This window comes from Blastococcus atacamensis (assembly GCF_002938425.1).
GTDB classification, from domain to species: Bacteria; Actinomycetota; Actinomycetes; order Mycobacteriales; family Geodermatophilaceae; genus Blastococcus; species Blastococcus atacamensis.
The window spans coordinates 54,373-111,084 of the sequence record NZ_POQU01000001.1 but is presented as its reverse complement, the minus strand read 5'-3'; the positions used below and the strand labels follow the sequence as shown (position 1 = coordinate 111,084).

Sequence of the window (56,712 nt, the reverse complement as noted above, 5' to 3'; positions counted from 1 at the left end):
ACGTGGCCCTGGCCGGGCTGGCGCAGCTGCTCGTGGTGCGGTGGGCGGTCGGTTACTGGCCGCCGGAACCGGCCACCGGGCTCCTCCTGCTCGCGGCCGAGACCGTCGTGCTGCTGACCCTGGCCCTGCTGCTGTCCAGCGTCGTCTCCCCCATGGCGTCGGGGATCATCGCGGTCGGCCTCTTCGGGGCGACCTGGGTGGCCGGCGTCGTCGGCGGGATCGGCGGAGCGCTGGGGAACGAGGGTGTCGAGCGGGTGGGCTCGGTGTCGCGGGTGGTGCTGCCCACCGACGGCCTGTGGCGCGGCGCGATGAACGCCTTCCAGGACCCGTTCGCGCTCGCCCAGATGGGTCAGGGCGAGGCCGGCTTCCCTTTCCTCAGCGATGCTCCGCTCACCGCCGCCTACCTGGCCTGGGCGGCGATCTGGATCGCCGTCGTCTGGGGGTTGACCGCGCTGTCCTTCCAGCGCCGGGACGTCTGAGGCGCCACCCCTCCCCAGGTGGGGCACGGTCCTGACATCCTCTTCCCCACGAGCGCGCTCGACCGGTGCTCGATGTGCGGGCAGGGCCGTGCACCACGACGGAGGGGATCGCATGAGCACGACGGCGGAGGGAGCCGCGGAGCAGGCGGACGCGGAGCGCCGCCGCGGCGGGTTCAGCTCCCGGCGCGTCTTCATCCTGGCGGCGATCGGGTCGGCCGTCGGTCTCGGCAACATCTGGCGGTTCCCCTACGTCGCGTACGAGAACGGCGGCGGGGCCTTCGTGCTGCCCTACCTGGTCGCGCTGCTCACCGCGGGCATCCCGTTCCTGCTGCTCGACTACGCGATCGGCCACCGTCACCGGGGCTCGGCGCCGCTGTCCTTCGCGCGGCTGCGCCGCGGCACCGAGGGGTTCGGCTGGTGGCAGGCGGCCATCTGCTTCGTCATCGCCGTCTACTACGCCGCGGTGCTCGCCTGGGCGCTGCGCTACACGTTCTTCTCGCTCGACCAGGCCTGGGGTGCCGATCCCGAAGCGTTCTTCTTCGGCGAGTTCCTGCAGGCGGGGGACGTCGAGGTCACCGCCGACGTCGTGCCCGGGGTGCTCGTACCGCTCGCGATCGTCTGGCTGGCCGTCCTCGTGATCATGGCCCTCGGCGTCCAGCGCGGGATCGGTGCGACCTCGCTGATCTTCATCCCGGTGCTGGTGCTCGCCTTCGTCGTCCTCGTCGTGCAGGCGCTGCTACTGCCTGGTGCCGGGAGCGGCCTCGACGCGCTGTTCACGCCCGACTGGTCGGCACTCACCTCGGCCTCGGTCTGGGCCGCCGCGTTCGGCCAGATCTTCTTCTCGTTGTCGATCGGCTTCGGCATCATGATCACGTACGCCTCGTACGTCGGCCGTCGCGAGGACATGGTCGGGTCCGGCCTCGTCGTCGGCTTCTCGAACTCCGGCTTCGAGCTGCTCGCCGGGATCGGCGTGTTCGCCGCCCTCGGCTTCATGGCCCAGGCCGGCGGGGTCGCGGTCGGCCAGGTCGCCAGCGGGGGCATCGGGCTGGCCTTCATCGCCTTTCCGACGATCATCAGCGAGGCGCCGGCGGGCGCCCTCCTCGGCGTCCTGTTCTTCGGGTCGCTGGTCATCGCCGGCATCACCTCGCTGATCAGCGTGATCGAGGTGGTGATCTCCGCCGTCCGCGACAAGTTCGAGACGAGCCGGCTCAGCGCGACCCTCGCCGTCGTCGTTCCCACCGCAGTGCTGAGCCTGATCCTGTTCAGCACGACGAGCGGCATCTACGTGCTCGACGTCGTCGACCACTTCGTCAACCAGTACGGCATCCTCGTCGTGGCGCTGGTCAGCATGCTGGTCGTCGCCTGGGTGCTCCGGGTCCTGCCCCGGCTCGGCGAGCACCTGAACGTGCACGGCCGGCCCCGGGTCGGCACGGGCTGGCGGGTGCTCACGAGCATCGTGGCCCCGCTGGGCCTGGCCGTCGTGCTGGTCCTCGCGCTGCGGGACGACCTCTCCGCGCCCTACGGGGACTACCCGACCTGGCTCCTGGTGGTCTTCGGCTGGGCCGTGGTGGTGGCGCTGCCGCTGATCGGCTTCCTGCTCGCGCGGATGCCGTGGCGTGCCGGGACGCACCTGGACGGTCCGCCACCCGGCTCGGATCCGGCGCTGCCGCTGCATCCGACCCCCGACTCGACCTCGGGCACCCGCCCGGGGGCGGCGTCCGACGAGGGAGGCTCCCGATGAGCACGGAAGCGGTCGTGATGATGGTGGTCGCGATGCTGGTGATCTGGGGTGGTCTCGGGCTGGCCATCGTGAGCCTGCTGCGCCACGGCGCCGTCGAGGACCGCGCCGACGACGCCTGACGCCTCGCGGCGGGGGCGCGGAAACCGGGGTGGGAAGGCGCTGCGTTCCCGACCGGGGCTAGCGTCGGTGCTGCTATGAGCGCACTGCCTGCACCGACCGAGTCCGCCGTCCGCCGTGCCCTGGTCCGCGCCGAACGCGGCGTGACCCTCGACGCCGTGGAGGCCGAGACCCTGCTGCACGTCCGCGGCCTGGACGAGGGGCAGCCGCTGGACCGGCTCCTCACCGCCGCCGGCCGGGTCCGCGACGCCGGTCTGGCGTCGGCCGGCCGCCCGGGCGTGGTGACCTACAGCCGCAAGGTGTTCATCCCGCTCACCCACCTGTGCCGTGACCGCTGCCACTACTGCACCTTCGTGACGACGCCGGGGCAGCTGCGCGCCCAGGGTAAGGCGCCCTACCTCTCCCCCGACGAGGTGCTCGAGGTCGCCCGGGCCGGTGCGGCGATGGGGTGCAAGGAGGCGCTGTTCACCCTCGGCGACCGCCCCGAGGAGCGCTGGCCGGTCGCGGCGGAGTGGCTGGAGGCGCACGGCTTCGACTCCACGCTGGGCTACCTGCGCGCGATGGCGATCCGGGTGCTGGAGGAGACGGGCCTGCTCCCCCACCTCAACCCCGGCGTGCTGTCGTGGGAGGAGATCCAGCGGCTCAAGCCGGTCGCGGCCTCCATGGGGATGATGCTGGAGACGACGGCGACCCGGCTCTGGTCGGAGCCCGGCGGCCCGCACTACGGCTCGCCGGACAAGGAGCCCGCCGTCCGGCTGCGGGTGCTGGAGGACGCCGGGCGCTCCGCCGTGCCGTTCACCACCGGCGTGCTGCTGGGTATCGGTGAGGACTACGCCGAGCGGGTGGACGCCGTGCTGCAGATCCGGGCCTCGGCACTGCGGCACGGGCACGTGCAGGAGACGATCGTCCAGAACTTCCGGGCCAAGCCGCGCACCGCCATGCAGGCGCACGACGACCTGGACCTCCAGGAGTACGTCGCCGCCGTCGCCGTCACCCGGCTGCTGCTCGGTCCGAAGGCGCGGGTGCAGGCGCCGCCGAACCTGAGCGACTCCACCGAGCTGGGACTGCTGCTGCGCGCTGGGGTCGACGACTGGGGTGGGGTGTCCCCGTTGACCCCCGATCACGTCAACCCCGAGCGGCCCTGGCCGAACATCGACAAGCTGGCCGCGCTCTCCGCCGAGGCCGGGTTCGAGCTGCGCGAGCGGCTGGCCGCCCAACCCCCGTACGTGCGGCAGCCCGAGCCGTGGCTGGATCCCCGGGTGCGCCCGCACGTCGACGCGCTCGCCGGCCCGGACGGGCTGGCCATCGAGGGGCGCAACCCCGTCGGCCTGCCGTGGCAGGAGCCGGACGAGGCCTGGACGGTGCTCGGGTCCGGATCGGGCCGAGTGGACCTGCACGTCGAGGTGGACACCGTCGGGCGCACCGGCGACCGGCGCAGCGACTTCGACGCCGTCTACGGCGACTGGGCCGAGCTGCGCTCCCGCACCGAGAGCGCCCGGGACGGCTCGTCGACCGCACTGGCTGCCGGGGACCCGGAGGTGCTGGCCGCGCTGCTGCACGCCGAGCAGGACCCGGCGGGGCTGACCGACGCCGAGTACCTGGCGCTGCTGGGCGCCGACGACACCGACCTGGAGAACCTGTGCGCGCTCGCCGATGCCGTGCGCGCCGACGTCAACGGCGACGACGTCACCTACGTCGTGAACCGGAACATCAACTTCACCAACGTCTGCTACACCGGCTGCCGGTTCTGCGCCTTCGCGCAGCGGCGCACCGACGCGGACGCGTACACGCTCTCGATGAGCCAGGTCGGCGACCGTGTCGACGAGGCGTGGGCGGCCGGGGCCACCGAGATCTGCATGCAGGGCGGGATCCACCCCGACCTGCCCGGCACCGCCTACTTCGACCTGGCACGGGAGGTGAAGGCGCGGCAGCCCGGCATCCACCTGCATGCGTTCTCACCGATGGAGATCGTCAACGGGGCCGCGCGCACGGGCCTGTCGTTCCGCGAGTTCCTCACCGGGCTCAAGGAGGCCGGGCTCGACTCGATCCCCGGCACGGCCGCGGAGATCCTCGACGACGACGTCCGCTGGGTGCTGACCAAGGGCAAGCTGCCGACGGCGACCTGGCTGGAGATCATCGGCACCGCGCACGAGGTCGGGATCCCGACGACGTCGACGATGATGTACGGCCACGTGGACACCCCGGCGCACTGGGTCGCCCACCTGCGGACCCTCGCCGCGCTGCAGGACCGGACCGGCGGCTTCACCGAGTTCGTGCTGCTGCCCTTCGTGCACCACAACTCGCCGATCTACCTGGCCGGCGTCGCCCGGCCCGGACCGACGGTGCGCGAGAACCGGGCGATCCACGCCGTCGCCCGGCTGCTGCTGCACGGCCGGATCCCCAACATCCAGACCTCCTGGGTCAAGCTCGCCGACGCCGGCACCAAGGCGGTGCTGCAGGGCGGGGCCAACGACCTCGGCGGCACGCTGATGGAGGAGACGATCAGCCGGATGGCCGGCAGCGAGAACGGCTCGCTGAAGACCATCGCCGAGCTGGAGGCGATGGCCGCCGCGATCGGCCGGCCCGCGCGCCAGCGCACGACCGAGTACGGGACCCCGTCGGCCGAGCGACTGGCCACCGCCCGCTCCGACGAGGGCCGCGCCCGGCTCACCCTCTCCATCACGCCGTCCTGACCCCGGGTCCGGTCGGGAGTTCTTCCCGACCGGACCGGGAACCGGCCCGATGTGCCGGGACCGGCACGCACCGACGCTCCTCCTGCAGCCACCACCGACAGGAGGAACCCGATGTCCCAGGCCCTGACCCAGACGCCGCCCCGAGCGGGCACCCACTCCCCCGCGCTGTGGCGGGTCGCCGGAGGACTGGCCCTCGCGCACGTCGTCCTGCTCTTCGCCGGCTTCAGCCAGGAACGCACCACCGCCCTGGGCGACGATCTCGACGAGGTCCGGTACGCCCTGGCCGAGGGCAGCCTCACCCGCAGCCTGGCCGGTGGGTACGTCGAGTCACTGGCCTTCGTGCTTCTCCTGCCGGTACTCGTCTTCCTCGCCCGGTCGGTCGGCACCCGCACTCCCGTCGGCCGGTGGGCCGCCGGCACCTCGCTCGTCGCCGGGGTCACCTACGTCGCGATCACGCTCTCCACCGGGATGGCGGCCGGTGCGGCCGCGCTCTACGGCGGTCACTCCAGCGTCGACCTCGAGACCGCGCGGATGGTCGCCGACGTGCGCAACTTCGCCTTCTTCCTCAGCCTGCTCGTCCTGGCGCTCCAGGCCGCGGCTCTGGGCGTGGCCGCCCTCAGCGACCGCTTCTCCCCCCGGTGGACCGGCATCGGCGGAGTCGCGGTGGGCGTCGTGCTGCTGGTCGGCGTGGCCGGAGCCGCCCTGGAACTGCACGGATACGCGTCCCTGGTCTGGACCGTGTGGTGGGTCGGCGTCGCGATCGCCCTGATCCGGAACGCCCCCATTCCCGCGGCGGATGCGCGATCCTGACCGCCATGTCAGGCCGGATCGGCGCGGCGTCGGCGGCACTCCTCGGGGTCGCCGGCGCCGTCGCGTCCGTCGTCGTCGCGCCGACCTCCGCCGAGCGGGTTCCCGCGGTGGCCGCGGGCCTGGTCATCTGCGCCTACGCCGGCGTCGGACTGCTCGTCACCTGGCGGCATCCCGGTCACGGGGTCGGCCGGTGCATCCTGCTCGGCGTCGTCCTCTGGGGTGTGGGATCCGCGGTGCTCGACGTCTGCGCCAGCCGGAACCCGGGAGAGGACGAGCTGCCGCTGCGGGTCGCCGCGCCGCTGGCCGATGCCGCCCGGGGGGCCGGCTGGCTCGTCCTCGTCCTCCTCCTGCCGCTGCTCTTCCCCGACGGCCGGCCCGCCGGGACGCCGCGGCTGCGCCGGGCGGCGTGGGGCTCGGCCGCGCTGGCCCTGGCCGCCTTCACCGCCGCGGCGCTGCTGGCGCCGGGCTCGAACGACGAGCGCCTCGCGGACCTGGACAACCCGTTCGGCTTGCCGCGCACCTGGGCCGTGGTGCCCGACGTCGCGGCGCTGGTGGGGTTGGCCGCGGCGGCGGTCACCCTGGGTCTGGCGACGGCGACGCTCGTCCAGCGCTGGCGGAGCCACGACGAGCTCGTCCGCCAGCAGACGACGTGGTTCGCCCTGGCCTTCGCCTGTCCGCTCCTGCTCGTTCCCGTGGGCCTGCTCGACGCCGCCAGCGCCTGGATGTTCGCCGTCGCCACCCTGCCCGTGCCCCTCGCGATCGCGGTGGCGGTCACCCAGCACCGGCTCTACGACATCCAGCTGGTGGTCAACCGCTCGCTCACCTACGGGGTGCTGTCGCTGCTGATCGCGGGGCTGTACGCCGTCGTCGTCGGCGGCGTCGGGGCCATGACCCGCAGCCGCGAGGCGCCCTGGCTCCCCTGGGTGGCGGCCGGCGTCGTCGCGGTGACCTTCGCCCCGCTGCGCAACGCCCTCCAGCAGGCGGCCAACAGGCTGACCTACGGCCGGTGGTCACAGCCGGCCGAGGTGCTGGCCGCGACGGGGCGCCGGCTGGCCGACGCCACCGACGTCTCCGGCCTCCTGCAGACGCTGACCGACGAGCTCTCCGGCGGGCTGCGGCTCGGGCACGTGCAGATCCTCGACTCCCTGGACCGGGTGCTGGCCAGCTCCGGGGAGCCGACGTCGACGCTCGAGCAGGTCCCCCTGACCGCGTACGGGGCGCCGGTGGGCACCCTGCGCTGGAGCGGTGGACGACTGCGCGCGCTCGACCACCACCTGCTCGCCGACGTCGCCCGCCAGCTCGGTGGTGTCGTGCACGCGGCTGCGCTGCTCGACGTCGTCCGCACCGCCCAGGAGCACCAGGTCATGGCGCGCGAGGAGGAGCGCAAGCGGCTGCGCCGCGACCTGCACGACGGGCTCGGCCCGGCGCTGGCGGCGCTGACCCTGCATGTCGACGCCCTGCGCAACCAGCTGGGCCGCGTCGACGTCGACGCGGAGCTCCTCCGGCTGCGCTCCGGGATCCAGGACACCGTCCAGGACGTGCGGCGGATCGTCCAGGGCCTGCGACCGCCCGCCCTCGACGAACTCGGTCTGGCGGGCGCCCTGGCCCAGCTGGCCGACCGGCTCGCCGCCGGGACCGCGCTGCTGGTGGAGGTCGACGTCCGGGAGGTCCCGGATCTGCCGGCGGCCGCGGAGGTGGCCGCCTACCGGGTGGCGCAGGAGGCGATGACCAACGTCGTCCGGCACTCCGGTGCGGGCCATGCCTGCGTGCGGGTGCGCGGATCGGCGGGCGGACTGGTCCTCGAGGTCGTCGACGACGGGACCGGAGCGCGCGGTCCGCGCGACGGCGGCGTGGGGTTGAACAGCATGCGGGAGCGCGCGGAGCAGCTCGGCGGCCGGCTGGAGGTCCTCGGGGCCCCGGGGCGCGGCACCACGGTTCGCGCCTGGCTGCCGTTCGGCGTGGGTCAGCACGTGAGCGCCCGGTGATCTCCGTCCTGGTGGTCGACGACCACCCTCTCTTCCGCGCCGGCCTGGAGGCCCTGCTCGCGACCGTGCCGGAGATCGACGTGGTCGGTTCCGCCGGCGACGGGGAGACGGCGGTGCGGCGCGCCGGCGACCTGGCTCCCGACGTCGTCCTGATGGACCTCAACCTGCCGGGCACCCCGGGGCTGGAGGCGACCCGGCGGATCGTCGCCGCCCGACCGGCAACCGCCGTCCTCGTGCTGACCATGGTCGACGACGACGACAGCGTCATGGCCGCGCTCCAGGTCGGCGCGCGGGGCTACCTGCTCAAGGGCGCCGCGCAGGAGGAGGTCCTCGCGGCGATCCGTTCGGTGGCCGCCGGCGGGGCGGTCATCGGCGCCGGTGCGGCCCAACGCGTCCTGCGAGGCGGGCGCGGCGCCCCCGCCCAGGACCTGACGGAGCGGGAGGCCCAGGTCCTCTCGCTCATCGCGCACGGCCGGAGCAATCCCGAGATCGCCCGCACGCTGGGCGTCAGCCTGAAGACGGTGCAGAACCACGTCTCGCACGTGCTCGCCAAGATGCAGGTGCGCGACCGGACCCAGGCCGCCCTGCGGATGCGCGGCCTCTGAGGTGGGGCCGGGAACGCCCGGCCCCACCCCGGAGGTCAGGGCGTCTGGTAGTCGACGACGTACTGCGGGGTGCCGGAGGTGCTCTGGTCGGACCGGCCACCCACACCGTTGACCACGTGCTCGATGATCCCGATGCCGTCGAGGTGGACGGTCATGACGTGGTGCAACCGCACGCCCGGCGTCTCGGGCACCTCGAACCCGTTCTCGGTGGTGATCCCGGGCTCGGCGTTGCGCTGATAGCCGTACACGCCGCCGCCGAACAGCTGGTGCTGCCGCACGTCGTCGCCGACCTTGTAGCCGGCCCAGCCCAGCGTGCCGTCGGGCTCCTGCCACTCGGCCTGCGACGGCGGGTCGTAGGGCAGCTCGTTCTGGTACAGGACGACCGTGCCGTCCTCGCCGTTCCAGATCGTGTTGTGCTCCTGGAAGTGCTCGACGAACAGGCCGGTCGCCGTCACGCGGTCCCCGTTGACCACCGCGCCGACGCGGCCGGTGTTGGTGCGCCAGCGGTCGGTGTCGCCCAGGTAGCCCTCGGTGAAGCCCTCCTCGATGCCGTGGTCGGCGCGCCACACCCAGGTGTGGTCGATGAGGACGTCGTCGCTGTTGACCTCCAACGCGGTGTCGGCCTTGCCCACGTGCGGGCCGCCGACGCGGAAGTAGACGTCGGACAGCGTGGTCGGGTTCGCGGGGTCGGACTTCCCGCCCTTGCCGTTCGGCTTGCCGACCTGCAGCAGTGCCGAGGACTCCTTCGTGCCGGCATCCACGGTCACGCCGGCCACGACGACGCCGGGCACGTCCGCGACGGTCAGCGGGGTCGCGCCGCCCACAGCGGTGAGGGTGGCCTGCCCGAGGCCGAGGACGACGGTGTCGGCGCGCTTGACCGCGATGCTCTTGCCGATGTCGTAGACGCCCGGCGTCAGCAGCAGGTGCTTGCCGCGGGCCAGCTGGTTGTTGATCTCCTGCACCGAGCTGGACGGCTCGGCGATGAAGAACTCGGTGATCGGGATGGTGCGGCCCGGAGTCTCACCCGCACCCCAGGTGATGCCACGGCTGTTCGTGCGAGCCGCGGGGACCCGGACGTTGTAGCGACCCTGGTCATCGATGAAGAGGTAGGGCTTCTCCCGGCTGACCGGCGTGGTCTCCAGCGTGGTGTACGGCGGTTTCGGGAAGGCCGCCTCGCTGGGCGCGCCCTCGACCCCGGAGAAGACCTGGTTCCAGACGCCGTTGGACCAGCCGCCGACCGAGCTGTTGCGGGTCAGCCACTGCTGCTGCGACCCGCTGATGACGAACGGCAGCTGGGAGTCGGCGATGAAGCCGCCGCTGGCGTACTGCGGGCCGGCGGTGCAGTAGTCCATCAGCGACAGGTTGGCCCCGGTGATGTCCACCCGGCGCATCGACACCGCCTGGGAGACGGCCCAGAAGTTCGCCGCCGCCCGGCAGCCGTCCTGGCCGGTGCCGTTGACGGCGACCCTGAGGTTCGACAGCGTGCGCCAGAAGTTGTTCAGCGCGATGCAGTTGGTGGTGCCGTCGTCCCCCAGGCAGCGGTTGTAGACCTCGGCCTTGCCGTTGATGACGACGTCCCCGGGGTGCTCGCCGAGGCCGCTCAGCTCCGTGTAGTAGCCGACCTTGGCCAGCAGCGGCTGCGTTGCCGTGCCGTAGGTGCCCGGTTCGAAGAGGTAGGCGTAGCGCTCGCTGCCCATCTCGTTGTCCTTCTGCGCGGCGAAGGTCACATCGAGGACGGCCTGGATCTCGGCGACCGGCGTCTCGGGGGAGAACACCGTGACGTTCGGTCCGAGGTCGGGATCGGTCCAGCTGGTGGACGGCGGCGGGGCGGCGACGGCCACGCCGGCCGCGAGAGGCAGCACGGCGACGGCGACGGCGGCGGCGAGCCCGCCACCGAGGAGACGGCGGCGGGCCGTCGGAAGAGAGGTGGAGTGCACGGACGTCCTCATCGTGGGGAGGGAGAAGAAGTGACGCAGCGTATGACAGCAGTCACAGCGCACTCACAGTAGGCGAGCGCCCGGCATCGTCAAGCCGGGGGTCCCACCGCCGCTGACCCGAGATTTCGCGGAACGGCGAGGGGACGGCCCGGGAAGTCGCGGGCGCGGCGGAGCGGGCCGACGAGCAGGACCAACGGCGGGAGAGCGACCGCGGTGACCATCACCCACAGCGTCGGGCGCAGCCCCAGCGCCGTTCCGAGGCTTCCCCCGGCCAGCGCGCCGAGCGGGATGCCACCGAAGTTCAGGAACTGCATGCTCACGACGACGCGCCCCAGGAGGCCCTGCGGGGTGTAGCCCTGCTGGAAGCTGCCCCGGAGCACGTTGCCGACCGCCACGCCCATGCCGACGCCGATACCGCTGATCACGACCAGGGCCACGCTGAGGTTCCCTCGGAAGCGCATGGGCGCCTCGGACCGGCTGGCGCACGACACCATCGACGACCGGCACCGCGCCTGGCTGGCCGGCCTCCCGCTCACCCTGGAGCCGGCGTACACCGACGACTCCCCGCACCCGCACGTGATGGAGGCCGGGACGCCGCACGCCCGGTACGCGATCGCCGACGACGCGGACGGCACGTGGCGGCACGAGTTCCGGGCGGTCGACTACGACTGGGAGTCGGCGGCCGGGACGGCGGAGGCCAACGGGCGGGCCGACGTCGCACAGGCGTTGCGCACCGGCTCACTAGCCTGAGTGCGTGGGCTTGTTCCGGAAGTTCTCCTACAGCGACGGCCGGTGGAGCACGGAGGGTCCGACGGCGGTGCCGTTCCTGATCCTCGACGTGCACGACAGCGGCTTCGCGACCGTCGACTACCGGATGGCCGACGCCTCCGGCGGCCGGTTCTTCCTGCGCTACGAGCCCCGCTTCTACTTCGACGACCCCGACGTCGCGACGCCCGTGGACACCGCCGCCGAGGCCGAGGGCTTCAGCCGCTGGGTGCGGGAAGCGACCGGGGCCGAGATCGAGCCCGAGGAGGCGCGGCGCTTGATGGCGTCACCCGCCGGCGTTCCGCCCGAGGACGAGGTGGTCGAGCTGACGGTCGACCGGATGGTCGAGCTGACCGGGCTGCCACCGCTGGAGTGGCCGGTCGATCCGCACGCCTACGCCGGCTGACCCGGCTGCGTCGCCAGGGTCGCCGGTGCCCGACCGGAGCGTGCGTCAGGTGCTGCTTCCCGGGTAGGGCCCCGACGTGCGAGCGATCTCCTACAGCCGTCCCGGTGGTCCCGACGTCCTCGAGCTGGTCGATCGGGCGGTGCCCGAGCCCGGCCCCGGCGAGGTCCGGGTACGCGTCGCCTTCTCCGGGGTGAACCCCACCGACTGGAAGTCCCGCAGCACCGCCCAGCCCGGCCCCGGGGGCCAGGTGCCCAACCAGGACGGCGCCGGCACGGTCGAGGCCGTCGGCCAGGGCGTGGACCCGGCGATGGTCGGCCAGCGGGTGTGGATCTGGGAGGCCGCCTGGCAGCGCCCGTGGGGCACCGCCGCCGAGCACACGGTCGTCCCGGCGCGGCACGTCGTGCTGCTGGGCGAGGACCCGTCGTCCGAGCTGGGCGCCGCGCTCGGCATCCCGTTCCTCACCGCGCACCGCTGCATCACCGCGGCCGAGTCGCTGCCCGACCGGCTGGGTCCGGGCACGCTGAGCGGTCACACCGTGCTGGTGCAGGGCGGCGCCGGCGCGGTGGGGAACGCCGCCATCCAGCTGGCCCGCTGGTCCGACGCCACCGTGATCGCCACCGTCAGCGGCCCGCGCAAAGCGCAGCTCGCCGCGGCGGCCGGCGCCGACCACGTCGTGAACTACCGCGAGCAGGACGTCGTCGCCGAGGTCCGGAAGATCGCCCCCAGAGGCGTCGACTCGATCGTCGAGGTGTCCGCGGCGGTGAACGCCGCCGTCGACGCGCAGGTCATCGGCATGCACGGCGCCGTCGCGATGTACGCCGACGACGGCGGCGCGGAGGTGACCGTGCCGGTGCGCGCCCAGATGGGCCCGAACGCCCGCTGGCAGTTCGTGCTGGTCTACACCGAGCCGGAGCGGGCCAAGGTGCTGGCCATCGAGGACGTCGCCACCGCGGTGGGCGACGGCGCGATCCGGGTCGGCGAGGAGGCCGGCCTGCCGCTGCACGTGTTCCCGCTGGCCGAGACCGCGCAGGCGCACCAGGCAGTGCAGGACGGCGCCGTCGGCAAGGTTCTGATCGACGTCACCGCCTGATCGGAAGCCGCACCCGAAGACATTGACCGGCGGCCTCTCCCGGCGGGACCGTTGCCCCGTGACGCTGCTCGGGCCCGGGGAGGGGCTGCGGCTGGCCGCGCTGGGCTCGACGTACACGACGAAGGCCGACGACGCGACGACTCGGGGCGCGTACTGGCTGGTCGAGGAGGAGTTCTGGGGCGAGACCACGCCGCTGCACACGCACACGACCGCTGACGAGGCGTTCTACGTGCTGTCGGGGCGTGCAGGGGTGTGGCTTGACGGCGCCGAGAGCGAGGCGTCCGCGGGGACCTTCCTCCTGGTCCCCCGGGGCCGCCCGCACGCCTTGCGGCGGCTCACCGCCGAGCCCGTGCGCATGCTCACCCTGGTCTCGCCGGCGGGCATGGAGCAGTTCTTCCAGGCCGTCGTGGATGCGGGTGAGGAGGAGCTGCTGGCCGACCCCGAGCGCCTCACCATCCTCGCTGCGGCGCACGGCACCGAGATCCTGGGCGACCACCCGGGTGCCTGAGTCACCCGTGCGCACGAGGTGGTCCCCGGCGGTGTGAGGCTCGTGCACGCGGGGCTGGCACGATCCGGGCATGACACGGGTCCTCGTCGCTCCGGACAAGTTCAAGGGCTCGCTGACCGCGGCCGAGGTCGCCGAGGCCGTCATCCGTGGGCTCGCCCGCGCGGTGCCCGGGCTCCACGTGCGGGCACTTCCCGTCGCCGACGGCGGGGACGGCACCCTCGCCGCCGCCGCGGCAGCCGGGTTCGTCCGGGTGCCCGTGACGGCCACGGGGCCCACCGGCGAACCGGTGGAGACCGCCTTCGGCCGCCGCGCGGACGTCGCGGTGGTGGAGATGGCGGACGTGTCGGGCCTGTCCCGGCTCCCCGCCGGGCAGCAGGCCCCGCTCACCGCCACCAGCCGCGGAACCGGGGAGCTGATCGGAGCCGCACTCGCCGACGGAGCTCACCGGGTGGTCGTCGGCATCGGCGGCAGCGCCTGCACCGACGGGGGTGCGGGGATGCTGCAGGCGCTCGGGGCCCGCCTGCTGGACGGGCAGGGCCGCGAGATCGGTCCCGGCGGGCAGGCGCTCCAGCACCTGGCACGGGTGGACCTGGGCCAGGTGCACCCGTCGGTGGCCGGCGCGGAGATCGTCGTCGCCTGCGACGTGGACAACCCGCTGACCGGGCCGGCGGGTGCCGCGGCCGTGTACGGCCCGCAGAAGGGGGCCGACGAGGCGCAGGTCGCGCTGCTCGACCGGAACCTCGCCCGGTTCGCGGACGAGATCGCCGTGGCAACCGGACGGGACGTCCGGTACGCGCCCGGTGCCGGCGCGGCGGGCGGTGTGGGCTTCGCGGCGATGGCCGTCCTCGGCGCCACCCTGCGGCCGGGGATCGACCTGATGCTCGACCTGCTCGACTTCGAGGCCCAGGTGCGGAACGCCGACCTGGTCATCGTCGGGGAGGGATCACTGGACCCGCAGACGCTGCGCGGCAAGGCGCCGGTCGGGGTGGCGCGGATGGCCCGGCACGCCGGCGCGGCGGTGGTCGCGGTGTGCGGGCGGAACACCCTGGGCAAGGAGCAGCTGCGCGGGGCCGGGATCGACGCCGCCTACGCCCTCGCCGACCTGGAGCCGGACGCCGACCGGAGCATGACCCACGCGGCGGAGCTGCTGGAACGGCTCGCGGGTGAGCTCGCCGTCGGCCACCTCAGCACGCCCGGACGACGCTGACCCCCCTCTGCCCGAACTGCGCGACCGTCGCCGGATCGACGTGCTCGTCGGTCAGCACGCTCCACTGCCCGCCGAGGTGCGTCCACGCCGGCGTGTTCGCCGGGACGAACTTGGACGAGTCGGCGAGCACCACCACCCGACCCGACCGCCCGGCGACCAGTTCCTTGACGTAGGTCTCCTCCACGGTGGGCTCACCGAGCCCCCGCTCCGGGTGCAGGGTATCGGCGCCCAGGAAGGCGATGTCGAACGCGAGGCGACCGAGCGCCACCTCCGACAACGCACCCGCGACCCCGTGGCTCAGCGGCTGCACCTGGCCACCGACCATGATCACGCGCAGTCCCGGCGCCCTGGCCAGCAGCAGCGCCGACTCCAGCCCGCGCGTCGCCACGGTGAGGGGACCCCGCTCGGCGAGGACCCGGGCCAGGGCCAGGCACGTGGTGCCCGCGTCCACGAACACGCTGGCCTCCGCGGGGACCAGCTCGGCCGCCGCGGTGGCGATGGCGGCCTTCGCCCCGGCGAAGAGCTGGGCGCTCTCCCCGAAGGACCGTTCGTGGAAGACGTCCCGGACCATCGCACCGCCGTAGGTGCGGGCGATCCGGCCCTCCCGCTGGAGCCGGGCCAGGTCCCGGCGGACCGTAGAGGTGGAGACGCCGACCCGGTCCGCCAGCGTCTCCACCCCGTCGGTCCCGCTGCGCAGGAGGGTCACCAGCGCCTCGTGCCGCTCCTCGGTCGAGCGGCGTCTTCGTACCTCCGTCACGGACGCCGGCCCCGACGTCAGGATCCGTAGGTGCTGCGGATGTTGTCCACGAAGGGGGCGTAGTCGACGGCGGCGAGGTAGGCCGACAGCATCGTGCCGTGGCCGGCCTTGCCGGTCCCCGCGATGTCGAAGGCGGTGCCGTGGTCGACCGACGTCCGCAGGATCGGGAGGCCGACGGTGACGGAGATGGTGCCGTCGAAGTCGAAGGTCTTCGCCGGGATGTGCCCCTGGTCGTGGTAGTGCGACAGCACCCCGTCGTACCGGCCGACCAGGCCCTGGTGGAACACCGAGTCGGCCGGGATGGGTCCGGCGACGTCCAGCCCCTCGGCGCGGAGGGCCTCGCACGCCGGTCCGATGTGCACGATCTCCTCGTCCCCGAAGTTGCCGTTCTCCCCGCCGTGCGGGTTCAGCGCCGCGACGGCCAGGCGGGGGTTCTCGACGCCGAAGACCTGCAGCGCGGTGTGCGCCTTGCGGATCGAGTCCTCGATCCGCTCCTTGGTCAGCTGGTCGATCGCCTTGCGCAGGGACACGTGCCGCGTGGTGAAGAAGATCCGCAGGTGGTGGTCGGCGGACGCGGTGTTGCGGACGACGAACATGGTGTCCTGCTGCGTGACGCCGGTGAGCTCACCGAGCATCTCGGTGTGCCCCAGGTGCTCGGAACCGGCGGCCCAGATCGCTTCCTTGTTGATGGGCCCCGTGACGATCCCGGCCACCTTCCGATCCATGGCGGCGCGGGTGGCGGTCTCGATCGCCGCGACCGCCGCCCGGCCGGCGCGCGCGTCGACCTTCCCCCACTCGGGCACGTCCTCGCCGAGCACCCCGGTGTCGACGATGTCGATGACTCCCTCCACCGGCTCGACGTCGAAGCCCTCGACGGTGCGCACCTCGACGGCCAGGCCCATCGCCTCGACGCCGCGCCGCAGGGCGGCGGCGTCACCGACGGCGACACCGTGGTGGTCGGCCGCGCCGGCCTGCTCGGCCAGGGTCTGCGCGGTGATCTCCGGCCCGATGCCCACCGGGTCGCCGAGGGTCAGTGCGAGTACGTGTCGGGTCATGTCATCTCTCCTTCGTGCGGGCGGCGATGGTCAGTTCGATGGCCGGGAGGCGGCGGATGCCACCCGGCGGCGGTCCAGCTCGACGGTCTGCCGCAGGTGGTCCAGGCACGTGACGGTGGTGCCCACGTCCCCCACCAGCCCACCCTTGGTCGCGATGTGGAGTCCGTCCCAGGGTCCGCCCACCAGGGTCCCGGCGACTGCGAGCGGAACCACCTCGCCGGAGATCTCGAGCCCGTGCGAGCCGAGCTCCGCCAGCACGGCGGCGGTCACGTCGCCGCCGGTGGTGAACAGCCCGCCGACCGCGTGCTCCTCCAGCGCGCGGCGCACCGCCGTCGCCAGGCTTCGGGAGATCCGTGCGGCGTCCTCCGCCGTCGTCGGCCGCACGTCGGCGTCCTCCATGACCGTGGCGAAGACGACGATGGCGTCGGCCGTGGCCCCGGCGAGGGCATCGCCGAGGACGGCGGTGGCGGCGTCGACGTCGGGAACAGCGCTCCCCGGCAGCGTCGGCACCCGGTGCACGACCGCCCCTCGCTCCACGGCCAGCTGTTGCAGCTGCTGGCGGGTGAGCTCGGTGGCCGAACCCGACACCACGAGGAGCGGTGGGCCCTGCGCCGTGCGGGTCAGACCCAGGGCCCGCGCCATCGCGACCGAGGAGGGGCCGGGGTCGCTGGTGACCCACACCAGGTCCCGGCCTTCCGCCGCCGCCACCGCGGCGGTCGCGACGCGGTCGAGGTGCTCCTCGGTCATCGCGTCGGCGACCAGGACGTCGACGCCTCCGGCGAGGGCCGACCTGATGGTGTCGACCAGGTCTGCCACCGGCCCGGTCACTGCGCCCATGGAGACCAGGGAGGCGGTGAGGTCGGTCTGCTGGTGCAGGATCTCGACGACGTCCGACGTGCGCATCGGGGTGCGCGCGTCCCGGGCGACCTCGGTCTCCTCGAGCCGGCGCCCGTCGAGGAGCTGGGTGCCGCCGATCGTGTGCCGTCCCGCCGTCGGGTGCGCCGGCGCGCAGAGCACCACCACGCGGGATCCGGTGAGCGCCCGCACCTCGGCGGCCACGGCCTCGGTCGTGGCGCCGACGTTGCCGCGCAACGTCGTGTCGACCCGGTTGCAGACCAGCCGGGCCGGCCAGCCGGCGCGCACCACGGCGCGCGCCAGCGTGGCCGCTTCGTCGGGGCGGGAGTGCCGGCTGTCGGTCGTGGCCACCACCACGTCGAAGCGGGACACCATGCCCGCGACGACGTCCGCGCCGGTGGCAGCGCTCGCCGTCGCCGCCCGCAGGCCGGCGGAGGCGAAGTCCGCTGCCGTCGCGTTGGCGCCGGTCAGGTCGTCGGCGACGACGAGCACCTCAGCCATCAGGAAGGCGTTCCGCCGGTCAGAGGAACAGGCTGGCGATGAGCAGCAGCGGCAGCGACGCCAGCCACACCGCAGTGGTGATGCCCGACCAGCCGCGCAGCGCCGCGGTGCCCTCCAGCCCGGTGAACCGGGTGACGACCCAGAAGTAGGAGTCGTTGAAGTAGCTGAACACCATGGAGCCGGCGCAGCAGGCCAGGGCGGCCAGCAGCGGTGAGAGCCCGAGCGCCACGACCAGCGGCGCCGTCACCGAGGCCGCGGTGATCATCGCGACGGTTCCGGAGCCCTGGGCGAGGCGGACCAGGGAGGCGACCAGGAACGGCACGAGCACGCTGGGCAGCGACAAGCTCGACACCGCCTCGGCCAGCTCGTCACCCACGCCGGTGTCGCGCAACACCTGACCGAGGGCGCCACCGGCGCCGGTGATCAGGATGATCAGACCGGCGGAGGCGGCCGCGTCGGCGAGCCAGCCGTGCACGCGCTTTCGCGGTGTCCAGCGCGGGAGCAGCAGGTACACGGCCAGGACGATGCCGATGATCAGCGCGACGACGGGGTTGCCGATGAACGCCATGACGGCGGCGAAACCCGACGGCGTGTACTCGTCGGTCGGCGCGAGCACGCCCTGCGCGTTCCGGTCGATCGCCGTCGCGACGGTGTTCAGGACGATCAGGACGAGGGGGACCAGCAGCGGCACGGAGGCCAGACCGAAGCCGACCTTGTGGGGCGCGGCGCCCGCGGGCGCCTCCCCCAGAGCGGACGGGGCGTCGTCCTCCCGCAGCGGCTCGCCGGTGATCTCGTCCGGCCCCGACCCGACGGCGCCACCACCGCCGCCACCGGAGGCGACGGCACCCGTGCCGATCGGCACCCCGCCGTAGACCGCCTCCCGCACGTTCGGGCTGAGCTCGCTCTCCAGCTTCGGCCCGATCCAGGCGGCGTAGGCGATGACCACGGGCAGGAGCAGGAGCGCGAACACGAGCCCGGCGAGGATGAGGGCGCCGAGGTCGGTGCCCAGGATCCCGGCCACACCCAGCGGGCCGGGCGTCGGCGGCACGAGGTGGTGGGTCAGGGTCATGCCGCAGCCCAGGGCGAGCGCCAGGGTGACGTACCGCCCCTTGAGCCGGCGGGCGATCGAGCGGGCGAGCGGGTTCATGATGACGTAGCCGGAGTCGCAGAAGACCGGGATGGAGACGACCGCCCCGGTGCCGGCCATGGCCCAGTGCTCGCGGCCCTTGCCGAGCAGCTTGACGAACTTCTGGGCCAGCGCGTCGGCAGCTCCGGAGACCTCGAGGATCTTGCCGATGGCGACCCCCAGTCCGATCACGATGCCGATCGAGGCCAGCGTGTTGCCGAAGCCCGTGGTGATCGAGGAGATGATCTCGCCGGCCGGCGCCCCGGCGACGAATCCGGTCACCAGGGCGGCGATCAGGAGCGCCACGAAGGCGTCCAGACGGGTGCGCAGGACGATCACGACGATGGTCGCGATCCCCAGCGCAAGGGCGAGGAGCAGTTGCACGTCCAAGGCGGGCCCTCTCTGACGCTCCTCCGCCAGTGGAGGAATCCACGAAGATGGTGGCCCACGCCACTGCGCAGAGCAAGCGGTTCCGTTGGGAAAGTTGCGCGATCTACGCAACTTGGCTCAGCTTCCCCGTGGGTGTGCGCTCACCGTGGTCATCCGGGCCCCATCACCACGACCAGCGCACAGCTGTGCGGGCGAGGCTCAGCCGACGCCGAGGTCGCGGGCGATGAGCATCCGCTGCACCTCGCTGGTGCCCTCGCCGATCTCCAGGATCTTGGCGTCGCGATAGAAGCGGCCGACCGGGAACTCGTTCATGAACCCGTACCCGCCGTGCACCTGGGTGGCGTAGCGGGCGTTGTCCATCGCGACCTCGGAGCTGTACAGCTTGGCGATGGATGCCTCGCGCCTGAACGGCTCGCCGCGCAGCATCTTCTCCGCCGCCCGGTAGTAGGCAAGCCGCGCGGTCGAGGCCCGCACCTCCATGTCGGCGATCATGAACTGGATGGCCTGGTTGCGGCCGATCGGCTGTCCGAACGCCTCGCGCTGCGCCGCGTACTTCACCGACTCGTCCACGCACCCCTGCGCCAGGCCGACCGAGAGCGCCGAGATGGCGATGCGCCCCTCGTCGAGGATGGAGAGGAACTGGGCGAAGCCGCGACCGCGCTCCCCCACGAGGTTCTCCTCCGGCACCCGCACGTCGGTGAAGGACAGCTCGCGGGTGTCCGAGGCGTTCCAGCCGACCTTGGAGTAGCGCTTGCCGACGGCGAAGCCCGGCGTCCCCGACGGCACGATGATCGCCGAGATCTCCTTGCCGCCGTCGGGCCGCGTGCCAGTGACGGCGGTGACGGTGACCAGCGCGGTCAGGTCGGTGCCCGCGTTGGTGATGAACGCCTTCGAGCCGTTGATCACCCAGTGCCCGTCCTCGAGCCGGGCGGTGGTGCGGGTCGACCCGGCGTCCGAGCCGCCACCGGGCTCGGTGAGGCCGAAGGCGCCCAGGACCTCTCCGGTGCACAGCCGGGGCAGCCACTCCTGCTTCTGCTCCTCGGTCCCGAACCGGTAGATCGGCATGGCACCCAGGGAGACGCCGGCCTCCACGGTGATCGCCATCGAGCTGTCCACGCGACCCAGCTCCTCGAGGGCCACGCACAGGTCGAAGTAGGTGCCCCCGGAGCCGCCGTACTCCTCGGGAAAGGGCAGCCCGAACAGCCCGAGCTCACCCATCTGGCGCACGATGTGCGTGGGGAACTCGTCACGCTCGTAGAACTCCCCGATCTGCGGGGCGATGACCTCCTGGGCGAACTCCCGCACCGTCGTCCGGAGGGCCTCGGTCTCGTCGCTGAGCCGGTAGTCCAACATCAGTTCTCCTGCTGCTCGGCAGCGGTCGCCGGGGTCACCAGCGCCAGCCGCTCGTCCAGCGCGACCGTCTGGCCCGCCGTCACTCCGAGCTCGGCCACCGTCCCGGCGATCGGGGCGGTCAGCACGTGCTCCATCTTCATCGCCTCCACCACGAGCAGCGGGGTCCCCGCCTCCACCTCGTCGCCGACCGCGGCCCGCACCACCGTCACCGTTCCCGGCATGGGCGAGGTGACGACGCCGTCACCGGCGACCGCACCGGCCGACGACGACAGCCGCTCCTGCTCGCGCAGCGCGGTCACGTGCCCGTCGGCGGCCAGCCACACCGTTCCGCCGGAGTGGACGACGGCGTAGGAGGTGGTCACGTCGCCGACGGTGACGACGAGCTCATCGCCCACCCGCACGGCCCGGGCCGGAACCACGCCGCCCGCCACCTGCACCTCGGCGGCCGACGCCCGGCCGCGCAGCCGCACCTCGACGGGCTCACCGCCCGCTGCCTGCAGCCTGCGGACCGTCCACGCGGGCTCGCCCAGCCGCCAGCCGTCGGGGACGTCCCAGGGGTCGACGACCGGACCGGCCGGCTCGGTCTCCACGAGCAGGGCCAGGGCGGCCGCCGCGAACACGGTGAACGGCACGGGCTCGGCGGTCGTCAACGCCTCGCCGCGCCGCTCGATGAGCCCGGTGTCCAGCCTTCCGGCGACGACGTCGTCGTCGGTGAGCAGCGCCCGCAGGAACGCGGCGTTCGTCGTCACCCCGAGGACGACGGTCCGGCCCAGCGCTCCGACGAGCCGCGCGCGGGCGGTCTCCCGATCCGGCCCCCAGGCGATGATCTTTGCCAGCATCGGGTCGTAGTCGGTGCCGACCACCGAACCGACCGCGAGCGAGCTGTCCACGCGCACCCCCGGCCCCGACGGCTCGACCAGCCCGAGCACGGTGCCGGCCTGCGGCAGGAAGCCGCGTGCCGGGTCCTCGGCGTAGAGCCGCGCCTCGATGGCGTGCCCGTCGAGCGAGACGTCGCTCTGGTCGACCGGCAGCCGCTCCCCCGCCGCGACCCGGATCTGCTGCTCCACCAGATCCAGGCCGGTGATGCACTCGGTCACCGGGTGCTCGACCTGCAGGCGGGTGTTCATCTCCAGGAAGAAGAAGTCCATGCCTTCTCCCCGCCCACCCGGGTCGGCGTCGACGATGAACTCGACGGTCCCGGCACCGGTGTAGCCGACCGCCCTGGCGGCCTCCACCGCGGCGCGGCCCATCGACGCCCGCATCGCGGTGTCCAGCAGGGGCGACGGCGCCTCCTCGATCACCTTCTGGTGCCGGCGCTGCAGGCTGCACTCGCGCTCGCCCAGGTGGATGACGTTCCCGTGGGCATCGCCCAGCACCTGCACCTCGATGTGCCGGGAGTTGCCCACGTACCGCTCGACCAGCAGGGTGTCGTCGCCGAAGGAGCTGCTCGCCTCCCGCCGCGCCCCGGCGATCGCGTCCGGCAGCTCGTCGGCCGACCGCACGACGCGCATCCCCTTGCCGCCTCCGCCGGCGCTGGGCTTGAGCAGCACCGGGAAGCCGACGGCGACGGCGGCCTCGGCGACCGCGGCATCGTCCATCCCCGGCTCGGTGCGGCCCGGGACCACGGGCACGCCCGCGGCCATCACGGTCTGCTTGGCGCGGATCTTGTCGGCCATCGCCTCGATGGCGGCCACCGGCGGGCCGATGAAGACGATCCCCGCCGCCTCGCACGCGCGGGCGAAGTCAACGTTCTCCGAGAGGAAGCCGTAACCGGGATGGATCGCCTGGGCGCCGGTGGCGGCAGCGGCCTGCAGCACCCGCTCGATCGACAGGTAGCTCTGCGCCGCAGGCGCCGGTCCGATGCGCACGGCGACGTCGGCCAGCCGGGTGTGCAGCGCGCCGACGTCGGCGTCGCTGTGGACGGCGACCGAGCGGATGCCCATCTCGCGGAGCGTGCGGATCACCCGGACGGCGATCTCGCCCCGGTTGGCGACGAGGACGGTGTCGAACACCTACACCACCGCCCTTTCCGGACTTCCCGGCTCACATGCGGAAGACGCCATAGCCAACTTCCTCCAACGGGGCGTTCGCGCAGGCGGACAGGGCGAGGCCGAGCACGGTGCGGGTGTCGGCCGGGTCGATCACGCCGTCGTCCCAGAGGCGGGCGGTGGCGTAGTACGGGTGCCCCTGGGACTCGTACTGGTCCCGGATCGGGGCCTTGAACGCCTCTTCCTCCTCGGCCGGCCACTCCTCGCCGCGGGCCTCGATCCCGTCGCGACGGACCGTCGCCAGCACCGAGGCCGCCTGCTCGCCGCCCATCACCGAGATGCGGGAGTTGGGCCAGGTGAAGAGGAAGCGGGGCGAGTACGCCCGGCCGCACATCGAGTAGTTGCCGGCGCCGAACGAGCCGCCGATGACGACGGTCAGCTTCGGCACCCGGGCGCAGGCGACGGCGGTGACCATCTTGGCGCCGTGCTTGGCGATGCCCCCGGCCTCGTAGTCGCGCCCGACCATGAACCCGGTGATGTTCTGCAGGAACAGCAGCGGGATCTTTCGGCGGTCGCACAGCTCGATGAAGTGCGCGCCCTTGAGCGCCGACTCGGCGAACAGGACGCCGTTGTTGGCGACGATGCCGACCGGGTGGCCGTGCAGCCGGGCGAAGCCGGTGACCAGCGTCTGCCCGTAGAGCGGCTTGAACTCGGCGAAGCGCGACCCGTCGACCAGCCGGGCGATGACCTCGCGCACGTCGTAGGGGGTCCGCGGGTCCGGCGGCACGACCTCGTACACCGACGCCGGGTCGTACGCGGGCTCCTCCACCGGCTCGACGTCCCACGGTCGCGGCTCGCGCGGAGCGAGGGTCGACACGATCTGCCGGACGATCTGCAGGGCGTGCGCGTCGTCGTCGGCCAGGTGGTCGGTGACGCCGCTGACCCGGCTGTGCAGGTCGCCCCCGCCCAGGTCCTCGGCGGTGACGACCTCGCCGGTCGCCGCCTTCACCAACGGCGGCCCGCCCAGGAAGATCGTCCCCTGCTCGCGGACGATCACGGCCTCGTCGCTCATCGCCGGCACGTAGGCGCCGCCCGCGGTGCAGGACCCCAGGACGGCGGCGATCTGCGGGATGCCCGCCTTCGACATCGTGGCCTGGTTGAAGAAGATCCTGCCGAAGTGCTCGCGGTCGGGGAACACCTCGTCCTGCATCGGCAGGAAGGCGCCGCCGGAGTCGACGAGGTAGATGCAGGGCAGCCGGTTGTGCAGGGCCACCTCCTGCGCCCGCAGGTGCTTCTTCACCGTCATCGGGTAGTAGGTGCCGCCCTTGACGGTGGCGTCGTTCGCCACGACCACGCACTCCCGGCCCGACACCCGGCCGATGCCCGTGATGATCCCGGCGGCCGGGGCGTCGTCGTCGTACATCCCGGAGGCGGCCAGGGCGGAGAGCTCCAGGAACGGGCTGCCCGGGTCGAGCAGCGCGTCCACCCGCTCGCGGGGCAGCAGCTTGCCACGGGCGGTGTGCCGTTCCCGCGCCCGCTCGCCCCCACCGAGCGCCACCCGCGCCAACCGTTCGGAGAGGTCGGCGACCAGCTCGGCGTGCGCGGCGGCGTTGCGGGCAGCGGCATCGGAGGGGGTCAGGCCGCGGGGCAGCACCGGTGCATCCACGCCGCAGAGGTTAACCGTCGTTCACACCGCTGGTCCACCCCCGGCACCGGGGTGTTAACGCAAGTTCACTGCGGGGCTAGCATCCCCGCCATGACCTCCGTCGGCACGGGCCCGGAGACCGGCCCGGACAGCGCACTGCTGGCCGACGCCGACCGCCCGTCGCGCCGCGAGCAGATCCTGCAGGCCGCGGCTCAGCTGTTCGCCGAGCGCGGCTCCCGTGCCGTCGGGGTCGACGACGTCGGCGCCGCGGTGGGCGTGACCGGCCCCGCGATCTACCGGCACTTCGCCAGCAAGGACGCGATGCTGGCCGAGATGCTCGTGCGCATCAGCGAACGGCTCGCCGAGGGCGGTCGGGAGCGGGTCGCGGCCGCCGGCGTCGACCCCGAGGCCCAGCTCCGGGCGCTCATCGGGTTCCAGGTTGACTTCGCGCTCGACAACCCGGCGCTGATCGTCGTGCACGACCGCGACCTCACGTCGCTGCCGGAGACCGAGGCAGGCCAGGTCCGGCGGCTCCAGCGCCGCTACGTGGAGGTGTGGGTGGCCGTGCTCGCCCGCCTGCACCCCGGTGCCGAGGCCGCCGCGTGCCGGGCCCGCGCCCACGCGGTCTTCGGGCTGATCAACTCCACGCCGCACAGCGCCGGCCGGCTGGACCGGGCCGCGATGGCCGACCTCCTGGACCGGATGGCCTGGGCGGCGGCGACCTCCTAGCTCAGTCCGCCGTCACCTCGAGGGCGGCACCGGCAGTGCGAAGGCGGCCGTCGCGACGGCGTCGACCGCGCCCGCGCTGCCCGCCCTGGCCGGGTCCGACCACGAGCTCTCGACGATCGTGACCGTGGCACCGGAGACGGCGCTGGCGTACTCGGCGTCGGCGAGCTTCGCCGGGGCGCCGTCGAAGGTGACGCCCTCGCGGAGCAGGTCGCTGACGTTGCCGCTGCCGTTGGAGTCGGCCAGCGCGCGCAGCTCCCGGGCGGTCGCCGGGTCCGCCATCGTCACGCGGGACACCGAGACGACCACCGGGGCCCCCTCGACGCTGGCCGAGTACAGCGCCCGGGAGAGGCCCACGCACGCGTTCGCCTCCAAGAAGGCGGCGACGTCCCCGTAGGCGTGCCCGTCGCAGGTCTCGTCCACCTGCACGCCCTCGACGGTGAACCGGGTGCTCCCGGCGGCCAGGACGTCGCCCGGTGCCGGTCCCGCCTCGGTGGTCGGCGCCGCGGCGGTCCCGTCGCGGCCGGAGCCGTCGTCGGGGTCCCCGCTCGCCAGCAGCCACACGGCCACCCCGCAGACGACGACCAGCACTGCCACGGCAGCGGCGATCACCAGCCCCCAGCGACGGCGCCCGCTGTCGCGGTCGCCGTCGTCGACCGGGCCGTCCGCCATGGGAGCACCCCAGGCCGGCGACAGCGGCGGGCGCGGCGGCGGCTCCTGCGCGCGCGGCACGACGGGCTGCACGGCGGTGCGCGGCGGCCCGGCCGGCTCCGTGGGGTGAGACGTCGCCGCCGGGAAGAGCCCGCCGATCCCGGCGTCCGCCGTGGGCGGCGCGGCCGGGCCGTCGACCGCGACGGTGTCGCGCTGCCCGGTCAGGTTCGGAACCGGACGCGGGGGCGCCGCGGCCGACACCGCGGCGGCGTGCGCCGACGCGACCGACGCGGCGACCGCGCGGGCGACGCCGGTGGCGGTCAGCGGATCCGGCGCACCGGCGACGGCGGCACCGGGAACGGCGGCACCGGGAACGGCGGCACCGGGAACGGCGGCACCGGGAGCTTCGGCCTGGGCCGGCGGCGACGACGCGGGATCGGCGACGAGCGGTGAGGCCGCCATCGCGGCGGGGGTGAGCAGCTGCGGCCGGCGCAGCACGTAGGGCGAGTAGGGGAAGGACTCCCCGTTGAGCTCCTCGACCGTGGGCCCGCGCCCGGGCAGCTCCAGCGCCAGCAACGCCGCCCGCACGTCGGCCGTCGTCCACAGCCGGGGGTTGTCGACGCCGGCGTGCCGGCTGGCGCGGGCGAAGGCGAGCAGCAGGGAACGCGGCTCGAGGGTGGCGACGTGGTCGCCCTCCCCCAGGTCGCCGTCGGCGGGCACCAGGCCGGTGACCTCCCCGACGAGCACGGTGAGGCGGGCGATCCGGCCCGGCTCCAGGCCTGCGCGGCGCAGCTTCACCGCGGTGTCCATGCCGGCCCGCATCAGGCCGTCGAGCGGACTGGACCCACCGCCGCCGAGCTGAAGCACCTGGCTGGGCCCGCTCTCGGGCGCGATGCTCCACGGCCCCTCCGGCGAGGCGGTGACGACGCCGGACTGCCGCGACACCTCCACGACCCGGATGACCGCGATGCCCTCGGGCACCAGCAGCACCGCGTCGGACTGCCGGCGTCCCAGCGGACCGTCGACCAGCGGCACCGACGCGACCACGGCGGCGCGGATCGAGGCCCCGGTGTCCCACCGGGAGAGCTCGCCGAAGAAGGCGCGCTCCGCCGCCGTCTGCAACGGCTCCGGGGTCAGGACCAGCACGTCGTCCTCCGGGCGCTCGATGGTGCGGGCAGGGCCGGCGCCCGTCCGGACGCAGCGGAGCGCGCCCGGCTCGGCGGGCCCCCCGGAACGCAGCCACCGTCGACGCTACGTCATGCGCGGAGCCGCTCCGGCGCTCCGCGCCGGGTGTGGCGGATCAGACCGCGGCGGTCTCCGCAACGGCGGCCGGCTCGTCCGCGGCACGCCAGCGGGCCAGCCAGGCACTGCGGCCGACGAGGTCGACCAGGGCCCAGAGGACGGCGAAACCGACCGCGACCGGCAGCGCCGACCACCAGTTCCACGGCGGCAGGAGCCCGAGGGACTCCAACGGGAACGCCATGCCGTAGACGGCGGCCGTAACCGCGGCCCCGGCGAGCCAGCCCGGCACGCGGGCGGTCACCGCGAGGTCGATGAGCACGGCACCGAGGATCAGCACGACCGGCAGCACCGAGGGCGGAAAGCCCATCGCCACCAGGCCCAGCCACATGACGCCGCGGTAGCCGAGGTAGACCACGGCGACCACCGTCGCCGTCCAGCGCAGGCCGACCATCTTGCGCGCCACGACCAGCGAGAGCAGCCCGGCGCAGATCAGCCAGGCCGGGTGCACCCAGGAGGGCACCGGCAGCATGAACATGGTCGGGGTCTGCCCCTGGGAGGCGGCGAAGTCCAGCAGCGAGGGCTCGGCCGTCGTCCGCCCGGCGTTGTACGCCTCCAGGGACAGGACGCCGTACTCCTGGTGCTGGTTGGGGAAGACGACGTTCTCCACGAAGAACAGCCACAGGCCCAGCGGGACCAGTTCCCGGATGCGACCCGGCGCCGCGTACAGCCACCACCCGCGCAGGGCGCCGGCCAGCATGATCGCCGTCCCGATGTAGAGCAGCGCGTGGCTCGGGCTCCAGCTGGTGATGTCCAGGCCGTTGATGCGGTGGTTGAGGATGTCGACCGGGATGGCGATCAGGAACGTGCCGATGCCGGCCTGCATGAGCCGCAGCGCCCGGCGGTCGACGCCGTAGCCGCTGTAGCTGTGGAACAGCACGAGGACGACGACGGCCGCGGTGCCGACGGTGTTGAGCAGGTGCGGGGGCGCCAGGTCGTCGCGCAGCCACATGAAGTGCCAGGAGACGTCCCACGACGAGCCCAGCATCTTGAGCAGGAACGCCCCGAGCCAGGCGGTGTAGATCCAGCGCAGCTCGGTCTGGTCGGTGGGGCGGCCGGGACGACCGGGCGTCATGTAGGCCGCCCAGAGCCACCGGAGGAGCGCCACCGGGTGGACCAGGCCGGCCCGGAGCGTTCCGAGAGCCGAGGGAGCGGTGGGTGCGGGTGCAGTGGACACAGGCATTGCTTCCTGACGGAGGGCGTTCCGGCGACCCTAGCGGCGATCACGGCAGGCGCCGAGCGTTTCGGCTCGCGCCGTTCCCACCGGTGCGCTAAGGCCTGCACGCGTGGGGTGAGCGGGGCGCAGGGAACCGGCGGTGCGTACTGTCAGCCGACGTGGCGGAGAGCGCGGGACACCTGGTCTGGATCGACTGCGAGATGACCGGCCTGGACCTCACCAAGGACAAGCTGATCGAGGTCGCGGTGCTGATCACCGACTCGGAGCTCACCGTCCTGGACCCCGGTCTGGACCTCATCATCTCCGCCGACGACGCCGATCTCGACGGGATGACCGAGTTCGTCCGGGACATGCACGCCAAGTCGGGACTGACCGACGAGGTCCGCGCGGCCACGCTCACCGTCGCCGAGGCCGAGCAGCAGATCCTCGCCTACGTGAAGCGCTACGTGCCGGAGCGGCGGACCGCCCCGCTGTGCGGCAACTCGATCGGCACCGACCGCGGCTTCCTCGCCCGCGACATGCCCGAGCTCGACGACCACCTGCACTACCGGATGGTCGACGTCTCTTCGGTCAAGGAGCTGGCCCGCCGCTGGTTCCCCCGCGTGTACTTCTCCCAGCCGGCCAAGGGCCTGGCCCACCGCGCGCTGGCCGACATCATCGAGTCGGTGCGCGAGCTGGCCTACTACCGGAAGACTCTCTTCGTGCCCGCGCCCGGCCCGAACAGCGACCAGGCGAAGAGCGCCGCGGAGCAGGTCACGGCCACCTTCGGCGATCTGCTCGCCGCGGGCGACGCCGCCACCGCCTGACCCCGGCACTCCCCCGGCGGGCCGCCCCGAGCCCTCCGGTATCGTTGTCCCGTTCCTCCCGGGCGCCTGCGGCCGGTGCGGACGCACGGTGGGTGTAGCTCAGTTGGTAGAGCACCAGGTTGTGATCCTGGGTGTCGCGGGTTCGAGCCCCGTCACTCACCCCGCTCGGAGGCCCTGGTCAGATCCCTGACCAGGGCCTCTGTCCGTTCCGGCGTCGTTTCCGACGGCACGCCGGCAGGTGCATGGTCGTGACGGGCAGTTCCTGGGTAGGCGACACCCATGAGCGACGACAGGAGCGATCCCGTGGCCGACATCGCCTACGTCTCGGAGGTGCGGGTCGAGCGCCTCGGCGGGCCGCTGCGCGCCGCGTACCTGCCAGGGGAGCAGGAGCCGACGGTGTACGGCATGCACGGGGCCATCGCCGAGCACTACGGGGTGGAGCCGGGGACAGCTCCCAGTCACGCCAGCACGATCGACCACCTGGTCGGCGCCGCTCTCGGTTAGCTGACCGGGACGTTCGCCGGTGCCCTCGCGGCCCGGCGGATCGACCCCACCGGTCTGGTGGGGCGAGCACGCGGTGAGGTCGAGCTGGAGGGCAAGGTCCTGGTGGTCAAGCGCATCAAGGTGACCTACAGCGGGCTGACCGTCGCCGCGGAGGATGCGGACAAGGTGCAGCGGGTGCTGGCGTTCCACGCCGACAGCTGCCCGGTGGCACGCAGCCTCAGAGGTGCCATCGAGATCACCACGGTGCTCGGGTGAGGTGAGGCGTGCGCCCCCGGTCGGTCGCGGTTGGTCGTGGACCGTGCGGGCACAGTGGCGGCAGCAGTCGGCGCTCCGTGACGTGTCGGCGCTCGGACCGGAGGATCACCGATGAGCAGCCGCCCGTCCGCCGTCGTGTTCGACGTCAACGAGACGCTCTCCGACATGGCCCATGGCGCAGCGCTTCGCCGACGTCGGCGCGCCGGAGCACCTGGCGAAGCTGTGGTTCGCCACGGTGCTGCGGGACGGTTTCGCCCTGGCAGCAGAGGTGAGCTGGCGGGTGACCGTCGTCCGCAGGAACAGTCCCGACACGAGGACCGCGAGGACTCCTGACGCGCCGACCTCTTCGGCCAGCAGGTACAGGGCGAACGGGACGGCGAGGGTCACCGTGGTCTCGGTCGCGGCATCGTGCAGCCACCCCAGCGCTCGCCGCGTCAGCCAGCCCCCGGCCACTCCCAGGAGGACCCCGCCGAGCACGGCGACGGCCAGGCCGCTCGCGACCTGACCGGCCGACACACCTCCGGCCACCACGGCCATGACCGACAGCTTGTAGATGACCAGTGCGGTGGCGTCGTTGAACTGCCCTTCCCCCTCGAGCAGTGTCACCAACCGGGGCGGGAGGTGCAGGCGGCCGGCCACCGCACTCGCCGCGACGGGGTCCGGTGGTGACACCACCCCACCCAGGACGACCGCGACCGCCCACGGCAGGCCCAGGGCGTGCCCGACCACCGCGACCGCCCCGGCCGTCAGCAGCGTGAGGACCACAGCCAACCCCAGGATCGGGCGAGCGGCCGACCGCAGCTCCTGGACCGTGGTGGTCTGCGTGGCGGCGAACAGCAGCGGCGGGAGGACCAGCGGCAGGATCAGCTCGGGCGCCAGGTTCGGCGAGGGAACCATCGGGATCAGCCCCAGCACCAGGCCGTAGACGGTCAACAGCACCGGCTACGGCACACCGATGCGATCCGCGACCGGGGTCAGGACCACGACCCCCAGGACCAGCAACCCCAGCAGCGCCACGGCTTCCACGCGGCCGATCCTGCCGCGCGTCTCCCCCTCGGGCGCGACGAGCGAGTCCCTTCCCCGGCGGGCGGAGTCGACCGCCCGGCGGCATGATCGTTCTTCGCACGCAGCTGTTTGCGGCTGCACCGAGGGCTCGGGAGTCGGACCGATGCACGACCTGCACCTGGCGTACGCGCTGGTGGGCAGCCTCGCTGTCGCGCTCGCGGCACTGTCGAGCCGCATCCGCGACCTGCCGCTCAGCGAGCCGCTCCTGGCATTGCTCCTGGGTGTGCTCGTGGGACCGCAGCTGCTCGGCCTCGTCGACGTCCCCGAGAGCACCCGGTCGACCTTGCTGACCGAGGCCGCCCGCGTGCTGCTCGCGATCTCGCTCATCGGCGTGGCCCTGCGCTACCCGGTCCGCCGGCTGCGGCCGATCATCACCCCGACCGCGGTCCTGGTGACCGCCGGGATGCTCGGCATGGCGGCACTGTCCGCGGGCCTGGCCTGGCTCGTGCTGGGCGTCCCCGTGGCCCTCGCCGTCTTGCTCGGCGCGTGCATCTCCCCCACCGACCCGGTGCTCGCCTCCAGCGTCGTGACCGGGAAGCCGGCCGAGGCGCACCTCCCGGCCCGCACCCGACAGCTGCTGTCCGCGGAGTCGGGCACCAACGACGGCCTCGCACTGCCCCTGGTCCTGCTCGGCATCGCCCTGGTGATCGGGGGGTCCGTCGGGAGAGCGGCCCTGGACGGGCTGTACCAGGTCGGCGTCGGGGTGGCGGTCGGCGTCGTCATCGGGCTGGTCGCCGGGAAGGCGGTGACGTACGCGCTGCGGCACTCCGACGTCGACCAGGGGGCGTCCTTGGTCTTCACGCTCGTGCTGGCGGTGGCCGTCCTCGGCGTCGCCCGGGTGCTCGACGCCGACGGCGTGCTGTCGGTGTTCGTCGCCGGGCTCGCCTACAACGCGGTCGTGGCCAACGACGAGGTCGGTCCGCAGAACACCATCGACGAGGCAGTGAACCGCTACGTCGTCCTCCCTCTGTTCCTGCTGCTGGGGATCGAGCTCCCGTGGTCGCAGTGGGCGGACCTCGGTTGGGCCGCTGTCGTGTTCCCGGTGGCGGTCCTGCTGCTGCGGCGGCTCCCCGTGCTCCTGGCTCTCGTCCGTCCGCTGCGGCTGCGGCTGCGCGACGGGATGTTCCTGGGCTGGTTCGGCCCGATCGGAGTGAGCGCGGTCTTCTACCTCATGTTCAGCGAGGAGGAGGGGGTGGGCGACCCCCGACTGTGGGCGGCCGGGAGCCTGGTCGTCGCGGCGAGCACCGTCGCCCACGGGGTCACCGCCACCCCCGGCCGGCGTCTGTACCGCCGGGCGGCGAACCGCTGATCGCCGTCTTCTCCGACCCTGGGCACCGTCAGGACGCCGGGTAGCCGTGGTCCCCCGCGTAGCTCTGCAGTACCTCGGCGGCGTCCTCCCCGACGAGCCGGAACTGCTGCCTCAGCAGATGCGCGTAGTCGTCCACTGCTTCGGCGAGCACTGTGGCGGCCAATCGCAGATCCGTACGCGTGGACTCCTGGCCGGCCTCGGCGAGCTCGCACGCGTAGTGGAGCCGAGCCGGCAGCGAGCTCGTGGCGTCCGCCTCGCGGAAGAAGTAGGTCTCCGAGTACTGGGTCAGGTCGACCCGGACCTGGACCACCTCACCGGCCAGCGACTGCAGCAGCGTCGATGCGGAGGAGGAGTCCGATGCCGGCAGCTCACGGGCAGCCTCTGCCCGTTGCAGCAGGGCCAGCCGGATGGCCAGCGCCCGCCGACGGGCCAGCGCCGGGTAGACCTGCAGGACCCACGACACGGCCGCGGTCAGGAGCGCGAAGCCGATCAAGGCCTGCGCTGGCGAGGCGAGCCGCAGCCAGGGCGCCTGAGGAACGATGTCCCCGTACCCCAGGGTCGTCACCGTGACCAGGGACAGGTAGAGGGAGTCGAGGACGTCGCCGCGCTGGACCGGGTCCAGCGTCGAGCCGAAGGAGTACCCCTCGCTCATGTGCGGCCAGTAGACCAGCGTCCACCCCGCCACGATGGTGGCCGTCCACGTGAGCACCACCGTCAGCAGCGCCACCGGACCCACCACCGAGGACTGCCTGCTCCGCCGTTTCAGCCGGCGGGACCCGCGCCAGACCGCCTCGATGACCCGACGACTGAGGGCCCCTCGTCCACTGGGGTGCCAGATGGTGTGGAACATGTCGCGCAGGACGAACAGGATGATCCCGGCGCCTGCAGCTGTGGCGAGCCAGTCCATGAAGTCCTCCTCGATGGGGTCGCGCTGTCATGCCGTGGTGACGACAGGTGCGGGCGCCCGCTGTGAGCAGCGGGTCTCCGTCGAGGCGCCCGCCCCCGGCGGAGCTGGCGGACAGCCCGCGCAGGCATCACCGGTTCAGGAGGCCCCGGTGACGCCGAGCCACACGCCGACGCCCACGCCGAGGAGGACCGACCCCACCGCCGCAGCGTGGAGGATCGCCGCCGGTGCGACCCGCACCTTCTGGGCCGTGCCGGGCGCCGTGCGGGGGCCACTGCCCACCGGCCCCTCCGCCGGCACCGGGGCCGTGGCCACCCCGGCGAACGCAGGGGCCATCCACCGCAGGTAGTAGAAGAGGCTGGCGACGGTGTTTCCCGCGGCCACGACGACGAGCCACGCCAGCCCGCCGTCCCAGGCCGCGGTGAAGACGGCAAGCTTGCCCACGAAGACCGCCGTCGGTGGCGTTCCGACCAGGCCGAGCAGGCACACCGCGAGGCTTCCCACCACCCAGCGGTGTCGGGCTGCGCCCGTGACCCAGTCCGTGATCGTCCGCGCCGCCGGAGTGGCGGCGATGGCGGCGAAGGCACCGATGTTGGTCACCGCGTACGCGGCCAGGTAGATCGCCAGGGCCGGAACGGCGACATCGGTGCGGGCGGCCACGGCGACGACCATGAACAGGTAGCCGACCTGGCTGACCGTGGAGTACGCCAGCAGCCGCAGGACGTCGGTCTGGGAGAACGCGGCCAGATTGCCCAGCGTCATGCTGGCCGTCGCGATGACGGCCACGAGCAGCGGGACGTCGAGCGGCAGATCGGCGAACGGCTCGGCGACCAGGCGGAACGCGGCGGCGACGGCACCGATCTTGGGGATCGTGGTGATGTAGGCGGCCATCGGGGGTGTCGTCCCGGCCGTGACGTCGGGAACCCAGAAGTGGACCGGAACGGCGCCGGCCTTGAACGCCACTCCGGCGAGCACGCCGAGGATCCCGACGGCCAGCAGCGCCGGGGACGTGCCCGGGAGCGCGGTGGCCAGCGCCAGGTAGCCGGTGGTGCCGGCGGCGAGCACCAGCGCGGCGACGCCGATCAGCAGCAGCACGCCGACGAAGGCGCCCATGAGGTAGTACTTCATCGTCGCCTCGGTGCCGGCGGCGTCCTTGGCGAAACCGGCCAAGGCGTAGAGCGGCACGCTGGCCAGCAGGTAGGCGGCCACCAGCAGGAGCAGGTCGCCACTGGCCGCCAGCGCGACGGTGCCGAGCGCACCGAGCAGCATGAGGACGTAGGCCTCGGTCTCCCGCGGGTGGCCGGCCACCGAGGGCGCCGCCAGCCAGACGAGGACGGCGACCGCGAGGGCGACGACGATGCGGACGACGCCGGTGGTGGTGTCGACGACCCAGGTGCCCTCGAAGACCCGCTCGGCCGGCCCGCCCAGTGCCGAGGCCGCGGCGACCGCGCTGGCCAGACAGGCCGCGGTGACCAGGAGCCGCACCCGCCACTGCGCCTGCTGCGGTGTCCACAGCCCGAGCAGCAGGCCGCCGACCGCACCGAGCAGGAGCAACCCTTCCGGCAGCAGCGCCGGCCACGCCTCCGTGCCGCCGGACATGCCCGTCACCGGGCCGCCAGCTCCACCACCGCCACGGCGGCCGGCTCGAGGACGTCGAGCAGGACGCGGGGGAACAACCCCAGCACCACGGCGAGCGCGAGCAGCGGGACGACCGAGATGAGCTCGTGGCCGCGCAGGTCACCGACACGGGGCGCGGTCCGTGCCTCCGCCACGACAGCGGTGGCGCCGCCCCCGACCGCCGGAGCCGGTGCCTCCCCGGTCCGGTCGGCGTCCGCTTCCCGATCGCCGTCCGTCCCGCCCGGAGCGACGGTGTCGCCGGTGAGCAGCCGCTGCAGGGCGAGCAGGAACAGCCCGGCGGTGACCAGGATGCCGACGACGGCGATCACGGTGGCCACCGGCGACGCCTGGAGGGCCCCCGTGAAGACCTGGAACTCGGCGATGAACCCGGAGAACCCCGGCAGCCCCAGCGATCCGAAGGCCGCCACGGCGAGGCAGGCGGCGAACACCGGTGCCGGACGGGCGAGACCGCCCCACCGGTCGAAGGCGTAGGTGTGACCGCGCGACCACAGCCAGCCGCTGAGCAGGAACAGCGCGCCGGTGAGGAGACCGTGGCTGACCATCTGGTACATCGCGCCCACGGTGGCCACCGTGCGCGCACCCTCGTCCGCCGCGGCGACCAGACCGGCGGCGCCGAGGCCGAGCAGGACGTAGCCCATGTGGTTGACCGAGGTGTAGGCGATCATCCGCTTCACATCGGTCTGCGCCAGCGCGACGAACGCACCCCACAGCACGCTGATCACCCCGACGACGACGGCGACCATCGCCCAGCGCTGCCACGCGTCGGGGAGGATCGGCATCGCGATGCGCACGAAGCCGTAGGTGCCGAGCTTGAGCAGGACGCCGGCGAGCACGGCGGACCCGGCCGCCGGCGCATCGGTGTGCGCGTCGGGCAGCCAGGTGTGGAACGGGAACAGCGGCGTCTTCACCGCCAACCCCAGCCCGATCGCCAGCAGCACCAACCCACCGGCCACCGGAGAGTCGGCCAGCGGCGGGTTCGCCGCCAGCGCCACCATGTCGAAGGTGCGCTCCTCGCTGCCGAGGAACAGCCCGATGAAGCCCACCAGGAGGGCAAGCGACCCGATGAAGGTGTAGAGGAAGAACTTCAACGCGCTGCGCCGGGCGTTGCCGTGCCCCCACCCGGCGATGACGAAGTACATCCCGACGATCGTCAGGTCGAAGAAGACGAAGAACAGGATGAGGTCCAGCGCCGCGAACGTGCCCAGGCACGCGGTCTGCAGGAAGAGGAACAGCGCGGCGTAGGTGCGCGGCCGGTCGGGTTCACGCAGCGAGTAGACGGCGCAGGCGAGGAAGAGCACGCCCGTCAGCGCCAGCAGCGGCAGGGACAGCCCGTCGACCCCGACGTGGTAGCCCGCGTCCACCGTCGGGATCCACTGCAGGTCCGCCTCGTAGGCCAGGCCGTCCACCACGCCGGAGGCATCCGTGCCGGGCTCGAAGCGCCACCACATCCAGCCGACCAGCACCAGGTCCGCGGCGGAGGTGGCGATCCAGAGCCCGATCGCGGCGCGCCCGGTCAGCCGGGGGGCGGCCAGCAGCACGGCTGCCGCCAGGAGCGGCAGGAAGATCACGACGGTCAGCAGCACGGTCTCGTCTCCTCCTCGTTGAGGCTCGTCGAACACGAGCCCGACGGTGCTGTACTCCCGCAGGACCTCACACGCTCGGTCACCGGCGCACCACCAGCAGGAGGACGAGCAGGAACCCGAGACCGGCGGTGGTCTGGGCGTAGTACTGGTGCAGCAACCCGGTCTGCGGACGCCGGGCGGCATCCCCCGCGCGGCCGAATGCCCGCGCGGTCGCCCGGACGGCGCCGTCCACCAGGCCTGCGTCGGTGCGGGCGGAGGCCGCCGCCACTCGCCGGGTCCCGGCGGCGACAGCGGTGACCGCCCGATCGATGCCGCCGTCGTCGGCGCGGGCGGCCAGTCGGGCCACCTGCCGGGCAGCGGAGCCGGCAGCACGGACCACCCGATCGATCCCGCGGTCGTCGAGGGCGGCCAGCACGCGGGCCACCGCGAGCGCCGGTCGGGGCGAGAGCAGGTGCCCCAGCCCGGCCCACGCGGCCACCGGGCTCCGCTCGAGCGCTCTGCCGACGGCCGGGCGGGCCCTGCTTCCGAGGACGGTGAGCGTCAGGACCGCCACGGCGAGTGCACCGGAGAGGAGCAGGTCCCCGAGCCCGGGAGACGGCTCATCCTCCGCGTCCAGCACCGTCTTCAGCGCGTCGGTCACGGTCGGCAGGGCGAGCACACCGAGCCCCGCGGCGAACACCGCCAGGACGCCGGCCACCGTCCGGGTCCGCAACGGGACCTGGCGGGTCCCCGGCTCCTCCTCGTCGAGGACCTCCTCCCCCGTGGGCCGGGCCAGGACGACGGCCAGGATCTTCCCGGCGTAGACGGCCGAGACCACCGCGGCGGCGAACCCCACGACGGTCAACGCCGTTCCCTGGACGCCCGCCAGCACCTCGTCCTTCGTCGCCCACAGCGAGAGCGGCGGCACGCCGGCCAGGGCCAGCGCCGCCACGGTGGCCGCCGCCCCGATGCCCGGGTACCTCCGGGCGGCACCGCGCAGGCCGGCCAGCTGCTTGGTGCCCAGCGCGCTCAGCCACGCCCCCGCGGCGACGAACAATCCGGCCTTGACCGCCGCGTGCCCGACCAGCTGCGCGGTGCCGCCCGCGGTCGCCCCGACCCCGGCGCCGAGCACGACGAACCCGACCTGCGCGGCGGTGCTGGCGGCCAGCAGCTGCTTCAGATCCGACTGCGCGACGGCCACCGCACCCAGGACCAGAGCGGTGAGCGCGCCGGCCCAGGCCGCAGCCGTCGCCGCCCAGCCGGTCGCGGCGAGCAACGGCTGCATCCTGAGCAACAGGTAGCCCCCTGCGGCGACCATGGTCGCCGAGTGCAGCAGGGCGCTGACCGGGCTTGGGCCCTGCATCGCGGCCGAGAGCCAGGCCGAGAAGGGCAGCTGCGCCGACTTGCCGAGCGCGGCGACCAGCACGCCGGCCGCGGCGACGTCCGCCCAGCCGCCGGCCGCGGCACCGAGATCGGCCAGCACCAGGCTGCCGGTGGCGGCCAGTGCGGCCCCCGCCGCGACGTAGAGCCCGAGGTCACCGGCCCGGGTGGTGACGAACGCCCGGGTGCCGGCGGCGAGCTTCCCGGGCTGGTCCCAGCGGAAGCCGATCAGCGCATAGGACGTCGCCCCCATCACTTCCCACGCCAGCAACAGGGCCGGCAGCGTGGCTGCGGTGACGGTCGCCAGCATGGCGGCGACGAAGAGCAACAAGAGCCCGAAGAAGCGGGCCCGCGCTGCATCCCCCGGCAGGTCCGCGACAGCGAAGACTGTGACCAGCAGGGCGATCCCCGCAACCAGCACCACGAGCACCGCGGACAAGCCGTCGACGACGAGGCGCAGGTCCCCGCCGTCGACGATGCCCAGGAACGGCATCGAGACGCTGGGCCGGCCGGCCGCCACCAGGGCGGCGAGCGCGACGGCGACACCCGTGACCGCGATGGCGAGCGGCCCGGCGACGCGGTCGGCCCGCCGTCCGCTGACCAGCAGGACCGCCGCGCCCACGGCGGGCAGCAGCACCAGGGCGGCGAGGGTGGCGGTCATCCGCGCAGGTCCGTGGCCATGTCCACCATGTCGACCTGGCGGGCGCGGTAGATGGCGATCGTCACGGCGAAGCCCATCGCCATCTCCACGGCCATGACGACCAGGGCGACGACGACGAGCACCTGCGCGTCGGGCAGCTCGGGTGCGAGGAAGTACCAAGCAGCGCCCCCGGCGAGCAGCACCCCGCCCAGCACGAGCTCCAGGCCCATCATGACCATGACGATCGATTGCTGGGACAACGCACCGAACAGCCCGACCCCGATCAGGCCGGCGGCGACGGTCAGCACGATCTGCAGGACGATCTCAGCGCTCACCGGGGCAGCCCCCCGGGAACCGGGTCGTCCGGCCGTGCGGCGGTCAGGTCGGCGCCGAAGCGGTCGTAGCGCCCACGCGCGGTGGCCAGCACCGTGCCGGCCAGGATCGTGGCGAACAGCGCGATGCCGATTCCCAGCATGACCAGCATGTGGCTGCCCATGATCGCCTCGCCGAGCTGCCGGGTGCTGTCCGCGGGCAGCTGTCCGGAGCGGGCCGGCCAGTCGACGGTCCAGATCCCGGCGGTGAGGACGACGAAGGCACCGGCGCCGACGACGGCCGAGCCCTTGGTGTTGTGCACCATCGTCATCGGCATGAGCCCGGCCGGGTTCATCATGAAAGCGATCATGAAAACGGCCATGATCGCCATCTCGATCGTCATCATCAGCGCGGTCACCACGGCCAGGTAGACCAGGTCGAAGGCCACCAGGACACCGGCGACGGCCAGGAACGACCCCAGCAGCGCGAACGTCGCCCGGGCCATCGAGTCCACGACGAACACCGCGACGCCCGCAGCCACCGCCAGCACGCCGAGCACGACCACCGTGGCCATCGCCCACCCCGACACGTCGGTCAGCATCGTGCCCTCCTCACGCGTAGAACCCCTCCTGCACGAGCACGGCGACGACCAGCGCCTGCACCAGGGTGAGCGGCACCAGCACCATCCAGCCCACCTCGACCGTCCGGTCCGGGCGCAGCACGGGCAGTCGCCGGCCGACCCACACGAGCGCCGCGACCACCGCAAGGGTCTTCAGCAGGTGCCACACCGGGCCGGGCAGCCACGGCCCGGCGTCGCCGCCGAGGAACAGCGCGGCCGCCATGGCGGCACTCGCCCCCAGGAACACCGCACGGCCGGCCTGGACCAGCAGCCGGTCGACCCCGGACAGCTCCGAGGTGACCCCGCCGGCGATGTCGACCGCGGCGGGCGCGGCGAGCGGCCCCCAGAAGGCGAAGGCCGCGGCGCCGGCCACGAACACGAGGAAGGCGACGGGCATGGTCACGACCAACCACAGATCCTGCTGCGCGGCGAGGACGTCCGTCGTGCGCAGCGATCCGGCTGCCAGACCGGCCGTGATGAGGGCGAACATCAGCGGCAGTTCGTAGGCCAGCCCCTGGGCGAGGAACCGGTAACCGCCGGTCAGGGCGTGGAACGCGTTCGGGCCCCAGCCGACCAGCCAGACCGCCGCCCACAGCAACGCTTCCATGGCGTTGAACCACACGAGGTCGGCGCTGGTCGACCACAACGTCCGACCGCCGATCGGGACCACGGCCAGCGACAGCAGCGCCAGGATCGGCACCGCCGCGCAGCCCAGCCGCCACAGCAGCCGGTCCGGGGCGAGCGTGATCCGCCGCTGTTCGACCAGCAGGCGCGCACTCGAGCGCACCGGCTCGACAGCGCTCCCCGGTGCACCGGAGACGACCGCGCGGTCGATACCTGCCACCACGAGCCCCAGGAACAGGCCGACGACCACGACGCCGAGGACCGCCGGCGCCAGTCCCCACGTCTCCGCCAGTGTCTGCTCAGGCATGTACGTGCTCCGGAGTCGACGCCGCCGGCACAGGGGTGATGTCCAGGCTCGCCACGATCAGGCGCGCGCTGCCGATCTCCGCGCCTTCCACCAGGGCCGCGACCTCGTCCAGTGAGGTCGCGGGCGGCTCTTCGACGGGTTGCCCCGACGCGATGTCGCACCAGCGCCGGACGCGGTCCACGACGCCCTCACCGGCACGGTGCTGGGAGGCGACCTGCCCGATGCCACCGGCCGTCCACGACAGGGTCCGGGATCGGCGAACGCGCCGCGCCACGGCCTGGGCGAGCCGCTGCGCCGCCTCCCGATCGACCCCGCCGACCAGGCCGTCCCGGGCGCGACGGGCGTCCCGGGCGGCCGTGGGCCAGCCCGCTACGTCGAGGAAGTGGGCGAGCCGGTCCAGCGCCGCACACTGGGAGTCCTGCGGCGCCTGCCCAGTGCGGAGCGCGTCGGCGTCGAGCCAAGCGAGCTCGGCCGACGTGAGGACGTCGCCCTGCAGGTCCGCGCGCAGCACCAGGCCGGTGGGCCAGCCGGGCAGCACCGGTCCCAGAGCGACCTTCAGAACGTCGAGCTCGAGACCGTCCCGGTCGGGACCGGTGGAGGCCATCGGCAGCCCGGCCACCTCTCCACCGTGGTGCATGTGGCCCTTGTGACCACTCCCGTGGTCCATACCCTCATGGCCACTGCCGTGGTCCATGCTCTCGTGACCCTCATGGCCACTGCCGTGGTCCATGCTCTCGTGACCCTCATGGCCACCGCCGTGGTCCATGCCCTCGTGGCCCTCATGGCCACTGCCGTGGTCCATGCTCTCGTGACCCTCATGGCCACCGCCGTGGTCCATGCCCTCGTGGCCCTCGTGGCCACCGCCGTGGTCCATGCCCTCGTCGCCCTCGTGGCCCTCATGGCCACCGCCGTGGTCCATGCCCTCATGGCCACCGCCGTGGTCCATGCCTTCGTCCTCGTCCTCCTCTTGGCCGAGCAGCGAGGCCGGCGAGGGCCGCTCGTCTCCGTCGGCACGCCCTGCGACGCGCTCGAACAACGCGGCTGGAGCCGCGTCCAGATCGACGGCGAGGGTGCCTTCCCGGTGCACGTCGATCCGGTGTCGCGGTTCGGGAACCTGGCTCCACAGAACGTCGACGGCCGCTGCGAGCTCCGGTCGGGGCTCACCGAGGACGAGTAGGAGGTCGGTATCCGCAGGTGCCAGGGAACGTCTCCAGCCGCGCCGGCCGAGTTCGGCCTCGACGGACCACCGAAGCGTCGCCTCGCCCGGGACGTCCACGAGCAGGACGCGAGGCCGAGACAGGGCCCAGGCCCGCAGTCGGCCGTTCAGGTCCATCGGAGTGCACCTTCACGCCAGACGTAGGTGACACCGACGAGGAGAACCGCGAGGAATCCGAACATCTCGATGACGGCCTGTGCACCCATGTCCGCGACCACGACTGCCCACGGGTACATGAAGATCATCTCCATGTCGAAGGCCAGAAAGAGGACTGTGATCGCGTACCAGCGGGTGTGGTAGCGGGAGACGGCGTGCTGCTGCGGCAGCAGGCCTGACTCGTACGGCAGCACGGCTCCGGGCGGGCGCGCGCTGCTCAGGGCCGACGAGAGGGCGTAGAGGCCGACGACGCCGGCCACGAGGAGCGCCGCGAGCGTCAGCAGGCCGACCATGGTTCCCCCTTCACTCACGTGGGACACCCCACGGCAGCGGCCGGGAGTAGATCAGGGACGACATCCGCACATTCGTCCGGGTATCGCCGACTGTAAGGGTGGTCGAGGGCCCCCGCGCGGCGACGACCCCCGCTCCGGCGACCGCGCCCACCTCAACACGCCAGGGTCAGTCGTCCTCCGGCGCGGCGTTCGCCAAGACGACCAACTGGCGGAGGCAGTGGTCCCGTAGTGGCGCGGGAAACCCTTCGGCCAGGCGGTAGTAGACGACGCGCCCCTGTTTCCGGTTGGCCACGAGACCGGCGGTGCGCAGTAGCCGCAGCGCGTAGCCGACAGCGTCCTCGTTCGCGTCCAGCGCCAACGCGAGATCGCCGACGCAGAGCTCCTCGACCATGTCCAGGGCGAACAGGACCCGGGCCCTGGTGGGGTCGGCCATGAGGCTCAGCACGCTGGTCAGTTGGGCGGTTTCCTCCCGGCCGGGAAGCCGGGTGCGGGCGTGGGCCACCCGTTCCGGGTCGACCGGGTGCGCATGGTCAGGTTCGGTCATCGAAAACACCTCCGATCCGCCCATACCCGTACGGACCTACGGGTAGCCCCCGATCTGTCGGCGAGAGTCTCGGACGGCAGCCAGGCCGACCGACGCCGTGGCACCGAGGAGGCACCCATGACCGTGGCAGCTCAGATGCTCGACACCTACCCCGAGGACCTCGGCGGGGTGGACAAGCAGAAGCTCTTGGAGTGCATCGAGGCGTGCTTCGAGTGCGCCCAGGCCTGCACCGCCTGCGCCGACGCCTGCCTCAGCGAGGACATGGTCGCCGACCTGACCAAGTGCATCCGCACCAACACCGACTGCGCCGACGTCTGCGACACCACCGGGCGGGTGCTGTCCCGGCACACCGGCTACGACGCCAACCTCACCCGCGCCGTGCTCGAGGCCTGCGCCGCCGCGTGCAAGGCCTGTGGTGACGAGTGCGCCCAGCACGCGGAGATGCACGAGCACTGCCGGGTGTGCGCGGAGGCCTGCCGGCGCTGCGAGGCGGCCTGCCGCGATCTCATCTCGTCCCTCGGCTGACCAGCCCCGGGTCGCGGCGGGCACCATGACCAACGGTCGGCTGTGACGCACGAGGTCGATACGACCGCCGCCGAGTCGCCGGTGACCCTTCACCGGCGACTCGGCGGACGGCGGGGCCGGCCAGCGTGACGGCAGGTCGACAGCCGGTTCTGCTCGGTCAGCTGCAGCCGCAACTGCATCCGGACGGCTGGCCGCCGGCCAGCGGCAACTGCTGAACGGGTGCGGCGATCCGGTAGCCGGCCTCCTCCACCGCGGCGCGCACCGCGGCGTCCTGGACCTCGTTGTCGCTGGTGACGGTCAGCCCGCCGGTGGCCAGCTCCACGTCCACGTTCGTGACGCCGGGCACCTGACCGACCTCCTCGGTGACCGAGTTGACGCAGTGGCCGCAGGTCATGCCGACGACGGTGTAGGTGGCGGTGCTCATGGGGCTTCCTCTCCGGCTGGTGGCCGATGGTTCTCCGGGCGGCGGGCTACCGCGCCATATGCCAAGGCGGTACCCCCGGGGTATGAGCCAGTCGGCGCGCAGGCCCATGGCCGCGGGACGGGAGGTGCGCGTCACCCGGTTCATGGCGGTTCACGCCGGCGCGTCAGGGGCTGGCTCCCCGGCCCTCTCACGGCCATGCCCTCACTGCTCCAGGACCACCTCGAACGTCCGGCCTCCGTCCGTGGAGGTGACCACCGTTGCCGCGGTCACCACGGTGATGCGGTGGTCCTCGTCCGCCGAGGAGGACACCGCCACCGCCTGCGGGGGCGATGCCAGGTCGGCGCCGCTCGACCAGGAAGCGCCACCGTCGCTACTGATCCAGATCACGCCCGAGGGATCGACCCCCGCCACGTGCATGCCGTCGTCCGCCCAGTCCACGACCTGGAGCAGTGGAGCGCCGTCCACGGCCGACCAGGTGCTGCCGGCGTCGGCGGAGCGAAGCAGTCCCTGTGCGGTCGTCGCGAGCACCAGGTCCGTGTCGGGCGAGGCCGCCAGGCTGTGCGGCTCGGCCGGGATGCTCAGCTGCTCCCAGTCCCGGCCGTCGTCGCTGCGGAGGAGGGCGCCGTCGTAGCCGAGAACACCGGCGGCGCCGGTGGTGAGGGCGTGGAAGTCCGACTGCCCCTGCCGCGACACCGGACTCCAGGTCCGGCCGCCGTCGATCGACTCGATCAACCCCATCGGCTGCGGAAGGTCGACCCGCAGCCCGGGGTGGCCGGAGGCGAGGAAGTGCTCGGCCCCGGCAACGGTGAACCCCATGAGGTCCATGACCGGACTGGCCAGCTCTGCCTGCCCCTCGGCGGTCACCCGGAACAGCCCCTCGTGCGTCGCGAGCAACAGGGAGCCGTCGGCCGGATCGGTCCCCACTCCGTGCACGTGGCTGATCTCCAGTGCTGGCTGAGCGGGTGTCGGGGGTGCCGCTACGGAGTGCGGCGACCCGGACGTGCAGCCCACCAGCACGGCGGCGGCGGACAGCAGGACGGCCGGCACGCTCCGTCGGTGGGAGCCGGGGACAGGGCGGATCGTCGAACGTGGTGTCACGGATGCACTCCTTGGTGCCGGTGCAGAGCGCGGCGCCGGGCAGGGGCGCCACGGCAGCCGCCGACCGGCCGGTGTCGTCAGATGGAGAAGGTGGGGCGCGGCGCCTGGACGGCACCGCGCCCCGGAAACGGATCAGCCACCCAGCTCGGTGAGCAGCTGCCGCATCTCCTCGATCTCCTGCGTCTGGGTCTGGCTGATCAGCCGGGCGAGGTCGACGGCCTCGGCGTTCCGGCCGTCGTCGATCTCCGTCCGCGCCATCTCCACGGCGCCCTCGTGGTGCTCGATCATGGCCTCGAGCCACATGCGGTCGAACTCCGGACCGGCGGCCGGCATGTCCTCCATGCCCATGCCGCCCATGCCCTCGGACCCGTGGTCCATGCCGCCCATGTCTCCGGAGTTCTCCTGCAGCGACTGACCCCACTCCTCGAGCCAGCCGGTCATGAGGTCGATCTCCGGATCTTGCCCGTCTTCGATGCGCTCAGCCAGGTCCACGACCCGGGGATCGGAGGCGCGGTCCGTGGCGGCCTCGGCCATCGTGAGCGCGCCTTCGTGGTGCGGGATCATCCCCTGGGCGAAGGTGACGTCGGCGTCGTTGAACTCCGCGCTCTGGTCGGCGGAGCTCTCGTCGGTCGCGCTGCTACCGGCGGCCGGCGTCTCGGCCGTGTCCGAGCAGCCGGCGAGCACGACGACGGCGGACATCAGCCCACCGGTGAGGCGGACGAGACGAATGCTGGTGCGGTTCATGCTGGTCTCCAGTTCTGCGGAATGTAGGCATGCGTGCGAAACCCCGGAGCAGCGGTAGCTGCCGGGGTGCAGCGGTTCGGCCTAGATCCGCAGGAGACAGAGGACGGAGAGGTCCGGTGGCCGCGGCCGCAGCGACCACGCGGCGAACCGATGACCACATCTCGGGGACCTGCGGACGAGCGGAATCACCCTGCCACGGAGGCTCGCCATAGCGCCCAGGACAGTCAATCCCGCAAGCAGGACGGCGAGACACACGGCTAGGACGTGAGCGCCGTGCCACGGCGCCGGCAGACCGGTGGACGCGGTGGCGGCCGCGTCCCGTACGCCGCCCACAGCTGCGACTTCGGCGTGGCCGGGCGGCACCTCGGCGGCCGCGAGGTGGACGGCCGCGGCGTGGACAAGAACAGAGGGTGCGGCTGCGTGGGACCAGGACCCGTGCTCCATGGCCGGGTCCGAGGTCACGCACTGCACACCGTGCATGGCGAACACCGCAGCCAGCAGCAGCAGCGCCGTCCACAGCCGTGTCGCCATGACCCACCTCCTCCATATGACGGTACGACGGCCGCTCGGACGCACCGGGGCCCTGGACGCACCATGACAGGACAGGGGCCCCGCGACGCCGTCGACCTCGCCCGAGGCGGCCGGAAGGCGGTGGATGCCCCAGCCGCCCGCGGAAGGCCGTCGCGAGCTGGGTTTACCCGTAGAGCCGTACGGGCATGCGGCGATTTCGGCCTCGGGCCCTGCACGCCGCAGCCGACGCTGTACGTGGGGTCTCCCCTTCGACCATCTACAGCGCCACCGCGCGGGTACGAGGCCTGGGCTCTCCCGAACAGATTCCTGCACCGCCCACGAGCGAACGGAGACCGAACCATGGCATCGACGCAGAGCAGGAACGACGAGGGACACGAGCACGAGGAGGACGGTCAGGGCGACGGCATGTCGCAGCAGACGAAGATGTACCTGCGCTTCGGGGCCATGATTCTGACCGCCATGGTCGTCATGTACTGGACCATGTTCGCCGCCACGTGGGAATGGAGCCATGTCCAGTTCAGCGAGAGCCGCGTGTTCATGGCGCTCACCATGGGCGGCACCATGGGGCTGATCATGCTGGCCTGGATGCTCAACATGTACAAGAACATGAAGGGCAACATCGCGATCGTGGCGGCCAGCCTGCTGCTGCTCGGTGGCGGTATCGCCCTCGACCGCAGCCAGGTCACCGTGGACGACAACAGCTGGATGAGCGCGATGATCCCGCACCACTCGCTGGCGATCACCCGGTCCGAGCGCGCCGACATCGACGACGTCCGCGTGTGTCAGCTCGCCGTCGACATCATCGTCGCCCAGCAGAAGGAGATCGCCGAGATGAAGTGGCTTATCGCGGACATCGAGGAGAACGGCGAGGCGACGACCCCCGAGGAGGCGCAGTCCCGAGCCGTGCCGGAGTTCGACGGCTCGGCTCTGCGCGACTGCGCAACTGACTGACCCGGTCGACGCCGGGCGGGTCGCCGTCCGGCGGGCGGCCGATCCGCGGATGTCCTCCGCGGATCGACGGTGAGGGTCATCGCGGCGCAGGCGAAGACCCCACCGGCGTCGGCGCTGGCGTCGCCCGGCATCGCGGCGCCGCACGTCACGCCGGTCGGTGTGGCGAACGTGGGCACGCTGCTGCACTCGGAGATGGCGCCGCTGCGATGCAACCGCACGCGATCACAGCTGCGGTGTGGAAGGAACGCCGAGCAGTTGGCCCGCCACGCGCCGGTCCAGTCAGCGCAATGGCACCCGGCCGCCGCCCGGCTGGCTGACCGGCGCACCGGGCAGCTGCCAGCGATCGTGCAGCGGTGCTCGAGCACGCCGGCGACGCGAGACGGTTGGAGGCGCACGTCCACCGCCGCGCCCATGGGCGCTGCGGGCTCGCGTTCCCGACCGGCGGCTCGAGGCCGTGGTGGTTGCAATGGCGGGTGCCGCCTGCGGCGACGCGGCCACCCCAGCACCTGCGCCGGGGGTCACCGCGCTGCGGTTGCACATACCCCCGGGGGTATCTACAGTGGCGTCGTGGACATCCCCCAGGGCGAGCTCGCCGACGTCGTCAAGCGGCTCAAGCGCATCGAAGGCCAGATCGGCGGCATCGTCCGCATGATCGAGGACGGCCGGGACTGCTCGGCGGTCGTCACCCAGCTGGCCGCCGCATCCAAGGCGCTGAGCAAGGCGGGCTTCGCCGTCGTCTCCACGGGGATGCGCTATTGCTCGACCAACGAGGACGGCGAGACGCGCGAGGTCGACCTGCGCGAGCTCGAGCGCCTGTTCCTCTCCCTCGCCTGACCCCCGGAGCAACCATGAACTCGCGAATTCCCCAGCTCACCCCCTCTCAGGCCGCTGACCGCACCGAGGCCGTCCTGCTCGACGTCCGCGAAGCCAGTGAACTGGCCGAGGGCCGCATCGCCGGCAGCACCCACATCCCACTCGGCCAGCTGCCCGCCCGCGCCTTCGAGCTCGACCGCAGCCGGCCCGTCATCACCGTCTGCCGCAGCGGCGGGCGCAGTTCACAGGCCGCACAGTTTCTCGCGGAGCAGGGCTACGACGTGGCCAATCTCGACGGCGGCATGACCCAGTGGATGGCCGAGAACCGTCCCACCGTCTGACACCTTTCCATTTGCTCGACAGATACCCCTGCCCCGTACCGTATTAGGAGTCCTCGTGCAGATCGACATCATCGAGACAACCGGGCTCGGCGACCGCAGCTATCTGGTCAGCGCCGGTGGCGCCGGCGTGGTCATCGACCCGCAGCGCGACATCGACCGGGTGCTGGCCCTCGCCGAGAAGCGAGCCGTCCACATCGCGCTCGTACTGGAGACCCACCTTCACAACGACTACCTGACCGGTGGGCTGGAACTCGCTGCCACCGTGGGCGCGGACTACGCCGTCCCGGCCGGGGACACCGTCGCCTACGAGCGGGTGCCGGCCGCCGACGGCGACCTGCTCGAGGCCGGCCCGATGCGGCTGCGCGTGCTCCACACCCCCGGGCACACCCACCACCACGTCAGCTACGTGCTCGCCGACGCCGACGGTGACGTGCGGGCGGTGTTCACCGGCGGCTCCATGCTCTACGGCTCCACCGGCCGCACCGACCTGGTCGGACCCGAGCACACCGACGAGCTCACCCACGCCCAGTACCACTCCGTGCGCCGCCTCGCCCAGGAACTCCCGCCGGGCACCCCGGTGTTTCCCACCCACGGCTTCGGCAGCTTCTGCTCGGCCACCCCGACCAGCGGCGACTCCTCCACCGTCGGCGACCAGGTGTCGGTCAACCCGGCACTCACCCAGGACGAGCAGGCCTTCGTCGACCAGCTGATCGCCGGGCTCACCGCCATCCCCGCCTGGTACAGCCACATGGGCCCGGGCAACGCCGCCGGACCGGCGCCGGTGGACCTGTCCACGCCCCGGCTCGTCGACCCGGAGGAACTTGCCGGCCGGCTGGCCGCCGGCGAATGGGTGATCGACCTGCGCAGCCGCACCGCCTTCGCCGCCGGTCACCTGCCCGGCGCGCTGAACTTCGAACTGGCCATCGCCAACTTCGTCACCTACGTCGGCTGGCTGGTCCCCTGGGGTGCGCCGCTGACCCTCATCGGGGAGTCCGAGGAACAGGTCGCCGACGCCCGCCGGGAGCTGGTCCGCATCGGCATCGACCGTCTGGCCGGCGCCGCGGTCGGCAGCCCCGAGCAGCTGACCGCCGGCCTCGAGCTGAATTCCCACCCGGTCAGCGACTTCGCCGGCCTCGCGGTCGCGATGGCCACCGACCCGTCGCTGGTGGTCATCGATGCCCGCCGGGCCGACGAGCGCAGCGGTGGCGGCGTTCGCGGCTCGCTGCACATCCCGATCCACGAACTGGCCGACCGCATCGACGAGGTTCCCGCCGGCGACCCGTGGGTCTACTGCGGCTCGGGCTACCGCGCCTCGATCGCCGCTTCCCTGCTCGCCCGCACCGGACGCCGCCCCGTGTTGGTCAACGGCGGCTACGGCGACCCCGACTCCGGTGCGGCCGCCGCCGGCCTGCACGACGACTCCGCCACCCGCTGACCACTCGGCTCCGCCGGCTTCCCCACCCCTGCTACGAAAGCGACCGACCAGTGACGACGACGGCTCGCAGCCGCCAGCCCGCTCCGCCCTCCTCGCCCTCGCGCCCCGGCCCGCTCGGCCGACTCGGGGTGTGGGTCACCGCGCACGCCAGGACGACGACTGTCGTCTGGCTGCTGCTGATCGTCGGCCTCGGCTCCTTCGCACCGCGCGTGGAGGCCGCACTTTCCGGCGCCGGCTGGCAGGCCGATGGCTCGGAATCCGTCGCGGTCCGCGAACTCGCGGTCGACCACTTCGGAGGGAACGCCAGCTCCGCCATCCAGGTCGTCGTACAGAGCTCCGACGGCGCGGTCACCGAGGGCGCCGGCGCGGACGTTCTCGCCCGAGCCACCGACCTGCTCTCGGCCGATGACCGCATCGGCACCGTGCTGCAGCCACAGCCCGGGGCGACCCTCAGCCCGGACGGCACCACCGCCGTGCTGCTCGCCGGCGCCGGCGCCGACACCAACGAGATGGTCCGGGTCGCCGACGATCTCAAGAGCCCCCTGCAGGCGCTGTCCACCGGAACGGTGGAGGTCAACCCGACCGGGGCGTCCCTGCTGTGGTCGGACTTCAACGAGGCCAACCTCGACGCGATGCTGACGTCGGAGATGCTGTCCTGGCCGGTGACCCTCGGCATCCTGGTGCTGGCCTTCGGCGCACTGGTCGCCGCCGGTCTGCCGTTGCTGCTGACCCTGGCCGGTCTGGTCGCCTCGGCCGGGTCGCTGGTGCTGATCAACGAGCTCGTCCCGGTCTCCATCTGGGCGATGAACTTCGCGATGATGTTCGCCCTGGCGCTCGGGATCGACTACGCGCTCTTCCTGGTCGTCCGCTACCGCGCGGCCCGGATGGGCGGGGGCGCGTCGCAGGTGCGGGCGGTCGCCGAGACAATGGACACCGCCGGCAAGGCAGTGCTGCTGTCGGGCGCGACGGTGCTCGTCTCCCTCTCGGCGGTGATGCTGGTGCCGTCGCCGTCGTTCCGGTCGATGGCCGGCGGCATCATGCTGGCCGTCGTCTTCGTCCTCGCCGCGACGCTGACGCTGCTCCCGCTGGTCTTGTTCAAACTGGACCTGAAGATCAACCGGATCGCGCTGCCCTGGGCACGCGCCGGCGAGCACCGCTCCCCGCGGTTCGCCGCCTGGGGGGAGCGGCTGTGGAAGCGGCCCCTGGTGTTCGGAATCGGCGCGCTCGTCGTCCTGCTCGCCCTGGCCGCGCCGATCGTCGGCCTGAAGACGGCGATGCCCTCGATCAAGGTGCTCCCGGCCGACGCGAGCGCCCGGATCGGCTACGACCAGGTGCAGGAGTCCTTCGGCGACGGCGCCCCCGGCACGCTGCAGATCGTCGTCGACCCCGACGATGCTCCAGCAGCAGCCGTGAGCCTCGGCGACGACCCTGCCGTGGCCGGCGTGCTGCCGGCGATGCCTGCGCCCGACGGCAGCAGCCACGCGATGATTCAGGCCGTCCCCACGGTGGACCCCTCCGATCCCGCGCTGTCCGCGCTGGTCGACCGACTGCGCGCCGAGCTGCCCGACTCCGCCCTGGTGGGCGGTGCACCGGTGGAGAACCTGGATCTCAAGGCCCAGCTCGACGAATCCACACCCCTGGTGATCGGCGTCGTGCTGGTGCTGGGCTTCCTGCTGTTGCTCGTCGCACTCCAGGCGCCGCTGATCTCGCTGCTCGGCACCCTCGCCAGCCTGCTGTCCACCGCCGCCGCGTTCGGCGTCGCCCGCCTCGTCTTCCAGGAGGGCATCGGGTCCGGGCTGTTCGGGTTCGAGAGCCAGGGCTTCCTCGACGCCTGGGCCCCGGTGTTCTTCTTCGCGATGATCTTCGCCATCGCGATGGACTACACCGTCTTCCTGCTCGCCAGCGCCAAGGAGCACTACGAGCGGTCCGGCGACCCGCGCGAAGCGATGATCGGGGCGCTGGCGCACTCCGGGCGGGTCATCTTCGCCGCCGGCGCGGTCATGGTCGCGGTGTTCTTCACCTTCGCCCTGTCCGGGCCGCTACCACCCAAGGAGATGGGGATCATCCTCGGCGTCGCAGTACTGCTCGACGCCTTCCTCGTCCGCCTCGTGCTGCTTCCCGTGATGCTCCGGCTCACCGGCGCGGCCGCCTGGCGGAGCCCGGCGTGGCTCACCCGGGTGCTGCCCAACATCCGCTTCGCCCACGACTGACCGGGTGGCCGACCGCCGCCACCACCTACCGAGGAGATCCACCATGTGTCGAGCAGTCCCCTGCCGTACCTGCGGCAAGACGACCTGGGCCGGCTGCGGCCAGCACGTCGATCAGGTCATGGCCCGCGTCCCCACCGCGCAGCGATGCCCCGGGCACCCCCGCCCCGAGCGGTCCGGGAACTGGTTGAGCAGACTCCTCGGCCGCCGCTGATGTCGACCACCGGCGTGGCTGCAGCCCGATGATCGCCCTGATGATCGTCATCGGCCTCGTCATCGGCGTCCTCGTCGGGCTGCTGGGCGGAGGTGGCTCGATCCTCGCGGTGCCGGCGTTGGTCTACCTCGCCGGACAGGACCTGCAGCAAGCGGTCGCCACCTCGCTGCTGGTGGTCGGCATCACCGCGGTCGTCGCGGTCCTCCCCCGGCTGCGGGAACGGCAGATCAGTTGGCGGATCGGGCTGCTGTTCGGCGCGGCCGGCGCCGCCACCGCCGTCGCCGGCGCCGCGGTCAACCGACAGCTGCCCGACGCGGTGACCCTGGCCCTGTTCGCCGCCCTGATGGTCGGCGCCGGACTCCGGATGCTGCAGGAGAGACCGGCGACCGGCACGGCCTGCGCGATCGACGGGGGCCGGGTCAACTGGCGGCGCTGCCTGCCACGCACGCTCGCCGGCGGGCTCGTCGTCGGCTTCCTCACCGGCATGCTCGGCGTCGGCGGCGGATTCCTGATCATCCCCGTGCTCGTCCTGGCCCTGGGCCTGCCGATGCCGACCGCCATCGGCACGTCCCTCGTCGTCGTGGCGATCAACTCCGCCGCCGGCTTCTCCGCGCACGCCGGCGAGGTGCCGCTCGACGTGCCGGTCACGCTCGCCTTCACCGGCGCGGCCGTCATCTCCGCCGTCGCCGCCGGACGCCTCGGCGCACGCATGGACACCCCTCGGATGCGACGCTGGTTCGCGTGGCTGGTGCTGGCCGTGGCCACGCTGATCGCCACCCAGCTGCTCGTGGAACTCCTGACATGACCAGGCGCGCGTCCGCGCGGATCACTCGAACCGGTCGAGCCCGAAGCGCACGAACTTGAGCGAGTCCGGGACGGTGTGCTCGAACAGCACCGCGAAGGACCCGTCGGGCAGGGCGACCATCGTGGAGTAGCCCGACGGCCCGGTCTCCACGGCGTACTCCTCAGGCCAGCTCGCCCCGCCGTCCTTCGACAGCCGGACCACCAGGTGGGTCCGGTCGGTCTGCGAGGCCGGGTTCGAGGCCAGCAGCCAGTCCGCTCGGGGCCCGTCCGGATCCGGGTCGACGCGGAGGATGTCGCCGTTGCACCCGGGGTCGGGCAGCCCCAGCCGCGCCACGGGCACGGTCCACGGCCCGTCGATGCCGGGGGCGGTGGCGGTCCGCCGGTACGGCCCGGCGCCCACCCCGGGCCGGGCGTTGGAGATCAGCGAGCCGTCGGCCAGCTGTTCGACCTTGTGCTCGTCGACCATGGTGCCGGGCAGCGGCTCGGTCATCCGCCACGTGCGGCCGTGATCGGCCGACACCGCGAACGCGCCGACGTTGCTCCCGTCGCGCCGGTAGAGGTACGGCACGACCAGCGTCCCGTCGGCCAGCTGCGTCCCCTTGCCGGCGGAGGCGATGATGCCGCCCATGCCCGGCTCCTTGAGCTGCGCGGTGAGGTCGACGGTGTCCGACCAGGTGGCTCCGTCGTCGTCGGAGAACCGGTACCAGGGGTGCAGGGTGGTGCGGTCGTCCGGCCGGTCCGAGGGCAGCGCCCCGGCGAAGCCGACGCCGGGCGGAGCGCCGATGTGGAAGAGGAACAGCCGGCCGGTGTCGCGGTCGTAGGTCAGGTTGGGATCCCCCACCCCGAACGCCAGCTCCGGGACGTCGGACTCGGCATGGCGGGCCACGACCTGCCGTTCCGCCCACGTCTCCCCGCCGTCGAAGGAGCGGCGGCACACGATGTCGATGTTGTTGGGCAGATCGGCGACGGACACGTTGCGCGCGTCGTAGCAGGCGACGAGCACGCCGCGGGCGGTGATCGCGAGGGCGGGCACCCGGTACTGCATCGCCCCGTCGCCGGAGGTGTCGATCCGGGTCTCGGACACCAGGTGCACGCCCGACGCCGTGAGGGTGCGCGGCGCCGCGCCAGCGAGCGTGGCCGTGAGGGCGGCGGCCACGAGGAGCGCCGGCAGGCGGGTGGCCGCGTTCACCGGAACGCCCGAGCCGGAGGAGAAGCGCTGAGCCGCTCCGAGTTCACCGTCCGGAACGTACCCGCCGCAACGAGGATGGTCACCGGGAGGCGCGCACGTCCTCCTCGTGACCGGCGACCATCCGCGCGGCGACGTCCCGCAGCTTCTGGTTGTTGCGCTGACTGGCCGCCTTGAGCATGTCGAAGGCCTCCTCGGCGGTGCACCGGCGCTGCGCCATCAGCAGGCCCACGGCCTGACCGATCACCTGCCGGGTCACCATGCCCGTGGTCAGCAGGTCGACCGTCTCGTCCCGCGCCGCCATCTGCCAGGCCACCGACAGCGCCCCGCCGGCCTGCCCGGCCCAGATCCGTCCGGCGACCTCGTCCGCCGGGGTGAACGCATCGGGCCGGCTGGCGTACAGGTTCAGCGCGCCGCGGGCCCGATCCCCCAGCTCCAGGGGGAAGGACAGGGACGAGCGCACGCCTGCCTCCAGCGCTCGTTGCGGGTACAGCCCGAAACGCTGCTCCACGGCCGTGTCGGCGACGGCGACCAGTTCGCCGGACCGCAGCGCCTGCAGGCAGGGCCCGTCGTCGAGTTCGTACTGCCGTTCGTCCCCGGCGGCCGCGAGCTCCCCGCTGTAGGTGACCGTCCGACCGCGCCCGTCCTGCTCCAGGGTCACCCCGCAGGCCTCGGCTCCCGGGGTCTGCACCACGGCCCAGGTGACCAGCAGATCGAGGAACGATGCGACGTCGGCGAACTCTTCGAGCAACTCGAGGACGTCCTGCCCCCCGTCCGCAGCAGACCGGCCCGCCTCAGCCACGCTCCGCGCCTTTCAATTGTGCCCAACCGGACTCGGGTGAGTATGCCCGTCGGACCGGCACCCCGCACCAGCTCGCCGGTCGTGGCGGCCGTCCGTCGACGGCCGTCGGGGAGGTGTTCACCACATCCGGGCCGCTCCCGGGTTGGGACACCCCAGGGCTGGGCATGAGGCGGACAGCGCGGATGCGGGTGAACAGCACCCCGGTCCGCCCCTTCACCCGAAAGTTCCTCCTTGACGACGTCTGCCTCCACCCGGGCCGCGGCTCCCGCCGTCCCCCTGTCCGACCGCACGCTGGGAGATCTCCCGCCCGACGTGTCCGTCCCGACCTACGACCGGTCCGCCCTGCGCCCGGCGATCGTGCACATCGGCGTCGGCGGCTTCCACCGCGCCCACCAGGCCGTCTACCTGGAGGAACTCGCCCGCCGGGGAGCGACCGACTGGGGAGTGATCGGCGTGGGCCTGCACAGCCGGGCGATCGGCGAGGTCCTCGCCGACCAGGACCGCCTGTGGACCGTGGTCGAGCGCGCGGCCGAGGGCGACCGCGCCACCGTGGTGGGCGTCCTCACCGACTACCTCTACGCACCGGACGGGCCGGAGAAGGTCCTCGCGGCACTCACCGCCGAGGAGACCCGCGTGGTGACCCTGACCATCACCAGCACCGGCTACCGCATCGACGCCAACACCGGCGAGTTCGACGCCGACGACCCCGAGATCGCCCGCGACCTGGAGGAGCCCGGCCGGCCGCACACGGTGTTCGGCTTCCTCGTCGAGGCCCTGCACCGGCGCCGCGAGGCGGGCCTTCCCCCGTTCACCGTGCTCTCCTGCGACAACATGCAGTCCAACGGGACCGCGGCCCGCGGCGCGGTGGTGTCGTTCGCGCGGTTGCGCGACGCGGCACTGGCCGAGTGGATCGACGACAACGTCGCCTTTCCCGAGAGCATGGTCGACCGGATCACCCCCAGCACCAGCCCCGACGACCGGGACGCCATCGCCGCCGCGATCGGTGTGGACGACCGGTGGCCGGTGGTCACCGAACCGTTCAGCCAGTGGGTCATCCAGGACACCTTCTGCAACGGGCGGCCCCCGCTGGAGGCGGTCGGCGTGCAGTTCGTCGACGACGTGTCGCCGTACGAGCTGGTCAAGACCCGGCTGCTCAACGCCGGGCACAGCGCCCTCGCCTACCTCGGCTACCTCGCCGGCTACCGGACCACCGACGAGGTCATGGCCGACCCGGTCTTCCGCACGTACATGACCCGCCTGATGGCCGACGAGATCGCACCGCACCTGCCCCAGGTCCCCGGCGTCGACCTCGCCGAGTACCAGGCCACCCTCCTCGACCGGCTGGCCAACCCGCGGATGGCCGACCAGCTGGCCCGGCTGGGCCGGCGCGGCTCCAGCAAGATCCCGAACTACATCCTCCCGACGGTGCGTTCCGCGATCGAGCAGGACCGGCCGCACCAGCTGCTGTGCCTCGCGGTGGCGGGCTGGCTCCGGTTCCTGCGCGGCGCCGACTACGCCGGCGAGGAGGTGCCGATCGAGGGTCCGCGTCCCGACCTCGTCCCGATCGCGCAGGAGGGCGGCGGCGACGCCACTCCGATGCTGTCCGAGCACTCGGTCTTCGACCACATCGGCACGGACCCCCGCTTCGCCGAGTGCGTGCAGCGGGCGCTCACCGGCCTGGACCGCACCGGTCCGCGCGAGATGATCGAGGAGTTCCTGGCCGCGGGTGCGAGGGCATGACCGCCGCACCCGTCCGCCGGCTCGACGTACTCGCGGTGACGACCCTTCTGTGCGACGCCGACGGCACGCTGTTCCCCTCCGAGGAACCGGCCTACGCCGCCTCGGCCGACGTCACCAACCGCTTCCTGGCCGGGCTGGGCGTGGACCGGGCCTTCGCGCCGGACGAGCTGCAGCGCCTCACCAACGGGAAGAACTTCCGGGGGGCGGCCACCGAGCTGGCCGCCGCCCGTGGCCGCGACCTGACCCGCGCCGATCTTGACTCCTGGGTCAGCGAGGAGAAGGACGTCGTCACCGCGCACCTGCGGACGGTCCTCCGTCCCGACGACGGGGTGCGGGGGCCGTTGGAGCGCCTGGCCCAGCGGTTCACCCTCTCGGCAGTGACCTCCAGCGCGTGCTCGCGGCTGGCGGCCTGCCTCGACGTGACCGCGTTGGATCCGCTGTTCCCCTCGGATCGCAGGTTCAGCGCCGAGGACTCGCTGCCCGAGCCCACCAGCAAGCCGGACCCCGCCGTCTACCTGCACGCCGGCCGCACGCTCGGCGTGGGTCCGGCGCAGGCCGTGGCCGTCGAGGACTCCGTCAACGGTGCCCGATCGGCGGTGGCTGCCGGCTACCCGACGATCGGCATCCTCCAATTCGTGCCGGAGGTCGATCGCCCTGCCCGCGCCGACGCCCTCCGTGCGGCCGGTGTGGCCGTGGTCGTCGAGTCGTGGGCCGATGTGGAGGCAGTCCTGTGCTGACCAAGAACGGATCCGATCGGCACGAGGGACGCCGTCCCGGCGCGCCCCCGGCGCGGTCGCCCGAGCGCCGGCTCCCCTACGGTTCAGCCATGACGCTCGTCTTCCACTGGGGCGGCCCGCGACACGGCGAGGTCGACGAACTGCCCGCGGAGTCGCTGCT

Annotated in this window: 55 protein-coding genes and 1 tRNA gene (2 of these 56 cut by a window edge); 29 read left to right on the top strand and 27 right to left on the bottom strand. The window is 72.9% G+C overall.

The genetic code is table 11. The features are described from left to right. From C5508_RS00600 to C5508_RS00570, 7 genes are all read left to right on the top strand, one after another. Positions 1 to 479, top strand: the 3' portion of a protein-coding gene (locus C5508_RS00600; RefSeq protein WP_104522551.1) for an ABC transporter permease subunit. 370 nt of this gene lie to the left of the window's left edge; only the last 479 of its 849 coding nucleotides appear in the window; its start codon lies beyond the left edge, outside the window; the stop codon is at positions 477 to 479. 112 nt (positions 480 to 591) lie between these two features. After that, positions 592 to 2,220 (top strand): sodium-dependent transporter, encoded by a 1,629-nt coding sequence (locus C5508_RS00595; RefSeq protein ID WP_104522549.1) that lies wholly within the window; start codon positions 592 to 594, stop codon positions 2,218 to 2,220. Beyond that, complete coding sequence (locus C5508_RS00590) at positions 2,217 to 2,339, top strand: methionine/alanine import family NSS transporter small subunit (RefSeq protein WP_104522547.1); 123 nt, start codon at positions 2,217 to 2,219, stop codon at positions 2,337 to 2,339. Before C5508_RS00595 ends, C5508_RS00590 begins: the two co-directional genes overlap by 4 nt. A 75-nt stretch (positions 2,340 to 2,414) precedes the next feature. After that, a complete protein-coding gene (locus tag C5508_RS00585; RefSeq protein WP_104522545.1) occupies positions 2,415 to 5,030 on the top strand; it encodes a bifunctional FO biosynthesis protein CofGH in 2,616 nt (871 codons plus the stop codon). Between the two features lie 111 nt (positions 5,031 to 5,141). Further along, positions 5,142 to 5,840 (top strand): hypothetical protein, encoded by a 699-nt coding sequence (locus tag C5508_RS00580; protein WP_104522543.1) that lies wholly within the window; start codon positions 5,142 to 5,144, stop codon positions 5,838 to 5,840. A gap of 5 nt (positions 5,841 to 5,845) precedes the next feature. Beyond that, positions 5,846 to 7,825: a sensor histidine kinase gene (locus tag C5508_RS00575; RefSeq protein WP_104522541.1), complete on the top strand. Its 1,980-nt coding sequence runs from the start codon at positions 5,846 to 5,848 to the stop codon at positions 7,823 to 7,825. Beyond that, the gene (locus C5508_RS00570) at positions 7,822 to 8,430 is read left to right on the top strand and encodes a response regulator (RefSeq protein WP_198597752.1); all 609 of its coding nucleotides are present in this window, start codon (positions 7,822 to 7,824) and stop codon (positions 8,428 to 8,430) included. Before C5508_RS00575 ends, C5508_RS00570 begins: the two co-directional genes overlap by 4 nt. Before the next feature lie 35 nt (positions 8,431 to 8,465). Here C5508_RS00570 and C5508_RS00565 read toward each other — a convergent pair whose 3' ends face one another. Further along, a complete protein-coding gene (locus C5508_RS00565; RefSeq protein ID WP_104522539.1) occupies positions 8,466 to 10,379 on the bottom strand; it encodes an adenylyl cyclase in 1,914 nt (637 codons plus the stop codon). Between the two features lie 77 nt (positions 10,380 to 10,456). Beyond that, positions 10,457 to 10,804, bottom strand: a complete 348-nt coding sequence (locus C5508_RS00560) for an MFS transporter (RefSeq protein WP_104522537.1) — start codon at positions 10,802 to 10,804, stop codon at positions 10,457 to 10,459. Between the two features lie 22 nt (positions 10,805 to 10,826). Between C5508_RS00560 and C5508_RS00555 the strand changes: the two genes are divergently transcribed. From C5508_RS00555 to C5508_RS00535, 5 genes are all read left to right on the top strand, one after another. Beyond that, complete coding sequence (locus tag C5508_RS00555) at positions 10,827 to 11,117, top strand: hypothetical protein (RefSeq protein ID WP_198597751.1); 291 nt, start codon at positions 10,827 to 10,829, stop codon at positions 11,115 to 11,117. A 4-nt stretch (positions 11,118 to 11,121) separates the two neighbouring features. Beyond that, positions 11,122 to 11,538, top strand: coding sequence for a hypothetical protein (locus C5508_RS00550; RefSeq protein ID WP_104522535.1), 417 nt, complete (start codon positions 11,122 to 11,124; stop codon positions 11,536 to 11,538). A gap of 76 nt (positions 11,539 to 11,614) precedes the next feature. Beyond that, entirely contained in the window at positions 11,615 to 12,628 is a 1,014-nt protein-coding gene (locus tag C5508_RS00545) for an NADPH:quinone reductase (protein ID WP_104522533.1), read from the top strand. Positions 12,629 to 12,686: 58 nt separating this feature from the next. After that, the gene (locus tag C5508_RS00540; RefSeq protein WP_157943885.1) at positions 12,687 to 13,136 is read left to right on the top strand and encodes a cupin domain-containing protein; all 450 of its coding nucleotides are present in this window, start codon (positions 12,687 to 12,689) and stop codon (positions 13,134 to 13,136) included. Positions 13,137 to 13,206: 70 nt separating this feature from the next. Further along, on the top strand, positions 13,207 to 14,343 hold the full coding sequence (locus C5508_RS00535; protein ID WP_104522529.1) for a glycerate kinase: 1,137 nt from the start codon (positions 13,207 to 13,209) through the stop codon (positions 14,341 to 14,343). Here the strand turns inward: C5508_RS00535 and C5508_RS00530 are convergent. From C5508_RS00530 to C5508_RS00500, 7 genes are all read right to left on the bottom strand, one after another. Further along, a complete protein-coding gene (locus C5508_RS00530; protein ID WP_104522527.1) occupies positions 14,321 to 15,100 on the bottom strand; it encodes a DeoR/GlpR family DNA-binding transcription regulator in 780 nt (259 codons plus the stop codon). The two genes, C5508_RS00535 and C5508_RS00530, sit on opposite strands and share 23 nt — an antisense overlap. Positions 15,101 to 15,117: 17 nt before the next feature. After that, the gene (gene pdxA, locus C5508_RS00525; RefSeq protein ID WP_104522525.1) at positions 15,118 to 16,155 is read right to left on the bottom strand and encodes a 4-hydroxythreonine-4-phosphate dehydrogenase PdxA; all 1,038 of its coding nucleotides are present in this window, start codon (positions 16,153 to 16,155) and stop codon (positions 15,118 to 15,120) included. A 30-nt stretch (positions 16,156 to 16,185) separates the two neighbouring features. Further along, complete coding sequence (locus C5508_RS00520; RefSeq protein ID WP_104522523.1) at positions 16,186 to 17,511, bottom strand: four-carbon acid sugar kinase family protein; 1,326 nt, start codon at positions 17,509 to 17,511, stop codon at positions 16,186 to 16,188. Between the two features lie 19 nt (positions 17,512 to 17,530). Continuing rightward, on the bottom strand, positions 17,531 to 19,021 hold the full coding sequence (locus C5508_RS00515) for a GntP family permease (RefSeq protein WP_198597749.1): 1,491 nt from the start codon (positions 19,019 to 19,021) through the stop codon (positions 17,531 to 17,533). A 204-nt stretch (positions 19,022 to 19,225) separates the two neighbouring features. Further along, positions 19,226 to 20,380: an acyl-CoA dehydrogenase family protein gene (locus C5508_RS00510; protein WP_104522519.1), complete on the bottom strand. Its 1,155-nt coding sequence runs from the start codon at positions 20,378 to 20,380 to the stop codon at positions 19,226 to 19,228. Beyond that, on the bottom strand, positions 20,380 to 22,392 hold the full coding sequence (locus C5508_RS00505; protein ID WP_104522517.1) for an ATP-binding protein: 2,013 nt from the start codon (positions 22,390 to 22,392) through the stop codon (positions 20,380 to 20,382). The genes C5508_RS00510 and C5508_RS00505 overlap by 1 nt, the downstream gene beginning before the upstream one ends. A 31-nt stretch (positions 22,393 to 22,423) precedes the next feature. After that, positions 22,424 to 24,034 carry a carboxyl transferase domain-containing protein gene (locus C5508_RS00500; protein ID WP_104522515.1) on the bottom strand — a complete coding sequence of 537 codons (1,611 nt, stop codon included), beginning with the start codon at positions 24,032 to 24,034 and terminating at the stop codon, positions 22,424 to 22,426. A gap of 90 nt (positions 24,035 to 24,124) precedes the next feature. Between C5508_RS00500 and C5508_RS00495 the strand changes: the two genes are divergently transcribed. Beyond that, a complete protein-coding gene (locus tag C5508_RS00495; protein WP_104522513.1) occupies positions 24,125 to 24,742 on the top strand; it encodes an SACE_7040 family transcriptional regulator in 618 nt (205 codons plus the stop codon). A 12-nt stretch (positions 24,743 to 24,754) separates the two neighbouring features. Here the strand turns inward: C5508_RS00495 and C5508_RS00490 are convergent, their stop codons facing one another. Next, entirely contained in the window at positions 24,755 to 26,536 is a 1,782-nt protein-coding gene (locus C5508_RS00490; RefSeq protein WP_104522511.1) for a hypothetical protein, read from the bottom strand. Between the two features lie 154 nt (positions 26,537 to 26,690). Next, the gene (locus C5508_RS00485) at positions 26,691 to 27,872 is read right to left on the bottom strand and encodes a hypothetical protein (protein WP_232796815.1); all 1,182 of its coding nucleotides are present in this window, start codon (positions 27,870 to 27,872) and stop codon (positions 26,691 to 26,693) included. 152 nt (positions 27,873 to 28,024) lie between these two features. Between C5508_RS00485 and orn the strand changes: the two genes are divergently transcribed. The 4 genes from orn to C5508_RS00465 all read left to right on the top strand — a co-directional run bounded on the left by orn (position 28,025) and on the right by C5508_RS00465 (position 29,431). After that, complete coding sequence (gene orn / locus C5508_RS00480) at positions 28,025 to 28,672, top strand: oligoribonuclease (protein WP_104522507.1); 648 nt, start codon at positions 28,025 to 28,027, stop codon at positions 28,670 to 28,672. A gap of 88 nt (positions 28,673 to 28,760) precedes the next feature. Continuing rightward, positions 28,761 to 28,833: transfer RNA gene (locus C5508_RS00475), tRNA-His, on the top strand. A 118-nt stretch (positions 28,834 to 28,951) separates the two neighbouring features. After that, positions 28,952 to 29,176 carry a hypothetical protein gene (locus C5508_RS00470; RefSeq protein WP_232796814.1) on the top strand — a complete coding sequence of 75 codons (225 nt, stop codon included), beginning with the start codon at positions 28,952 to 28,954 and terminating at the stop codon, positions 29,174 to 29,176. Continuing rightward, the gene (locus tag C5508_RS00465) at positions 29,177 to 29,431 is read left to right on the top strand and encodes an OsmC family protein (RefSeq protein WP_104522503.1); all 255 of its coding nucleotides are present in this window, start codon (positions 29,177 to 29,179) and stop codon (positions 29,429 to 29,431) included. Positions 29,432 to 29,536: 105 nt separating this feature from the next. Here C5508_RS00465 and C5508_RS00460 read toward each other — a convergent pair whose 3' ends face one another. Continuing rightward, positions 29,537 to 30,370 (bottom strand): cation:proton antiporter domain-containing protein, encoded by an 834-nt coding sequence (locus C5508_RS00460; RefSeq protein ID WP_104522501.1) that lies wholly within the window; start codon positions 30,368 to 30,370, stop codon positions 29,537 to 29,539. Positions 30,371 to 30,599: 229 nt separating this feature from the next. On the opposite strand from C5508_RS00460, the gene C5508_RS00455 reads away from it, so the two are divergent. Further along, the gene (locus C5508_RS00455; RefSeq protein WP_104522499.1) at positions 30,600 to 31,805 is read left to right on the top strand and encodes a cation:proton antiporter domain-containing protein; all 1,206 of its coding nucleotides are present in this window, start codon (positions 30,600 to 30,602) and stop codon (positions 31,803 to 31,805) included. Between the two features lie 28 nt (positions 31,806 to 31,833). Here the strand turns inward: C5508_RS00455 and C5508_RS00450 are convergent, their stop codons facing one another. From C5508_RS00450 to C5508_RS19235, 8 genes are all read right to left on the bottom strand, one after another. After that, complete coding sequence (locus C5508_RS00450) at positions 31,834 to 32,712, bottom strand: potassium channel family protein (protein ID WP_104522497.1); 879 nt, start codon at positions 32,710 to 32,712, stop codon at positions 31,834 to 31,836. 135 nt (positions 32,713 to 32,847) lie between these two features. Continuing rightward, a complete protein-coding gene (locus C5508_RS00445) occupies positions 32,848 to 34,308 on the bottom strand; it encodes an NADH-quinone oxidoreductase subunit N (protein ID WP_104522597.1) in 1,461 nt (486 codons plus the stop codon). Positions 34,309 to 34,313: 5 nt separating this feature from the next. Continuing rightward, positions 34,314 to 35,966 carry a complex I subunit 4 family protein gene (locus tag C5508_RS00440; protein WP_232796812.1) on the bottom strand — a complete coding sequence of 551 codons (1,653 nt, stop codon included), beginning with the start codon at positions 35,964 to 35,966 and terminating at the stop codon, positions 34,314 to 34,316. 43 nt (positions 35,967 to 36,009) lie between these two features. Continuing rightward, a complete protein-coding gene (locus C5508_RS00435) occupies positions 36,010 to 37,950 on the bottom strand; it encodes a proton-conducting transporter transmembrane domain-containing protein (RefSeq protein ID WP_104522495.1) in 1,941 nt (646 codons plus the stop codon). Then, positions 37,947 to 38,264 (bottom strand): NADH-quinone oxidoreductase subunit NuoK, encoded by a 318-nt coding sequence (locus C5508_RS00430; RefSeq protein WP_198597748.1) that lies wholly within the window; start codon positions 38,262 to 38,264, stop codon positions 37,947 to 37,949. The genes C5508_RS00435 and C5508_RS00430 overlap by 4 nt, the downstream gene beginning before the upstream one ends. Next, entirely contained in the window at positions 38,261 to 38,842 is a 582-nt protein-coding gene (locus tag C5508_RS00425) for an NADH-quinone oxidoreductase subunit J (RefSeq protein ID WP_104522493.1), read from the bottom strand. Before C5508_RS00425 ends, C5508_RS00430 begins: the two co-directional genes overlap by 4 nt. A 10-nt stretch (positions 38,843 to 38,852) precedes the next feature. Then, positions 38,853 to 39,791, bottom strand: coding sequence for an NADH-quinone oxidoreductase subunit H (locus C5508_RS00420; RefSeq protein WP_104522491.1), 939 nt, complete (start codon positions 39,789 to 39,791; stop codon positions 38,853 to 38,855). Continuing rightward, positions 39,784 to 40,410, bottom strand: coding sequence for a hypothetical protein (locus C5508_RS19235; protein WP_113684631.1), 627 nt, complete (start codon positions 40,408 to 40,410; stop codon positions 39,784 to 39,786). Before C5508_RS19235 ends, C5508_RS00420 begins: the two co-directional genes overlap by 8 nt. Positions 40,411 to 40,500: 90 nt before the next feature. On the opposite strand from C5508_RS19235, the gene C5508_RS00405 reads away from it, so the two are divergent. Then, entirely contained in the window at positions 40,501 to 40,968 is a 468-nt protein-coding gene (locus C5508_RS00405) for a hypothetical protein (protein ID WP_157943883.1), read from the top strand. A 146-nt stretch (positions 40,969 to 41,114) separates the two neighbouring features. Here the strand turns inward: C5508_RS00405 and C5508_RS00400 are convergent, their stop codons facing one another. Together C5508_RS00400 and C5508_RS00395 are read right to left on the bottom strand one after the other, a co-directional pair. Beyond that, on the bottom strand, positions 41,115 to 41,474 hold the full coding sequence (locus C5508_RS00400) for an NADH-quinone oxidoreductase subunit A (protein WP_232796811.1): 360 nt from the start codon (positions 41,472 to 41,474) through the stop codon (positions 41,115 to 41,117). Between the two features lie 148 nt (positions 41,475 to 41,622). After that, complete coding sequence (locus tag C5508_RS00395) at positions 41,623 to 42,000, bottom strand: ArsR/SmtB family transcription factor (RefSeq protein ID WP_104522591.1); 378 nt, start codon at positions 41,998 to 42,000, stop codon at positions 41,623 to 41,625. A 117-nt stretch (positions 42,001 to 42,117) separates the two neighbouring features. On the opposite strand from C5508_RS00395, the gene C5508_RS00390 reads away from it, so the two are divergent. Continuing rightward, positions 42,118 to 42,525, top strand: coding sequence for a four-helix bundle copper-binding protein (locus C5508_RS00390; protein ID WP_104522481.1), 408 nt, complete (start codon positions 42,118 to 42,120; stop codon positions 42,523 to 42,525). Between the two features lie 157 nt (positions 42,526 to 42,682). Here C5508_RS00390 and C5508_RS00385 read toward each other — a convergent pair whose 3' ends face one another. From C5508_RS00385 to C5508_RS00375, 3 genes are all read right to left on the bottom strand, one after another. Continuing rightward, complete coding sequence (locus tag C5508_RS00385) at positions 42,683 to 42,949, bottom strand: heavy-metal-associated domain-containing protein (RefSeq protein WP_104522479.1); 267 nt, start codon at positions 42,947 to 42,949, stop codon at positions 42,683 to 42,685. Between the two features lie 201 nt (positions 42,950 to 43,150). Further along, positions 43,151 to 43,996: a F510_1955 family glycosylhydrolase gene (locus C5508_RS00380; RefSeq protein WP_232796810.1), complete on the bottom strand. Its 846-nt coding sequence runs from the start codon at positions 43,994 to 43,996 to the stop codon at positions 43,151 to 43,153. Between the two features lie 183 nt (positions 43,997 to 44,179). After that, positions 44,180 to 44,791 carry a DUF305 domain-containing protein gene (locus tag C5508_RS00375; RefSeq protein WP_104522477.1) on the bottom strand — a complete coding sequence of 204 codons (612 nt, stop codon included), beginning with the start codon at positions 44,789 to 44,791 and terminating at the stop codon, positions 44,180 to 44,182. Between the two features lie 870 nt (positions 44,792 to 45,661). On the opposite strand from C5508_RS00375, the gene C5508_RS00365 reads away from it, so the two are divergent. The 6 genes from C5508_RS00365 to C5508_RS00340 all read left to right on the top strand — a co-directional run bounded on the left by C5508_RS00365 (position 45,662) and on the right by C5508_RS00340 (position 52,088). Further along, on the top strand, positions 45,662 to 46,273 hold the full coding sequence (locus C5508_RS00365) for a DUF305 domain-containing protein (RefSeq protein ID WP_104522473.1): 612 nt from the start codon (positions 45,662 to 45,664) through the stop codon (positions 46,271 to 46,273). A 567-nt stretch (positions 46,274 to 46,840) separates the two neighbouring features. Beyond that, a complete protein-coding gene (locus tag C5508_RS00360; RefSeq protein WP_091984694.1) occupies positions 46,841 to 47,107 on the top strand; it encodes a metal-sensitive transcriptional regulator in 267 nt (88 codons plus the stop codon). 14 nt (positions 47,108 to 47,121) lie between these two features. After that, positions 47,122 to 47,427, top strand: a complete 306-nt coding sequence (locus C5508_RS00355) for a rhodanese-like domain-containing protein (protein WP_104522471.1) — start codon at positions 47,122 to 47,124, stop codon at positions 47,425 to 47,427. Between the two features lie 55 nt (positions 47,428 to 47,482). After that, positions 47,483 to 48,862: an MBL fold metallo-hydrolase gene (locus C5508_RS00350; protein ID WP_104522469.1), complete on the top strand. Its 1,380-nt coding sequence runs from the start codon at positions 47,483 to 47,485 to the stop codon at positions 48,860 to 48,862. 50 nt (positions 48,863 to 48,912) lie between these two features. Beyond that, the gene (locus C5508_RS00345; RefSeq protein WP_104522467.1) at positions 48,913 to 51,072 is read left to right on the top strand and encodes an MMPL family transporter; all 2,160 of its coding nucleotides are present in this window, start codon (positions 48,913 to 48,915) and stop codon (positions 51,070 to 51,072) included. A gap of 239 nt (positions 51,073 to 51,311) precedes the next feature. After that, a complete protein-coding gene (locus C5508_RS00340) occupies positions 51,312 to 52,088 on the top strand; it encodes a sulfite exporter TauE/SafE family protein (RefSeq protein ID WP_104522465.1) in 777 nt (258 codons plus the stop codon). Between the two features lie 21 nt (positions 52,089 to 52,109). Here C5508_RS00340 and C5508_RS00335 read toward each other — a convergent pair whose 3' ends face one another. Both C5508_RS00335 and C5508_RS00330 read right to left on the bottom strand, forming a co-directional pair. Further along, positions 52,110 to 53,276 carry a sialidase family protein gene (locus C5508_RS00335; protein WP_104522463.1) on the bottom strand — a complete coding sequence of 389 codons (1,167 nt, stop codon included), beginning with the start codon at positions 53,274 to 53,276 and terminating at the stop codon, positions 52,110 to 52,112. A gap of 79 nt (positions 53,277 to 53,355) precedes the next feature. Then, positions 53,356 to 54,075: a GAF and ANTAR domain-containing protein gene (locus C5508_RS00330; protein ID WP_104522461.1), complete on the bottom strand. Its 720-nt coding sequence runs from the start codon at positions 54,073 to 54,075 to the stop codon at positions 53,356 to 53,358. Between the two features lie 231 nt (positions 54,076 to 54,306). Between C5508_RS00330 and C5508_RS00325 the strand changes: the two genes are divergently transcribed. The 3 genes from C5508_RS00325 to C5508_RS00315 form a co-directional block, all read left to right on the top strand. Continuing rightward, positions 54,307 to 55,815: a mannitol dehydrogenase family protein gene (locus tag C5508_RS00325; protein WP_104522459.1), complete on the top strand. Its 1,509-nt coding sequence runs from the start codon at positions 54,307 to 54,309 to the stop codon at positions 55,813 to 55,815. Continuing rightward, entirely contained in the window at positions 55,812 to 56,552 is a 741-nt protein-coding gene (locus tag C5508_RS00320) for an HAD family hydrolase (protein ID WP_104522457.1), read from the top strand. Before C5508_RS00325 ends, C5508_RS00320 begins: the two co-directional genes overlap by 4 nt. An 89-nt stretch (positions 56,553 to 56,641) precedes the next feature. Further along, on the top strand, positions 56,642 to 56,712 hold the beginning of the coding sequence (locus C5508_RS00315) for a hypothetical protein (protein WP_157943882.1). The gene runs 118 nt beyond the window's last position; only the first 71 of its 189 coding nucleotides appear in the window; the start codon lies at positions 56,642 to 56,644; its stop codon lies off the right edge, out of view.

Bases quoted from the DNA above. Each gene is read 5' to 3' on its own strand.
- C5508_RS00595 (WP_104522549.1), top strand. From the start codon at position 592: ATGAGCACGACGGCGGAGGGAGCCGCGGAGCAGGCGGACGCGGAGCGC.
- C5508_RS00590 (WP_104522547.1), top strand. From the start codon at position 2,217: ATGAGCACGGAAGCGGTCGTGATGATGGTGGTCGCGATGCTGGTGATC.
- C5508_RS00585 (WP_104522545.1), top strand. From the start codon at position 2,415: ATGAGCGCACTGCCTGCACCGACCGAGTCCGCCGTCCGCCGTGCCCTG.
- C5508_RS00580 (WP_104522543.1), top strand. From the start codon at position 5,142: ATGTCCCAGGCCCTGACCCAGACGCCGCCCCGAGCGGGCACCCACTCC.
- C5508_RS00575 (WP_104522541.1), top strand. From the start codon at position 5,846: ATGTCAGGCCGGATCGGCGCGGCGTCGGCGGCACTCCTCGGGGTCGCC.
- C5508_RS00565 (WP_104522539.1), bottom strand. From the start codon at position 10,379: ATGAGGACGTCCGTGCACTCCACCTCTCTTCCGACGGCCCGCCGCCGT.
- C5508_RS00555 (WP_198597751.1), top strand. From the start codon at position 10,827: ATGGGCGCCTCGGACCGGCTGGCGCACGACACCATCGACGACCGGCAC.
- C5508_RS00535 (WP_104522529.1), top strand. From the start codon at position 13,207: ATGACACGGGTCCTCGTCGCTCCGGACAAGTTCAAGGGCTCGCTGACC.
- pdxA (WP_104522525.1), bottom strand. From the start codon at position 16,155: ATGACCCGACACGTACTCGCACTGACCCTCGGCGACCCGGTGGGCATC.
- C5508_RS00520 (WP_104522523.1), bottom strand. From the start codon at position 17,511: ATGGCTGAGGTGCTCGTCGTCGCCGACGACCTGACCGGCGCCAACGCG.
- C5508_RS00510 (WP_104522519.1), bottom strand. From the start codon at position 20,380: ATGTTGGACTACCGGCTCAGCGACGAGACCGAGGCCCTCCGGACGACG.
- C5508_RS00495 (WP_104522513.1), top strand. From the start codon at position 24,125: ATGACCTCCGTCGGCACGGGCCCGGAGACCGGCCCGGACAGCGCACTG.
- C5508_RS00485 (WP_232796815.1), bottom strand. From the start codon at position 27,872: ATGCCTGTGTCCACTGCACCCGCACCCACCGCTCCCTCGGCTCTCGGA.
- C5508_RS00470 (WP_232796814.1), top strand. From the start codon at position 28,952: ATGAGCGACGACAGGAGCGATCCCGTGGCCGACATCGCCTACGTCTCG.
- C5508_RS00455 (WP_104522499.1), top strand. From the start codon at position 30,600: ATGCACGACCTGCACCTGGCGTACGCGCTGGTGGGCAGCCTCGCTGTC.
- C5508_RS00450 (WP_104522497.1), bottom strand. From the start codon at position 32,712: ATGGACTGGCTCGCCACAGCTGCAGGCGCCGGGATCATCCTGTTCGTC.
- C5508_RS00445 (WP_104522597.1), bottom strand. From the start codon at position 34,308: ATGTCCGGCGGCACGGAGGCGTGGCCGGCGCTGCTGCCGGAAGGGTTG.
- C5508_RS00435 (WP_104522495.1), bottom strand. From the start codon at position 37,950: ATGACCGCCACCCTCGCCGCCCTGGTGCTGCTGCCCGCCGTGGGCGCG.
- C5508_RS00425 (WP_104522493.1), bottom strand. From the start codon at position 38,842: ATGCTGACCGACGTGTCGGGGTGGGCGATGGCCACGGTGGTCGTGCTC.
- C5508_RS00420 (WP_104522491.1), bottom strand. From the start codon at position 39,791: ATGCCTGAGCAGACACTGGCGGAGACGTGGGGACTGGCGCCGGCGGTC.
- C5508_RS00405 (WP_157943883.1), top strand. From the start codon at position 40,501: ATGGCCACTGCCGTGGTCCATGCTCTCGTGACCCTCATGGCCACCGCC.
- C5508_RS00395 (WP_104522591.1), bottom strand. From the start codon at position 42,000: ATGACCGAACCTGACCATGCGCACCCGGTCGACCCGGAACGGGTGGCC.
- C5508_RS00390 (WP_104522481.1), top strand. From the start codon at position 42,118: ATGACCGTGGCAGCTCAGATGCTCGACACCTACCCCGAGGACCTCGGC.
- C5508_RS00385 (WP_104522479.1), bottom strand. From the start codon at position 42,949: ATGAGCACCGCCACCTACACCGTCGTCGGCATGACCTGCGGCCACTGC.
- C5508_RS00375 (WP_104522477.1), bottom strand. From the start codon at position 44,791: ATGAACCGCACCAGCATTCGTCTCGTCCGCCTCACCGGTGGGCTGATG.
- C5508_RS00365 (WP_104522473.1), top strand. From the start codon at position 45,662: ATGGCATCGACGCAGAGCAGGAACGACGAGGGACACGAGCACGAGGAG.
- C5508_RS00355 (WP_104522471.1), top strand. From the start codon at position 47,122: ATGAACTCGCGAATTCCCCAGCTCACCCCCTCTCAGGCCGCTGACCGC.
- C5508_RS00340 (WP_104522465.1), top strand. From the start codon at position 51,312: ATGATCGCCCTGATGATCGTCATCGGCCTCGTCATCGGCGTCCTCGTC.
- C5508_RS00320 (WP_104522457.1), top strand. From the start codon at position 55,812: ATGACCGCCGCACCCGTCCGCCGGCTCGACGTACTCGCGGTGACGACC.